Here is a 57,671-nt window from a genome sequence, read left to right as displayed (position 1 = left end):
CCCGGCCCGCACCGGACGGGTGCCTGGACCTGCTGGCTCCTCGGCTACGCGGCCCTCGGCGACAGCCTTCTGCGTACGGCCGTCGCCGGAGGTCCCGACGGCCTGCCCGACGGGACCACGGGCGGTCACTGGCCCTTCGCCGCCGCCCCGCTGCTGACCCTCACCCTGGCCTGCGCGCCGGCCGCCTGGAGCGCCCATCTCCTCGCCGTGCATGCCCGGCGCCGCCTGGACACCAGCCGTGGTCTGGAGGAGTTCGCCGCCTCCGTACAGCCCCTGCTGCTCGGCACCTTCGCCCTGTTCCTGGGCGCGCTGGCCGCGCTGACCCCGCTGAGCGCCGCGGTCATGGGCGAGCCGGCCGACTACGGCCACACCCTCACCCTGGGCGCGCTCCTCTTCCTCGCCCGTCTCCTCACCGTGCACGGCTTCACCCACGCCCCGGCGGTCGTCCTCGGTGTCGTCGGCACGGCGGAGGCGCTCGCCCCGGCCACGGTCTTCGCGGGTCGGCTGCCCGGCTGCGGCTTCCTGGCCGCCCCAGTGGAGAGCCTGGTGGCCGCCTGGGGCCCGGCCGGTGTCCCGACCCTCGTCTGCGGAGCCGCCGCGCTGACCCTGTTGTTCCATGCGACCCGCACGCTGACCAGGGCCTCGGCCCACGCACGAACGGACCAGCCGTGCTGAAGGAACCAGCCGTGCTCAACGGACCCATCGTGCTGGATGGACCAGTCGTGCCGATCCGAGCCCGTCTTCGTGTCCGTACCCGCCCGCCCTTCCGACGCCTGCCGTCGGCGGCACGGCCACCGGGCACGGCGCATCCCCCGCCGCACTTCCCGCCGCACCCGGACCACGCGACGCACGTGTTCCTCCACCCAGCCGCACCCCACCCCAACACGCTTGAAGGAGAGACCAGATGACCACCTCCCGATCCGGAGCGACCGGAGATACCGGGGCACCCGCGGTCACGGGCGCCCCCGCGGTCGCAGGAGCAGCCGGAGGACACGCGGCGACCGGCGCCCCCGCGGCCCCGGCCACAGCCACCGCGCACACCCCGGGAGCCGCACGATGAGGGTCCTGCTGATCGGAGCCAACGGCTACCTCGGTCGTTTCGTCGCCGACCGTCTGCTCGCCGACCCGGCCGTCCAGCTCACCGCGCTCGGCCGCGGCGACGACGCCGACGTCCGCTTCGACCTCGCGTCCGGCAGCCCCGGCGCGCTCACCCGCTTCCTCGACGCGGTCCACCCCCAGGTCGTCGTCAACTGCGCCGGTACCACCCGGGGCGGCGCCCGCGAACTCACCCGGCACAACACCGTCGCCGTCGCCACCGTCTGCGAGGCCCTGCGCCGCAGCGGCTGCGGCGCCCGTCTGGTGCAGATCGGCTGCGGCGCCGAGTACGGCCCGAGCCAGCCCGGCTCCTCGACGGCCGAGGACGCAGTGCCGCGCCCCGGCGGCCCGTACGGCGTCAGCAAGCTCGCCGCCACCGAACTCGTCCTCGGCTCCGGTCTGGACGCCGTCGTGCTCCGGGTCTTCTCGCCCGCCGGTCCGGGCACGCCCGCCGGCTCCCCGCTGGGCCGACTCGCGGAGGCCATGCGCCGCGCCATGCAGTCCGGCGACGGCGAGCTCAAGCTCGGCGGCCTCGGCGTGCAACGCGACTTCATCGACGTCCGGGACGTCGCCCGCGCCGTGCACGCGGCCTCGCTCTCCGCCGCGCAGGGCGTCATCAACATCGGCTCGGGCCGCGCCGTCCGTCTGCGCGACGCCGCCGCGATCCTCGCGCGCGTGGCCGGATACGGCGGCGCACTGCACGAACTCGACGGGCCGCCCGGCGTCCACCTCAGACCCGCCATCGGCCACCCGCGCCCCGAGTCCGACCACGCGGGCCCCGTCGCGTACCCGTATCCGGACGGCTGCGGCACGTGGCAGCAGGCCGATGTGCGCACCGCCCGCGACCGGCTCGGCTGGCGGCCCCGCATCAACCTCGAGGAGTCCCTCGCCGACATCTGGATGGAGGCGGCATGTCGTATCTGACCGGAACCCCGGCGGGCACCGCGAGCGCCGGCACCACCGACGTCCGCACCGGCTTCGGCGTACCCGGCATCGCGCACCCCCTTCTCGCACCGACCGAGTGGCGCGAACTGGCCCGTTCCGGCAGACGCCTGCACTGGGTGCTCCTCGACGTCGCCGACGGCCCCGGCGTCCGCCCCGACCCGCGCTGCCTGGAAGCCGCGGGCCGGCTGCGCAACGCCGGCGTCCGGGTCCTCGGGCGCCTGGACACCCGCTACGGCGCCCGGCCCTTCGCCGAGGTGATCTCCGACGCACAGCGCCACCTCGACTGGTACCAGGTCGACGGTTTCCTCCTGGACCGGTGTCCGGCCGGGCGCGCCGAACTCCCCGGGCTGCGCCGCACGGTCGGGGCACTTCGTACCCTCGGCGACGCGCCCCACATCGTCCTCGGGCACGGCACCCACCCCTACCCCGGCTACGTCGAGCACGGCGACCAGGTGATCACCTTCTCGGGCCCCTGGAGCGACTACCGCTGGTCGCAGGTTGCCGAGTGGACCGCGGAGCACCCGCCCGAGCGCTTCTGCCACCTTGTGCACGGCGTGCCGCGCGGTCACCTCGACGAGGCGCTGCGCATCGCCCGCTGGCAGGGCGCCGCGACGATCTGGTTCACCGACGGTACCGACCGCGGCGGCCTCGTCGACCCCTGGGAGGCCATGCCCGGCTACTGGGACGAACTCGTCTCGCGGATCGGAACGGGTGTCTCGGAATGAAGAAGGCCATGGCAGTGTTACGGGGAGAACAACTGTAGTGATCGACCGACCAACGGAGTCCCCGTGTCGCTGCCACCCCTGGTCGAGCCAGCCTCTGAGCTCACCGTAGACGAGGTTCGCCGGTACTCCCGCCACCTGATCATTCCCGATGTCGGGATGGACGGGCAGAAGCGGCTGAAGAACGCCAAGGTGCTCTGTGTGGGCGCCGGCGGTCTGGGTTCGCCGGCGCTGATGTACCTGGCCGCGGCGGGCGTGGGCACGCTCGGCATCGTGGAGTTCGACGAGGTCGACGAGTCGAACCTCCAGCGGCAGATCATCCACAGCCAGGCCGACATCGGCCGCTCCAAGGCCGCGTCCGCCCGCGACTCCGTCCTCGGCATCAACCCGTACGTGAATGTGGTCCTGCACGAAGAGCGGCTCGAGGCCGACAACGTGATGGACATCTTCAGCCAGTACGACCTGATCGTCGACGGCACGGACAACTTCGCGACCCGCTACCTGGTCAATGACGCGTGCGTGCTGCTGAACAAGCCGTACGTGTGGGGCTCGATCTACCGCTTCGACGGCCAGGCGTCCGTCTTCTGGTCCGAGCACGGTCCCTGCTACCGCTGCCTCTACCCGGAGCCCCCGCCGCCGGGCATGGTCCCCTCCTGCGCCGAGGGTGGCGTACTGGGCGTGCTGTGCGCGTCGATCGGCTCCATCCAGGTCAACGAGGCGATCAAGCTCCTCGCGGGCATCGGCGAGCCGCTGGTCGGCCGCCTGATGATCTACGACGCCCTGGAGATGCAGTACCGCCAGGTCAAGGTCCGCAAGGACCCCGACTGCGCGGTCTGCGGCGAGAACCCGACCGTCACCGAGCTCATCGACTACGAGGCCTTCTGCGGCGTCGTCTCCGAGGAGGCCCAGGCGGCGGCGGCCGGCTCGACGATCACTCCCAAGCAGCTCAAGGAGTGGATCGACGACGGCGAGAACATCGAGATCATCGACGTCCGCGAGCTCAACGAGTACGAGATCGTCTCCATCCCGGGCGCCAAGCTGATCCCGAAGAACGAGTTCCTGATGGGCACCGCCCTGGAGGCCCTGCCGCAGGAAAAGAAGATTGTTCTGCACTGCAAGACGGGTGTCCGCAGTGCGGAGGTCCTCGCGGTGCTGAAGTCCGCGGGCTTCTCGGACGCCGTGCACGTCGGCGGCGGCGTGATCGGCTGGGTCAACCAGATCGAGCCGAGCAAGCCGATCTACTGACCCGGCTGCTCCCTTCGCGCACCGGGGTACCCGGTCCGGTCGGCGGGGGCTTCGCGTACCACGAGTGCGCGAAGCCCCCGCCGTCGTCATGAGCAGACCTTGCCGTCCTTCGGCACCGTCCCCTTCAACAGGTACGCGTCCACCGCCGCGTCGACGCAGTCGCTCCCGCTGCCGTAGGCGCCGTGTCCCTCGCCCTTCCAGGTCAGCAGCACACCGACGCCCTTGCCGAGCTCGTCCGCCATCTTCCGCGCGCCCTCGTACGGCGTCGCAGGGTCCCCGGTGTTGCCGACCAGCAGGATCGGAGCCGCGCCCGCCGCGCTCACCTCCGGGGTGTCGTACTGCCCGGCCACCGGCCAGTCGTGGCACCAGCCGGCCGTGTCCCAGCCCAGGAAGTCCCCGAACACGGGTGAGATCTTCTCGAACTCCGGCAGCAGCTTCTTCGTCTCCTCGGCGTTCGGCCGCTGCTTGTCGTCCAGGCACGATATGACCCGTTGCGAGTGGGTCGTCGTGCCGTAGTGCCCCGAGGTGTCCCGCTCGTTGTAGCCGTCGGCGAGCGTCAGCAGTTCGGTGCCGTCCCCGTCCTCCGCCGACTTCAGGGCGCTGGTCAGGCTCGGCCAGCCCTGCTTGCTGTACAGCGGCAGGACGATGCCGGTGACCGCGAGTGTCTGCGTCAGCTTGCGCCCGTCCGACGTGGGGAGCGGGTCGGTGTCGATCCGGTCCAGCAGATCCGCGATCTTCTTGCTGCCCTTCGCGGGGTCCTGGCCCGTGGACTTCAGGTAGTCGTCGAGTGCCCGCTGGAAGCCGCGTGCCTGGTTCTGCGCGTGGCCCACGGAGTCGGCGCTCGGGTCGACGACCGCGTCGAGGATCAGCCGCCCGACGTTCTTCGGGAACAGGTGGGCGTACACACCGCCCAGTTCGGTGCCGTAGGAGATGCCGAAGTAGTGCATCTTCGCGTCGCCGAGGACCTGGCGCATCAGGTCCATGTCGCGGGCGGTGTCGGTCGTCGACACATGCGCCAGCAGCTTGCCGGCGGCCTTCGCGCAGCCCTTGCCGAATGCGGTGGCGTCCTCGAAGTAGGCCTGTTCCTCGGCCGGGGTGTCCGGTGTGGAGTCGAGGGACTCGGCGGCCTGGATGCCCTTGTCGGTGCGGCAGCGGACGCCCTCGCTGGCGCCGACCCCGCGCGGGTCCCAGCTCACCAGGTCGTACTGGTCGCGGAGCGAGGAGTACGCGGAACCGTAGGAGGGGAGCGTCGACACTCCCGAGCCGCCGGGGCCGCCGAAGTTGAACAGCAGCGAGCCGGCCCGCTTGCTCCCCTCCGCCCGGGACTTGGTGCGCACCAGGGCGAGGCCGATCGTGTTGCCGTCCGGCTTCGACCAGTCCAGTGGCACCTTCAGCGTCGCGCACTGCCAGTCGCTGCCCGGCGCGGCGGAGTCCGCGGTGGCCTTGCAGCGTCCCCAGTCGAGCTTCTGCCCGGTCAGCGAGGCGGGCAGCGCGGCCGTCGTGGCGGTCGCCCCGGAGGAGGCGGTGGGCTGCGCGTCGGCCGTACCGCCCTTGTCGTCTCCGTCCCCGTCCGACGCACCGCCGCTACAGCCCGCCACCAGCAGCGCTGCGGCAGCCCCCAGCGCCGTCCACCGTACGAATCGCGCCATGTGCACTTCCCCCCTCGCAGGCCGTCCGCGCTCGGCGGCGAACGGCTGTCAGGCCATATTAGGCGGCGCACGGCCCACCCGTCGGGGCCTGTGGATAACCTTTTGACCTGCGGGTTTATCGGGGAATTCGGGGCGGTGTCAGGAGCAGACGGTCCCCGCGGCCGGCACCTTGCCGTTCAGCAGGTAGCCGTTCACCGCCGTCTGGACGCAGGCGTTCTTGCTGCCGTACGCACCGTGCCCCTGCCCCTTGTACGTCAGCTCCACCCCGACCCCGCGGCCCAGCGCGGCCACCATCTTCCGGGCCCCCTCGTACGGGGTCGCCGGGTCGCCGGTGTTGCCCACGACGAGGATCGGCGCCGACCCGGGCGCGCTCACATCGGGATGTTCGGCGGCGCCGGGGACGGGCCAGTCGGTGCAACTGACCATGCCCCAGGCCAGGAAGTCCCCGAACAGGCTGGAGGCGGCCCGGAACTCAGGCAGCCGCCGCTGCACATAGGCCGTGGAGTAGCGGGGCTTGTCGTCGGAGCAGTTGATGGAGATGTTGGCGGCCGCGATGTTGCTGTACTCGCCGTTCTCGTTGCGGCCGTTCATCAGGTCGGACAGCAGCATCAGGATCTTGCCGTCCCCGGCGTAGGCCTGCTCCAGGCCCTCGGTGAGGTACTCCCAGAAGTCCTTCGAGTACAGCGCCTGCGCGATGCCGTTGGTCGCGGCGCTCTGGGTCAGTTCGCGCGGGAAGATGCCCGGGATCGGCTTGCCGTCCAGGCTTTCGAGGAGCCTCGCGATCCGGTCCTTCACGTCCTGAGCGGTGTCCCCGACGGGGCAGTCCTGCGTCTTGGACGTGCAGTCCTCGGCGAAGTTGTCGAGGGCGAGCTGGAAGCCCTTCGCCTGCCCGAGCGAGCCCTGTTCGGACGTCTGCGTCGGGTCGACGACCGCGTCGAAGACGGCGCGTCCCACGTTCTTGGGAAACAGGTGGGCGTACACGCCGCCCAGTTCGGTGCCGTAGGAGATGCCGAAGTAGTACAGCCGGTCGTCGCCGAGGACCTGGCGCATCAGGTCCATGTCGCGGGCCGCGTCCGTGGTCCGCACGTTCGGCAGCATCTTCTTCGCGTTCCTCTCGCAGGCCGCGTTGAAGTCCTTGGTGTTGTCCAGCAGAGCGGTGCGCTCGACGGCGTCGTCGGGTGTGCCGTCCTGCTGGAAGTACGCGTCGAGTTGCTGGTCGTTCTCGCAGCGCACCCCGGCGCTGCGGCCGACCCCGCGCGGGTCGAAGCTGACCAGGTCGTAGCGGGTGCGCAGGGCCGCGTACTCCTCGCCGAATGCGGGCAGGGTGGAGACGCCCGAGCCGCCGGGTCCGCCGAAGTTGAAGACCAGGGAGCCGATCCTGTCGCTCTCGTCGCCGCTCGTCCGGGCCCGGATCAACGCGATGTCGATCGTGTCGCCCTCGGGGTCGTCCCAGTCGAGGGGCGCCTTCATGGTGGCGCACTGCCACTGGTCGCCGTCCGGCAGCGGGGAGGGGGCACTGCCGCCGCCCTCCGCCTGGGAGGGGGCCGAGCAGTCCTTCCAGCTCGGCTTCTGCGCCGTCAGGTCCTCGTCCTGCGCGTCGTCGCCGCAGCCCGCCACCATGGAGGACAGCAGCAGGGCGGCGGCGGTCACGGCGGCGGCGCGCAGGCGGGAGGGGTTCGGCATGATCCCATCCTGCGGTCGTGCCCGGGCACGCGCGCGGGGCGCGGGCCGTACGAGGTACGGGCGCGCGCCTCCTACAGGGCGCCCTTGCGGGTCAGGTGGTTGAAGGCCAGCCAGCCCGGTAGTACCGGCAGCCACAGCGTCAGCAGACGGAAGAGCAGCACCGCGGGAGCGGCGACCTCCTTGGGCAGGCCCACGGCGATCAGACCGACCGTCAGGGTCGCCTCGACGGCGCCGACTCCGCCCGGTGTCGGGGCCGCGGAGCCGAGCGCGTTGCCGGCCAGGAAGACGACGGCGACGCTGGCGATGCTGAGCGAGGTCGACTCGTCGCCGAACGCGCGGATCGACGCGTCCAGGCACATCACGAAGCAGGCGGTGAGGAGGAGCATGCCGCCGATGCCGGTGACCAGCTTCTGCGGACGCTGAAGCACGTCCAGCATGCGCGGCACGACACCGGCGAACAGGGACCGCACGCGCGTGACGACGAACTTGCGCAGGAACGGCACCGAGGTCACCACGAGCACGAGCACCGCCACCGTGAGCAGACCCGCGATGACGGTGCGGGAGGGCGACAGCGACGGCGTCTTCTCGGTACCGGTCAGATAGCCGAACGACAGCAGCATCAGGATGTGGCAGCCGAGCCCGAACAGCTGCGAGGCGCCGACGCTGGCCACCGCGAGACCGGGGCGCACCCCCGCGCGCTGGAGGAATCGGGTGTTGAGGGCGACCCCGCCGACCGCGGCCGGGGCCACGATCTTCACGAACGACCCGGCGACCTGCGCGGCCACGGTCCGCGGGAACGGCACCCGCTCCGGCACGAAGCCCAGCAGAGCCATCGCCGCGGCGACGTAGCTCACCGCGGAGAACAGCACGGCCGCGGCCACCCAGCCCCACTCGGCGTTGGCGATGAGCGGACCGAACTCGATGTGGGTGAGCTGTGTCAGCAGGAAGTAGGCGCCGATGGCACCGGCGATGAAGCTCATCAGGGTGCGTGGCCGCACCCGCTCCAGCCGGGCCGGCTCGACCGGGGCCTGGGGCCGGATCAGCAGCACCTCGTGCCGGATCTGCGTCAGCAGATCCTCCTCGCGGGCCTCCTCCAGCGCGTCGTCGATGGCCCGTTTCTCGGCCCGTGCCTCCGCGCGGACGGCCTTCTTGTCCGGCTTTTCGAGGACGACGGGCGCGGTGTCGTGCCCCGCCGCCTCCAGACGGGCCTGCTTGGCCTGCTGCGAGGCCTCCAGGACCGCCTCGCGTTCCCGCTGCGCACGCTCGCGTGCCAGTCGGCGCAGCGTCGCGCGCGTGGAGCGGGTCAGGGCGATGGGCTGGAGCATCGGCAGACAGTCCGCGACCGCGTCCGGTCCGAGCACGCCCACCGCGGAGGCCACCGCCCGTTCGGCGCCCACCAGCAGGCCGAGCGTCGTCACCAGCTGGGCGACGTCCATGCGCAGCAGCAGGTCGCCGGCCGCGATCTCGCCGCCGCGCAGATCGGTGAGGATCACCGCGCCGGAACGATCCACCAGAATCGCGTCACCCGCGAGCCGGCGGTGCGCGATGCGCCGCGACTGGAGTGCCTGCACCTGGTGCCAGGTGTTGCGCAGCAGGTCGTCGGTGATCTCGTCGTCCGCCAGCGAGTCGAGGGCGCGGCCGCCGGTGTGCTCGTAGACGAGCATGACCGCGTCGGGACCGAGCTCGGAGGTCGCGATCAGCTTCGGCGCGTTGGCGCCCGCCGCGATGGCCGCGTACGCGAGCAGCGCCTCCTGCTCGAGCGCCTGGCGCAGCGACTGGAGGCTGCTGCGGGTGGCGAAGCCGCGCAGGGTCAGATTGCGCCACGCCCGGTAGAAGAACCCCTGGGCCTGCTGTTCCCGGTCGACGACCGTGACGTCGAGCGGTGGACCGTCCTCCAGGGTGACGAAGTACCGTCTGCCCCGGTCGCTCTCCGCCGCCTCCGGCCCCTCCTCGCGGGCGGCGCTCACCGGGCGGAAGCCGACGTGCCGCAGGCCCGCCATCAGCGTCCGTCCCGTGGGACGCACGTTCGGGGAGCCGACCGCGTACAGCGTCCCGTACGCCACCGTCCAGCCGATCAGCACTGTGAGGATGATCGAGAACGGTGTCGTGTAGCCGGTGACGAGCATCGAGAAGGCGTCGAGGAGCAGCACGATCCACAGCACCGAGCGCCAGCGCGGCCGACGGGACATGCCGACGGCCGTCATATAGGCGATGACGGGCGCGAGGTAGCCGTGCACGGGGTCGGTGAGGGCGTGGATGTCACCGGGGGAGGGCTGGGTGAGCGCCTCCTGGATCGAGCCCGGGGCGGCCTTGGCGACCCACAGGTCGGTGGCGAGGGTCACACCGTGCGCGAGGACCGCGGCGAGGACGCCGTCGGCGATGCGCAGCCCGTCGCGTTTGATCAGCCGCTCGATCGCGAACGCGACCGGCACCAGCAGGATCGCGATGCTGGACGCCAGTCCCGCGATCTTGATGAGGAGATCGGGGGCCTGTCCGGTGCCCTTGTTGATGTCCTGTTCGAGACCCGACGTCGTCCCGTGTGCGAAGGCGGCGATGCCCAGGAGCAGGGCCACGGCGAGCACGCCCACCAGCAGCCGCATCAGGTCGGACGGACGGTGCACGCGCGCGGGGAGCAGCGGTTCGTCGCCCTCGACCTCGTCGATGTGCACCTCTTCCCGTGCCTCGTCGGTGGTGTCCGGGCGCGGGGCAGCGTCAGAGGTGCTTTCCGCGCCCTCAGGATGCACGCCCTGCTGCTTCATCGTCTCTTCTTGATCTCGTATCACCGGTGTCACCGCCCGCACGATGGTGGCATGCCCCACCGACACACGGGGGCATCAGGGTGCAAACGCGGGGGCGCACAGTCTGCCTGAAGCGCCGCCCGGGGGCGAGGGTCACACAGGGTCGCGGGCCCGTCGCATTGTCGGTGCCGTGGGGCAGGATGGGGCGGATGAGCGAGCAGAGCCTTCCGGACGACGCCCGCTCGGAGTACACGGACGCGCTGCCGGAGTACGCCGAGCGGGTCCTCGAGGTCGCTGAGCTGATCCCGCCCGGGCGGGTCATGACGTACGGGGACGTCGCGGAATGGCTGGAGGAGGGCGGGCCGAGACAGGTGGGCCGGGTGATGGCCCTCTACGGCGGCGCCGTCCCGTGGTGGCGAGTGGTCCGCGCGGACGGGATGCTGCTCCCGGGCCACGAGCTGCGGGCGCTGGCCCGCTACCGGGCCGAGGGCACTCCTCTGAAGCAGGCGAGCAGAGCCGCACAGGGGCACCTGCCGCGCCTCGACATGAAGCGGGCGCGGTGGGACGGCGGCGAGCGCGCGGAAGGTCACACCTGACAGCTTCCGCCATCGGGCGGCGCCGAGTGGACCTTGTGGCCCGTACGGGGGAAACGGCGCAAAGGGGGCACGTCCGCGGCATGGCGTACGTTCGAGGGGCGAAGGACGTGCGTGGTATCCGGGCCGGGAGGAGCGTGAGGGCCGCGAGGGCCTCGAGAGAAGAATCGGAAGCCGTCCGTCCGGCCCGCTCGTCGGCGTAGCGTCGGCAGCACGCGTCCCTCTCATCCCGTGATCACCGCTCGCCCCGATCGGTGCTCCGTCAACCAGTACACCCACCAGGACCGGCGAACCACGTGAGCTCCTCTTCCTCCACCAGGCGCCTGTCGCACCCCCAGGGGCGACAGGGGGACCGTGGCGCTTACCGGCTGGTGCGTACCCCGCCGGCCAGGGTGGGCCCCCCTCGTCTGGACGCCGCGCAGCGCTCCGTGGTTGACCACGGCGCCGGCCCGCTGCTCGTCCTCGCAGGTCCGGGCACTGGGAAGACCACCACCCTCGTCGAGTCCGTGGCGGCCCGGGTCGCCCGCGGGGGAGACCCCGAGCGCATCCTGGTGCTCACGTTCAGCCGCAAGGCCGCCGTGGAGCTGCGGGACCGGATGGCGCATCGCATGGGCGCCGCCCGCGCGCCGCAGGCGACCACCTTCCACTCGTACTGCTACGCCCTGATCCGCGCTCACCAGGACGCCGACCTGTTCGTGGAACCCCTGCGGCTGCTGTCGGGACCCGAGCAGGACGTGGCCGTCCGCGAGCTGCTCGAGGGCCAGCTCGACCTGCAACGGCTCGGTCTCGCACATGTGCGCTGGCCGGACGAGCTGCGTGCCTGCCTCACCACGCGCGGCTTCGCCGACGAGGTCCGCGCGGTGCTCGCCCGCAGCCGCGAACTGGGCCTCGACCCCGCGGCCCTGGACGCCTTCGCGCACCGCATCGGCCGCCCCGACTGGCGCGCCGCCGCCGCCTTCCTCGCCGAGTACCTCGACGTGCTCGATCTGCACGGCGTGATCGACTACGCGGAACTCGTCCACCGCGCGGTCCTCCTCGCCCACCGCCCCGAGGTGGCCGAGCGGCTCGCCGCGCGGTACGACGCCGTGTTCGTCGACGAGTACCAGGACACCGACCCGGCCCAGGTCCGGCTGCTGCACGCCCTCGCCGGCGGCGGCCGCAGCCTGGTCGCCTTCGGCGACCCCGACCAGTCGATCTACACCTTCCGGGGCGCCGACGTGAACGGCATCCTGGACTTCCCCGACGCCTTCCCCCGCCCCGACGGCCGTCCGGCCCCCGTCGAGGTCCTGCGCACCTCCCGCCGCTCCGGTGCCGGTCTCCTGGCCGCCACCCGGCTGCTCACCCAGCGGATGCCCCTGACCCGCCTTCCGGCCGAGAAGGTGCGTGCCCACCGCGAGCTGACCGCCACCCACGACGGCGGCCACGTCGAGGTGTACACGTATCCGACCCCCGGCACCGAGCTGGACAACGTCGCCGACATCCTGCGCCGCGCACATCTGGAGGACGGCGTGCCCTGGCGCGAGATGGCCGTCCTGGTACGCGCCGGCTCCCGCACCATCCCGACGGTCCGCCGCGCCCTCACCGCCGCCGGCGTCCCCCTCGACATCGACGGCGACGATCTCCCCCTGCGCCACGAACCCGCCGTGGCACCCCTGCTGACGGCCCTGCGGGCGGTGGCGACGGCGGAGGCCTCCGCGCCGGCACCGGCGGGGGACGAGGCCCCCGCGGCCGGCGCGGACGCCTGCTGGCTGGACACCGAGACCGCCCTCACCCTCCTCGCCTCCCCGCTCGCCGGCATGGACGCCGCCGATCTGCGCCGCCTCGGCCGGGCCCTGCGCGAGGAGGAACGCGCCGCGGGCAACGCGCTGCCGCCGCCCTCCGACGAACTGCTCGCGCGAGCCCTGGCCGAGCCGGAGCGGCTGGTCGCCCACGACCCCACGTACGCGCGCGGCGCCCAGCGCCTCGGCGCGCTGCTGGCGGCGGCCCGGCAGGGCCTCGCGCGCGGCGGTACGGCCGAGGAGGCCCTGTGGGCCCTGTGGGACGGCACGCCCTGGCCCACGCGTCTGCAGCGGGCCGCCCGGCGCGGCGGCGCGGCCGGGCGCAACGCCGACCGGGACCTGGACGCCGTGTGCGCGCTGTTCGCCTCCGCAGCGCGCGCGGAGGAGCGCACCGGCGGCCGGGGCGCCCTGAACTTCCTGGCCGAGATCGAGGCCGAGGACATCGCCGCCGACACCCTCACCCGGCGTGCCGTGCGCCCCGACGCCGTACGTCTGATGACCGCCCACCGGACCAAGGGCCTGGAGTGGAGCCTCGTCGTCGTCGCCGGCGTCCAGGAAGGGCTGTGGCCGGACCTGCGCCGCCGGGGCTCCCTCCTGGAGGCGGACCGCATCGGGCGCGACGGACTCGCCGAGCCGCTCACCCCGGGAGCGCTGCTCGCCGAGGAGCGCCGCCTGTTCTACGTCGCCGCCACACGCGCGCGGGAACGGCTCGTCGTCACCGCTGTGAAGGCGCCCGCCGACGACGGCGACCAGCCCTCCCGCTTCCTGACCGAACTCGGCGTCGAGCCCAAGGACGTCACCGGCCGCCCGCGCCGCCCCCTGGCGGTCGCCGCGCTGGTCGCCGAACTGCGCGCCACGACGGTCGACCCACGGGCCTCCGCCCCCCTCCGGGAGGCCGCCGCCCGCCGGCTGGCCCGGCTGGCCGCGCTCGCCGACGAGGACGGCAGGCCCCTGGTGCCGTCCGCCCACCCGTACCGCTGGTGGGGCATGTTCGAGCCGACCGAGAGCAAGGTGCCGCTGCGCGACCGCGACCAGCCCGTCGTGCTCTCCGGCAGCGCCCTCGACCAGCTCGCCAACACGTGTGCCCTCCAGTGGTTCCTCGGCCGCGAGGTGAAGGCGGACGCCCCCGCCACCGTCGCCCAGGGATTCGGCAACGTGGTGCACGTACTCGCCGACGAGGTCGCCTCCGGGCACACCCCGGCCGACCTCGACGTCCTCATGGAGCGCCTCGACTCCGTGTGGAACGCCCTCGCCTTCGACGCCCCGTGGAAGTCCGCACAGGAGAAGGCACACGCGCGTGTGGCGCTCGAACGCTTCCTGAAGTGGCATGTGATGGACCGCACCGGCCGCACACCGGTCGCCAGCGAGCACGACTTCGACGTCACCCTCGAAGCGGGCGAGTACGAGGTACGCATCCGCGGCCAGATGGACCGCGTCGAGGCCGACGCCGAAGGCCGTGCCTACGTCGTCGACTTCAAGACCGGCAAACACGCGCCGACCGCCCGCGAGGTGGAGCGCCACCCCCAGCTCGCCGTGTACCAGCTCGCCGTCCGCGAGGGCGCCGTCGACGAGGCCTTCGACGGCGTACGGCCCGCTCCGGGCGGTGCCGAACTCGTCCAGCTGCGGCAGAGCGCCGCCAAGCGGGACGGCGGCGAGAGCCTGCCCAAGGTGCAGGCGCAGGAAGCCATCGAGGGCTCGGCGGGGGAGTGGGTCGGTGACCTGCTGGCCACGGCGGCCGGCAAGGTCCTCGACGAGCGTTTCACACCGACCGCAGGCCAGCAGTGCACCCACTGCGCGTTCCGCGCCTCGTGCAGCGCGCGGCCCGAGGGACGGCACGTGGTCGAGTGACAGACTCGTGTGACGGACCGCACCACTGGTGTTGACCTGCGCTTCTCTCCTTCTGCGCGGGTGATTTGTCATCGACTGTCAGTGCCCGCCGCTAGCCTCTCCCCATGCCCGCCCGTATCAGCGATCCCGAGCAGCTCAAGGAGCTCCTCGGGATCCCCTTCACCCCGGAGCAGACGGCCTGCATCACCGCGCCGCCCGCCCCGCAGGTGATCGTGGCCGGAGCCGGGTCGGGCAAGACGACGGTGATGGCCGCGCGCGTGGTGTGGCTGGTCGGCACCGGCCAGGTCGCCCCCGAGCAGGTCCTCGGCCTGACCTTCACCAACAAGGCAGCCGGAGAACTCGCCGAGCGCGTCCGCAAGGCACTGGTCAAGGCGGGCGTCACCGACCCCGACCTCATCGACCCGGACAACCCGCCGGGCGAGCCGGTGATCTCCACCTACCACTCCTTCGCGGGCCGCCTGCTGACCGACCACGGCCTGCGCATCGGCCTGGAGCCGACGTCCCGCCTGCTCGCCGACGCCACCCGCTACCAGCTCGCCGCGCGCGTGCTGCGCGAGGCCCCCGGCCCCTACCCGTCGCTCACCCGCTCCTTCGCCGACCTGATCAGCGACCTCCTCGCGCTCGACGCCGAACTCGCCGAACACCTCGTCCGGCCCGAGGACCTGCGCGCGTGGGACGCCGCACTGCTGAACGGCCTGGAGGGCGCCAGACTCACCAACGCCGACCTGCGCAAGGTGCCCGAGACGGCCGCCGCCCGCCGCGAACTTGCCGAGCTGGTGCTGCGCTACCGGACCGCCAAGCGGGAGCGCGACCTGCTCGACTTCGGTGACCAGATCGCCCTGGCGGCCCGGCTCGCCCAGGTGCCCGAGGTGGGCCCGATCCTGCGCGAGGAGTTCCGTGTGGTCCTCCTCGACGAGTACCAGGACACCTCGGTGGCCCAGCGCATCCTGCTGGCCGGTCTGTTCGGCGGCGGCACCGGACACCCCGTGACCGCCGTCGGCGACCCCTGCCAGGCCATCTACGGCTGGCGTGGCGCGTCCGTGGCGAACCTCGACGACTTCCCCGAGCACTTCGCGCACACCGACGGAAGCAGGGCGCGACGTCAGTCCCTCAGCGAGAACCGCCGCAGCGGCGGCCGCCTCCTGGACCTCGCCAACGGCCTCGCCGAGCCGCTGCGCGCCATGCACGCGGGCGTGGAGGCCCTGCGCCCGGCCCCGGGTGCCGAACGCGACGGAGTGGTGCGCTGCGCCCTTCTGGACACGCACGCCGAGGAGATGGACTGGATCGCCGACTCCATCGCCCACCTCGTGCGCACCGGCAAGGCACCCGGTGAGATCGCCGTCCTGTGCCGTACGGCCACCGACTTCGCGGAGATCCAGGGCGCGCTGGTCGCCCGGGACATCCCCGTCGAGGTGGTGGGTCTCTCCGGTCTCCTGCACCTGCCCGAGGTCGCCGACCTGGTCGCCGTCTGCGAGGTGCTGCAGGACCCCGGCGCCAACGCCTCCCTGGTCCGCCTGCTCACCGGCCCGCGCTGGCGCATCGGCCCCCGCGACCTCGCGCTCCTGGGCCGACGGGCACGGCTGCTCGTCACCCACGCGCGCGGGGGCGGCGACGACGACCCGGACCGCCGGCTCGCCGAGGCCGTCGAGGGAGTGGACCCGTCCGAGGTGATATCGCTCGCGGACGCCCTCGACACCTTCCTGGAGACGCCCCTGTACGGCGACGGCGGTGCCGGGTACGACGACGGGCTGCCCTTCTCGCCGGACGCGCGCGTGCGGTTCGCGCGACTCGCCACCGAGCTGCGTGACCTGCGCCGGTCCCTGGCCGACCCGCTGATGGACGTGCTGCACCGCGTCCTCGCCGTCACCGGCCTCGAGGTCGAACTGTCGGCGTCCCCGCAGGCCCTCGCCGCCCGGCGCCGCGAGACCCTGTCCAACTTCCTCGACGTCGCCGCCTCCTTCGCCGCGAGCGAGAGCCAGGCGAGCCTGCTGGCCTTCCTCGGCTTTCTGCGCACCGCCGCCCAGTACGAGAAGGGCCTCGACAACGCCCTCCCCGGCGGCGAGAACACCGTCAAGGTGCTCACCGCGCACAAGTCCAAGGGCCTGGAGTGGGACGTCGTCGCCGTCCCCGGCCTGGTCGCCGGGACCTTCCCCAGCGGCCAGGGCCGCGAGAAGTGGACCGCCCAGGCCAAGGTGCTGCCGCACGAACTGCGCGGCGACGCCGACACCCTCCCCGACCTCGACTCCTGGGACGCGCGGGGCATGAAGGCCTTCCACGAGGCCATGAAGGATCACCAGCACACCGAGGAACTCCGCCTCGGGTACGTCACCTTCACCCGCCCCCGCTCCCTGCTCCTCGGGTCCGGCCACTGGTGGGGCCCCACCCAGAAGAAGCCCCGCGGCCCGTCCGAGTTCCTCCAGGAGCTGTACCGACACTGCGCGGCCGGGCACGGCGAGATCGAGGCCTGGGCGGACGAACCCGAGGAGGACTCGGAGAACCCCGTCCTGCACCGGCCGACGGCCGACCAGGTCTGGCCGCTCCCCCTGGACGACGACTCCCTGGCCCGCCGCCGCGCCGCCGCCGAGACCGTCCTCGCCCACCTGGAGGACCTCGCCTCGCACGAGGACGGCAACCCCGGTGCCACCCACGACCCGGACACGTACGACGACCCGGACTGGCCCCCGCCACCGGACGAGGACGAGCTCTCCTACGAGCCCGAGTACGGCGAGCCCGAGTACGGCGAGCCCGAATACGGCGGGCCCGGGTACGACGACCCCGAGTACGGGGAGCCGCCGTACGACGAGTCCGACCCGTTCGGGGACGCGCCCTTCGAGAACACCCCCCTCGCCGTGCCGCACCAGGCGACGGCCCCCCAGCTTCCCGTGACCCGCCCGCGCAGGCCCTCCCTCACTCCTGAGGAAGCCCGCGCCGTCGCCTCCTGGGACCGTGACCTCGACGCGCTCGCCGGCGAGCTGCTCCGCGCCCGCCGCAGCGTCACGGACGTGACTCTTCCCACGACGCTGACCGCCTCGCAGGTCCTGCGGCTGGCCGCCGACCCGGACGGTCTCGCGCAGGAACTCGCGCGCCCCATGCCCCGCCCCCCGCAACCGGCCGCCCGCCGGGGTACCAGGTTCCACGCATGGGTGGAGGCCCGCTTCGAGGAGCTGACGCTTCCCCTGCTGGAACCGCACGAGCTGCCCGGCGACGACGCCGAGATCGCCGACGAGCGCGACCTGGAAGCCCTCAAGGAAGCCTTCGAGAGCACCGAGTACGCCCACCGGACGCCGTACCGCGTCGAGGCCCCCTTCCAGCTCGCCCTCGCCGGCCGCGTCGTACGGGGCCGTATCGACGCGGTCTACAAGGAGGGCGACGGCGACACGGCCACCTACGACATCGTCGACTGGAAGACCCACCGGGCCCGCACCGCCGACCCCCTCCAGCTCGCTCTCTACCGGCTCGCCTGGGCCGAGCAGCAGGGTGTGCCCGTGGAATCCGTCACAGCGGCGTTCCTCTATGTACGCAGCGGCGACGTCGTACGACCGGAGAGCCTGCCCGATCGTGCCGCCCTGGAGCGCCTGTTGACCGGGGACGACGGTGCCGGGGACGGGCACGGCGGACCGGCCGCGCAAGTAAACCCTGCGCAAGGGTCCGGCGAGGATGTCGGTGCGGGCCGATAGGCTCGTGACCATGAGCCATACCGTTGACAGTGCCGTCAGCGCCGTCCGCACGTACATCGAGCAGCACCGCGCCGCCTTCCTCGACGACCTCGCCGAATGGCTGCGCATCCCGTCGGTGTCGGCACAGCCCGACCACGCCCCCGACGTACGGCGCAGCGCGGACTGGCTCGCGGCCAAGCTCAAGGAGACCGGCTTCCCGACCGTCGAGGTCTGGCGGACGCCGGGCGCTCCGGCCGTCTACGCGGAGTGGCCGTCCGGCGATCCGCAGGCTCCCACCGTCCTGGTCTACGGCCATCACGACGTACAGCCCGCCGCCCGCGAGGACGGCTGGGACACCGACCCCTTCGAGCCCGTCGTCCGCGGAAACCGTCTGTACGCGCGGGGAGCGGCCGACGACAAGGGCCAGGTCTTCTTCCACACCCTCGGTGTCCGCGCCCATCTCGCCGCCACCGGCCGCCAGGCCCCGGCCGTCGGCCTCAAGCTGCTGATCGAGGGCGAGGAGGAGTCCAGCTCCCCGAACTTCCGCGCCCTGGTCGAGGAGCAGGCGGACCGCCTCGCCGCGGATGCCGTGATCGTCTCCGACACCGGGATGTGGTCCGAGGACACCCCCACGGTGTGCACCGGCATGCGCGGCCTCGCCGAATGCGAGATCCGGCTGTCCGGCCCCGACCAGGACATCCACTCGGGCTCCTTCGGCGGTGCCGTCCCCAACCCCGCCACCGTGGCCGCCCGCCTGGTCGCGGCCCTGCACGACGAGCACGCGCGCGTGGCCGTTCCCGGCTTCTACGACGGCATCGTCGAGCTCACCGACCGCGAGCGCGAGCTCTTCGCCGAGCTGCCGTTCGACGAGGACCGGTGGCTGCGCACCGCCAGGTCGCGCGCCACCCACGGCGAGGCGGGACACACCACCCTGGAGCGCGTCTGGGCCCGCCCCACCGCCGAGGTCAACGGCATCGGCGGCGGCTACCAGGGCCCGGGCAGCAAGACGATCATCCCGTCCTCGGCCTTCGTGAAGCTGTCGTTCCGGCTGGTCGCCGGCCAGGACCCCGCGCACGTGGAGAAGGCCGTCCGCGCCTGGGCCGCCGAGCAGCTGCCCGCCGGGATCCGGCACGACATCACGTTCAGCCCGGCCACGCGCCCGTGTCTGACCCCGCTGGACCACCCGGCGCTCCGATCCGTGGTCCGGGCCATGGGCCGCGCCTTCGAAGGGCCCGTCCGTTTCACCCGGGAGGGCGGCTCGGGACCGGCCGCCGACCTTCAGGAGGTGCTCGGCGCCCCCGTGCTCTTCCTGGGCATCTCCGTTCCCTCGGACGGCTGGCACGCGCCGAACGAGAAGGTCGAGCTGGACCTCCTCCTCAAGGGCGTCGAGACCACCGCGTACCTCTGGGGCGACCTGGCCGAGAACTGGCGCCGTGCGCCCTGACGCCCCCGCACGGTCCGGAGGGGACGCGCGCGCGGGGCACACTGGAAAGACCGCCCCGCACCGCGACACCGCACCGAAACCGGTCGTCCTCTGCCGTACGTCCCGCTGAACCGCCCGCCGAAACAACCGTTCCACCGGGGGAGTTGGAAGTACCCGTGACCACCTGGACCGACCAGAACGCCGATCGCCCGATCTCGCTCACCGCGCCGAGCGGTGTCGACCGGGCCGCCCACCACCGGCTCGACGAGGCCTGGCTCGCCGCGGCGTGGAGCCACCCCACGACACGTTGTTTCGTCGTCTCCGGCGGCCAGGTCCTCATCGACGAGACGTCCGAAGGGCACACCGAGCTCGTCATGACCCCGTCGTTCGAGGCGCCCCTCACCGAGGCGCACCGCTACTTCCTGGGGACCGACGAGGACGGCGTCAGCTACTTCGCCCTCCAGAAGGACGCGCTCCCCGGCCGCATCGACCAGTCCGCGCGCCCGGCCGGTCTGCGCGAGGCCGGCCTGCTGCTGTCGCCGCGCGAGACGGGACTGATGGTCCACGCGGTGGCCCTGGAGAACTGGCAGCGCCTGCACCGCTTCTGCTCCCGCTGCGGCGAGCGCACGGTGATCGCCGCGGCCGGCCACATCCGCCGCTGCCCCGCCTGCGGTGCCGAGCACTACCCGCGGACCGACCCCGCGGTGATCATGGCCGTCACGGACGAGGAGGACCGCATCCTCCTCGGTCGCCAGGTCCACTGGCCCGAGGGCCGCTTCTCGACCCTCGCCGGCTTCGTCGAGCCCGGCGAGTCCATCGAGCAGTCCGTACGCCGCGAGGTCTTCGAGGAGGCCGGCATCACCGTCGGCCAGGTCGACTACATCGCCAGCCAGCCCTGGCCCTTCCCGTCCAGCCTCATGCTGGGCTTCATGGCCCGCGCCACCTCCACCGACATCAACGTCGACGGCGACGAGATCCACGAGGCCCGCTGGTTCTCCCGCGACGAACTCGGCGCCGCCTTCGAGTCCGGCGAGGTGCTGCCCCCCTACGGCATCTCGATCGCGGCCCGGCTGATCGAGCTCTGGTACGGCAAGCCGCTGCCGACCCGCAGCTTCATCTGACCCACCACGCGGGAAGGGCGGTCCCCCGACACCTCGGGGGACCGCCCTTCCCGCGTGCGGTTGAGCGCCGAACGCGGTTACGCGCCGATCTTCTGCTTCACCTGCGCCAGCGACGGGTTCGTCAGCGTGGAACCGTCGGGGAACAGCACGGTCGGAACCGTCTGGTTTCCGCCATTGGCCTTCTCCACGAACGCCGCGGACTGCGGGTCCTGCTCGATGTTGATCTCGGTGTATCCGATGCCCTCGCGGTCGAGCTGCTTCTTCAGCCGCTGGCAGTAGCCGCACCACGTGGTGCTGTACATCGTCACAGTGCCCAGCATGTCTTTTGTGCTCCTTCGGCGGGTCGGGGCAGGTGGTCGCAGTGGGAGAACGTACTTGAAAGGGCCACCATTCCCGTCGGCCCCCATTCCCGCCGGGCACCGGTCCCGGGGACGCGTTCTCGGCGAGGCACGGACCTCCGAGGGTGACACTCGCCGCATTAGTACGACTGCGAGGGCCCACCTGTGGACAACCGGCTCGCCCGTCTCCGCCGACCTGGCAGCATGGCCATGTGACAGCAGCAACGCACTCCCCCCTCTTCCCGCAGGTACCGGACTCGGCCGACGCGGTGCTCGAAGGGCTCGACCCCGAGCAGCGCGAGGTGGCCACCGCCCTGCACGGTCCGGTGTGCGTGCTGGCAGGAGCGGGCACGGGCAAGACCCGGGCGATCACCCACCGCATCGCCTACGGGGTGCGCGCCGGCATCCTGAACCCCTCCAGCGTGCTGGCCGTCACCTTCACCAACCGTGCCGCCGGAGAGATGCGGGGCCGGCTGCGCCTGCTCGGCGCCCAGGGCGTCCAGGCCCGCACCTTCCACTCCGCGGCCCTGCGTCAGCTTCAGTACTTCTGGCCGAAAGCGATCGGTGGCTCCCTGCCCCGGCTCGTCGACCGCAAGATCCAGCTCGTCGCCGACGCGGCTGCCGCCTGCCGCATCCGTCTCGACCGGGGCGAGCTGCGGGACACCACCGCGGAGATCGAGTGGTCCAAGGTCACCCAGACCGTGCCCGCCGACTACGCCCTGGCCGCCGCCAAGGCGGGCCGCGAGATCCCCCGCGACCCCGCCGAGATCGCCCAGCTCTACGCGGCCTACGAGGACCTCAAGCGGCAGCGCGGTGTGATCGACTTCGAGGACGTCCTGCTGCTGACCGTCGCCGTCCTCCAGGACCGGCACGACATCGCCGAGCAGGTCCGCGCCCAGTACCAGCACTTCGTGGTCGACGAGTACCAGGACGTCAGCCCGCTCCAGCAGCGCCTGCTGGAGCTGTGGCTCGGCGAGCGGGACGACCTGTGCGTGGTCGGGGACGCCAGCCAGACGATCTACTCCTTCACCGGAGCCACCCCCGACCACCTCCTCGACTTCCGCACCCGCCACCCCGGCGCCACCGTCGTCAAGCTGGTCCGCGACTACCGCTCCACCCCCCAGGTCGTCCACCTCGCCAACGGTCTGCTCTCCCAGGCCCGGGGCCGCGCCGCGGACCACCGCCTGGAGCTCGTCTCCCAGCGTGGCCCGGGACCCGAGCCCGGCTACGGCGAGTACCCCGACGAGCCCGCCGAGGCCGAAGGCGCGGCCCGCCGGATCCGCGAGCTTCTCGACGCCGGAGTGCCGGCCGCGGAGATCGCCGTCCTGTTCCGCTCCAACGCGCAGTCGGAGACCTACGAGCAGGCCCTCGCCGACCGCGGCGTCCCGTACCAGCTGCGCGGCGCGGAGCGCTTCTTCGACCGCCCCGAGGTCCGCAAGGCGGGCGTCGCCCTGCGCGGCGCGGCTCGCTTCGGCGGCAACGACACCCTCCTCGAGGACGCCGTCGACCTGCCCTCCCAGGTACGTGCCGTCCTGTCGGGGGAGGGCTGGACCCCGCAGCCACCGGCCGGCTCCGGGGCCGTCAGAGAACGCTGGGAGTCGCTGGCCGCGCTGGTCGGCCTCGCGCAGGACTTCGCCGCCGCGCAGTCCGGCGCCACCCTCGCCGACCTGGTCGCCGAGCTGGACGAACGGGCGAACGCCCAGCACGCCCCGACCGTCCAGGGCGTCACCCTGGCCTCCCTGCACTCGGCCAAGGGCCTGGAGTGGGATGTCGTCTTCCTGGTCGGTGTCGCCGAAGGCATGATGCCGATCACCTACGCCAAGACCGACGAGCAGATCGAGGAGGAGCGCCGCCTCCTCTACGTGGGAGTCACCCGGGCCCGGGAGCGCCTGTATGTCTCCTGGGCGCTCTCCCGCTCACCCGGTGGCCGTCCGAGCCGCCGCCCCAGCAGGTTCCTCGACGGTCTGCGTCCCGGTTCGGGCGCCGCCGCCGGCCGCGGTGGCAGCGGGGGCATCGCGGGCACCGGAGGTATCGAGCGCGGCTTCACCGGCGCCGCGGCGGGCGCCCCGGTCGAGCGGCGCCGGACCCAGCGGACCCCGGCCCGCTGCCGGGTCTGCGGGCGCACCCTGACCGACGCCGGCGAGATGAAGCTGATGCGCTGCGAGGAGTGCCCCTCCGACATGGACGAGGGGCTGTACGAACGGCTGCGCGACTGGCGGGCGGTCCAGGCACAGCTGGCGGGACAGCCCGCGTTCTGCGTCTTCACCGACAAGACTCTGATGGCGATCGCGGAGACCGTCCCCGAGGAGGAGGGCGAGCTCGCGCGGATCCCGGGGGTCGGCGTCCGCAAGCTCAACCGCTACGGAGCCGATGTCCTGGCCATCTGCGCAGGCCAAGAGGTCGAAGGGGACGGCGAGGGGGACTGAGGGCGGACGGCCGGGCAACTGATCCGAACTCGTCGGAAAAATAGTTTGCGCATGCCCCGGCAATCCCCATAGGTTCTTAGACACGGGAACGGCGGCCTTCTCGAAGGCCCTGATTCCGTGCTGTACTTGCATACCCGTCGGACCGGATTCACCCCCGGTCCCCCGAGACGCCGAGAGGAGGCGATTCCAGTGATCATCATCAACCGCAGCTCCACCGCCAAACTGACCGATCCCTCGGTCGTCTCCGTGTGCATGCTCGACGCCTCGATCCTGGGCACCGGTCTGTCCGGCATTCGTGCCGACCGGCCGGCGTCCTCCTCCGTTGCCTCCGCGGTTCTTCCCAGCCGCGAGCGCAATGAGCGACCGACCGAGGCACTGGAAGCAGTAGGGGCACAGGCGCACGCCTATGCCTTTACGGCAGCCGGTGCCGGAGCCCGGAAGCAGACGACGCAGCACCACCTGATGTGGGCCTTCCGTGGGCCAGAACCCTGGAGTGATCCAGCCTGATCGTCGATCAGGCCGGCGCCTTCAGGGCCGCGGAACCCACTCGGGATCCGCGGCCCTTCTGTTTGCCCCGAACACGGGGACAGCGGAGCGAAGGGGCCTCGGGACAAGAAAAGAACCCGGTACCCAGCCGACACCCGGTCCTACAGGACCGGACCGACAGACGAGGAAAGACGACCGTGCAACTCGAAGCGCACGCCCCGTCAGTACCGCCTTCCGAAACGATCCCCCCGCCCGGCCTCACGGAGGACCCCACCTTGACCCCGCTCACGGCGCTCACCGCGCTCGACGACGCCATCGAGAACCTCGGCGTACCCGTCCCCTGCCGCTCCTACGACCCGGAGGTCTTCTTCGCCGAGTCGCCGGCCGACGTCGAGTACGCCAAGTCCCTCTGCCGCACCTGCCCGCTGATGGAGGCCTGCCTCGCCGGCGCCAAGGAGCGGCGCGAGCCCTGGGGCGTCTGGGGTGGCGAGCTGTTCGTCCAGGGTGTCGTCGTCGCCCGGAAGCGGCCGCGTGGCCGCCCGCGCAAGAACCCGGTCACGGCATGAACACCGCAGGAACGATCGACCGCCCCCTCACGCAAGACCCCAAGAAGCAGGCCCCGATGAAGCCGTTCCCCAGCGAGCCCGCAGGCTCCGCGATCGAAGACATCACCACCACCGGCGCGTACGACTCGCGTCAGAACAGGACACGCGAGATGCAACTCATCCCAGAAGCCCTGGCTCGTGCGCATATGCACGACCGACTGCACGAGGCCGAGCGGGAACGCCGGGCACTGCGCCTGGCGACCGCTCGCCGGATGCAGCGACGGGCCGAGCGCGCCTCGCTGCGCGCCCGGCGTGCGCTCGCCATGGCCGTGATGCAGTAACCACACCCACCTGAAGCGGTGGCCTCCCGACAGGGGAGGCGAAGCTCTCCCTGCGGGGGCCGGTCCGTCCGAACGGACCGGCCCCCGCGGTGCGTTGTGCGGAGGATCCACCGCCCCGGAGTTATCGTCCCGAAGATGACGAGTCCTCCCGGAGACGGTGACCGAGGCGCTTCCCCGACGGAGCCCCGCCCCCTCGTGTGTGCCCGCTGCGGCGCCCGGGCGCAGGAGCCCCCGCCCGTCACCTGGACCTGCTCCGTGGAGAACGGCGTCCGGCGCTACTTCTGCGAGGCCTGCGCGCGCGAGAACCTCAGGGCGATCGAAGGCCGACTGGACTCGGAGTGGTGGTGAATCGCGTCACAGCCCGGTCAGCGGGTCCAGGCGCTCACGCCTCCGCGGCCGACTCCTCCGCCTCGAAAGCCTCCAGGACCTCCGCCGCGAGGAAGCCGGGCAGCCACTCCTCCAGTTCCTCGCGCAGCCGCACCGTCGCGCCGAGCTGGCACAGCACGCCGATCGTGCTGAGCGTCACCCGGTGTATCAGGAGATAGGCCGGCGGCAGGTTGAGCTGCTTGCCCAGCTGATGTGCGGGGGAGCGGAGGTCGGCGATCCGGGCCGCCTGGCTGCGCATCCAGCCGCGGCTGAACGTGAACTCCTCCACCTGGGCCGGCTCGATGATCGGCAGGAGGTAGTCGAGGACCGCGTCGGGATCCAGCTCGATGGAGTCCTTGACGAAGCCCTCCGTACGCAGGAGTTCGTAGACCGCCTGCGCGTCACCGTCGAGGGTCATGCGCAGGGACTCGCCGATCGGGTCCGGCAGACCGCCCGGGAGCCGGTCCACCGTGCCGAAGTCCAGGACGCCCAGGCGCCAGTCGTCCTCGCCGTCCGGTCCGCCCGGCAGGAGGCGGAAGTTGCCGGGGTGCGGGTCGGCGTGGAGCAGGCCGGTGCGGGCCGGTCCGGAGAAGAGGAACCGGGACAGCAGTTGGCCGGCCCGGTCGCGCTGCTCCTGGGTGCCGTCGGTGATCACCTCGGACAGGGGCACACCGTCGATCCACTCGGTGACCAGGACCTGCTCGCGCTGGTGGACCACCGCCGGGATCACCACGTCGGGATCGTCGGCGAACTCCTCCGCGTGGGCCTGCTGAGCCTGTGCCTCCAGGCTGTAGTCGAGCTCCTCGGAGACCCGGTCCTTGAGCTCGGCGATCAGCGGCTTGACGTCCATGCCCGGGATGAGGGGGCCCAACAGGCGTGCGAAACGGCTGAGTTGGTTCAGGTCGGACAGCAAGGCCTCGCCCGCCCCGGGGTATTGGACCTTGACCGCGACCTCCCGGCCGTCGTGCCACACCGCTCGGTGCACCTGGCCGATCGAGGCCGCCGCGGCCGGCTTGTCGTCGAACTCCAGGAACAGCTCGGGCCAGTTCTCGCCGAGCCGCTCCGCGAGCACGGAGTGCATCGTGCGGGTCGGCATCGGCGGCGCGGCGTCCTGGAGCTTGGTGAGGGCCGCGCGGTAGGGACCGGCGACCTCCTCGGGCAGGGCGGACTCGAAGACGGACATGGCCTGCCCGAACTTCATCGCACCGCCCTTCAGCTCGCCGAGCACCTTGAACAGCTGCTCGGCGGTGCGCTGCTGCAGTTCGCGGCCGACGATCTCCGCGGACTCGCCCACGATCCGCTTGCCCAGACCCCAGGTCGCTCGCCCGGCGAAGCCGAGCGGGAGCGCGGCGAGTTTGGCGGTCCGGGTGACCGCCTTCCGGGGAAGATCAGACATGCGCCCTCCAAGTACCGGCCAGCCGCGCGGCGTCCGTCGTACGGCAGAACTCCTGCGAATGCTGCACTGCCATTGTCGCGTGCGTTCCCCGGTCCTCGGAGATGTGTTCCTGCTTACCTTTCTGCGCGGCCCCGCACGGACAGGCCGAATGGGGCCATACCGGACGGGCGTGCCACTGGAGGGCGGGAACGGAAACCTCCCAGCGGGCGCCGGCGCTCGACGGGGTCCGGCCGTCGAGGAAGGTGAGCGCGTGGGCGGCGGCCAACCCGGCGACGGTCGTGGCCAACGTCACATCGCAGGCGCGCGCCGAGCGCCTTCTCCCGGAGTGCCACTGGGCGACCAGCCGCGGCCAGGCCGGGTCCTGGTCGGTGCGCTCCTGATGCAGACAGCCCGCGCAGCCCGTCTCACCCGGCAGCACGAGCGGGCCGACGACGCCCGTCCCCTCGACGACCCCCGCATAGAGGTGTGGTGTGCCCGAGGCGATCAGAGGCTCCGCCTCCGAGGGGGCGGGCGCGTGCACGGACACGTCGTCCCGCGGAGTGATGATCACGAGCGAGAAGCCGGGTGTGTCCGCCTCGGCCGGTGACTTCGGGCCTCTGCGGGGTGCGGGGCCCGGGGCGGCCCGGCGTACGGCGTGGCGGGCGGACTCGTCCCGACGCTCGCCGACCGACTCGGCGGACAGACCGCCCGGTGCGATGTCCCCCGGCTCGACCCGGCCGCCGTCCCGCACGTCCACCTCACCGACCCCCGCACCCGAGAGCAGCGCCGCCAGCACCACGCCGACCCGGCCCGCGCCCCGCACCTGGACCCGCAGCCGGCGCCGGACGGCCAGGTGCTCGATCGCGTCGCCCGGCTCCGCGGTGAGGAGGGACAGCGCGGCGAGGTCGGGGCGCAGCCGGTCCAGGACCTCTTTGCGCTCCCGCAGATCGGCGGCCTCCGGCCCGCCGCCGCGCGCGTCGTCGAGCAGCCCCGCCCGCGCCAGCCGCTCCACCAGCCGGTCGACATGACCGTCGGGCAGGTCCATGCGGCGGCCCTCCTCGCGCAGCAGCTCCAGCCCGCGGGTGCCGTCCAGCAGGTCGAGGAAACTGCCTGTCGCCGTGTCCACCGGGCCGAGTGTCAGCGCGTGCGCCGGTGTCATCCCGAACTGCACCGTGTTGAGGTCACGCCAGCCGCGCCGCAGCGCGGGCTTCACCATCGGATGCATCAAAGGCCCCCGTATGCCTTATGCCTGAAAACTCCCCGTCACCTCGGCGGAGCGGGAGCGTGAGGGTGTCCTCGCTCCGCCGACGGGTGCCAGCATGCCCGGACCCGTCCGAGCGCGCCGAAAGTTGTCCACAGGCAGGGGCGTTCATCGTACAAATCCGTCGTACGAGGCAAACGCGGCACGACGGATCGGAACCTGGCCGTCCCGGAGTCGGGACTTCCCCCGTGTGCAGCGGGTAACGTCGGGGCGTGTCCGCCGACCCATTGCACCGCGCCGGAACACCACAGCGCAGCACGACGAGCCAGCCGCCGAGCGGCTCACGAACGAGCGCGATCGAGGTCCGCAGAAGCGCCCGTCGACGTCGGACGGTCTCCGCGTACCGCGAGGGCGATCGCACCATCGTGCTCATCCCTGCCCGGATGTCCGAGGCGGAGGAGCAACGCTGGGTGAGCGTCATGCTCGACAAGCTCGCCGCCCAGGAGAGCCGGCGCGTCCCGGGCGACGCGGAGTTGGCCGAGCGCGCCGAGCGGCTGTCGGCCCAGTGCTTCGGCGGCCGGGCCCGGCCCGCCTCGGTCCGCTGGGTGACCAACCAGAACACCCGCTGGGGCTCGTGCACACCGGCCGAGGGCAGCATCCGCCTGTCGCACCGCCTGAAGGGCATGCCCGAGTACGTCATCGACTACGTCCTCGCCCACGAGCTCGCGCATCTGCTCGTGCCCGGTCACGGCCCCGACTTCTGGCGGCTGCTGGAGGCGTACCCGCGCACCGAACGCGCCCGGGGCTACCTCGAGGGCGTCGTCGCGGCCGATCGGCTGCCCCACCTGCCCGCCGCCGCCGACGAGGAGTGACCTGCGGCGTAGGCGGTGAGTCCGTCCCCCGGCACGTGAGGTTGGTTGTGTACCGGGTCTGTACCGACATCGTGCGTTGTCCGACTTTGCCGTTAGCCTGACGCAACGCATTCACAATCGGGATGGGGGACGGTCGTTACGCATGCCCAGGGAATTCCAGCGCGGCCACAAGGCCAGGATCAGTGACCTCACCGCGGGCACCGATCTGTACGTAGGCGTGCAGATCACCGCTCCCGGCCTGACCTTCGACATCAGCTGCTTCGGCCTCGACGCCGAAGAGCGGCTTTCGGACGACCGGTACTTCATCTTCTTCAACCAGCCGAAGTCGCCCGAGGAGTCCATCCAGCTCCTGGGCGCCCAGGCGGGCGACACGGAGTCCTTCCGCATCACCCTCGACCGGATTCCGCCGCAGATCCAGAAGCTGTCCTTCACGGCGACCCTTGACGGCGCCGGGCAGATGTCGCAGATCAGCCCCGGCTATCTCCGCATCGTCGCGGGCGGCGAGGAAGTGGCCCGCTACGCGTTCAACGGCTCCGAGTTCTCCAGCGAGCGGGCCGTGATGCTGGGTGACTTCTACCTGAAGGACGTGTGGCGGTTCGCCGCCGTCGGACAGGGCTTCGACGGCGGTCTGGACGCGCTGCTGAAGAACTTCGGCGGCGAGGTCGCGGAGGAGGAGGCGCCCGCCGCGCCGCAGCAGCCGCAGGCCGGTGCCGCCACTCCCGGCTTCGCTCCGCCCGCCTTCGGCGCACCGTCGGCGCCCGCTCCGGCGCAGCCGCAGCCCGCCGCGCAGGGCTTCGCGCCCCCGCCCGGCGCGACCCCGCCGGCGCCCGCGCCCTCGGTGCACGCCGCGCCGACCATCGTCGCGCCCCTGACCCCGCCCGGCGGCGGCCACGTACCGCCTCCCGCTCCGGCCCCGGCGCCGTACGGCCAGCCGCCCCAGCCGCAGCCGTACGGTCAGGGCCCCGCGCCGACCGCGCCCATGCCCCCCGGCTACGGGCAGCAGCCTCAGGCGCCTCAGGCCCCGCCCGGCTACGGTCAGCCGCCCCAGCCGCCCGGCTACGGTCAGCAGCCCCCGTTCGGGCAGGTCCCGGGCCAGCAGGCCTACGGCGTGCCGCAGGGCGCGCCCCAGGGCGGTGCCGGGGTGGCCGCCGCGCTCCAGCAGTTCAAGGAGACGCCCACCGGACAGCGCTGGACGCAGCAGAACCGGAAGCTGGTCCGCGTCGACCTCGGGATGGGAGGCCAGCCCGTGCTCGCCCGCCAGGGCAGCATGGTCCTCTACCAGGGCAAGGTCGACTTCAGCTACAAGGGCGCCGGGTTCGCGGGCCGGATCGTCGGCAACGCCACCGGTCAGGAGATGCAGCTGATGCGCTGCACCGGCCAGGGACAGGTGTTCCTCGCCGAGAACTCCACGATGCTGCACCCCATCGAACTCCAGGGTGACGGCATCTGCGTCTCCGCGGAGAACGTCCTCGCCTTCGACGAGAGCCTCCAGTACGAGGTCCGTCGCATCGAGGGGCACGGCATCCCCGGCGGCGCCCTGTTCACCATGCAGTTCACGGGCACCGGCACGATCGTCGTCAAGACGCACGGCACGCCCGTCGTCCTGCCGGTCACCCCCACCACGTTCGCCGACTGCAACGCCGTCGTCGCCTGGTCGTCCGCCGCCCAGGTGGTCGTCTCCAGCCAGGTCCGCATGCGGCGCAACGCCTACCCCGGCGACACCGGGGAGAGCGTCAACCTCCAGTTCCGGGGCGCTCCCGGCAACTTCATCGTCGTCCAGCCGTACGAGGTCTGAGGGAGCCCGTCATGAACCAGCCACTCGCGGGCTACGCCCCCGCACCCGTCACCGCCCGTATGGAGAACCACGGCAACCACATGCTGAAGGTCGCCCTCCAGACCGGGAACGACCTCCTCGCGCGCGTGGGCTCGATGGTCGCCTACGAGGGCTTCGTGCAGTACGAGCCCAACCCGCCGGCCGTGCGCCAGATCGCGCGCGACTGGATGACCGGCGAGGGCGCGCCCCTGATGAAGTGCTCGGGCGACGGACTGCTCTACCTCGCCGACTACGGCGCCAACGTCGTCGTGATCAACCTCAACGGCGACGGCATCTCCGTCAACGCCACCAACCTGCTCGCCTTCGACGCGCACCTCACCTGGGGCGTCGAGCGCGTCAAGGGGCTCGCGAAGTTCGCCGGCCAGGGCCTGTGGAATACCAAGATCTCCGGACAGGGCTGGGTCGCGCTGACCTCCCGGGGCAAGCCGATCGTCGTCGACTGCGGCGGCGGCGAGGACGAGACGTACGTCGACCCCGACGCGCTCGTCGCCTGGTCGCCGAACCTCAAGGTGAAGGGCAAGCGCAGCTTCAAGGCGCAGTCGCTCATCGGCCGGGGCAGCGGCGAGGCCTACCAGATGGCCTTCTCCGGCCAGGGCATCGTCGTCGTCCAGCCCAGTGAGGACAGCACCGACCGCCTCCGGGTCCGGGGCTGAGGGGGAGCCAGAAACGCCATGCAGAGCTCACTTTTCGCGCACAACGACTCGCAGACCCAGGAGCGCTGGAGTCTCCAGAACAAGCAGATGCTCCGGGTCAGCATCGAGGGCCACGACGACATCCTCGCCCGCAAGGGCACGATGGTCGCCTACCAGGGCCTGATGGAGTTCGACGCCGAGTACCAGAACAACCAGCAGGGACGCGCGCGTGCGCACACGGGTGAGGGCCTGGACCTGATGCGCTGCCACGGGCAGGGCACGGTGTACCTCGCCAACCTCGCCCAGCACGTGCACGTCATGGACGTGGAGCAGGACGGCCTGACCGTCGACAGCAGCTATGTCCTGGCCATGGACTCCTCGCTGCACCACGAGGTCATCGCCGTCGACAGCCTCTATGGCATCTCCGGCTCCGGGAAGTACCAGCTCAACATCACCGGCCGCGGCAAGGTCGCTCTGATGACCTCGGGCGCGCCGCTGATGATGCAGGTCACGCCCGACAAGTACGTCAACTGCGACGCCGATGCCATCGTGGCCTGGTCCACCGGGCTGAGGGTGCAGATGCAGGCCCAGACGCACTCCTCCGGAGTGTGGCGCCGGCGCGGCAACACCGGTGAGGGCTGGGAGCTCAGCTTCATGGGCTCCGGCTACGCGCTCGTCCAGCCCAGCGAGCTGCTGCCGCCGCAGAACGCCCAGATCGGCTCCGGGTTGGCCGCCCAGTACGGCATGGGACAGCAGGGCGTACGGCAGCAGAACCAGGGCAACGCCTGGAGCTGACCGTCCGGAAAGCAGACGTGAGGGGCGGCCGCTTGGCGGTCGCCCCTCACCCGTCTCGGCTCACAGCCGCCCGTCACCCACCTTCCGGCTCACCGCCGTCCCTTCAGCCGCCTTCCGGCTCACAGCCGCGCGCGAGTCGCCTCCAGCAGGCGTACGACCGACTCGTCGGCCACGCCCGCGACCTCGTCGTAGGCGAACCAGCGCAGGTCGAGGGACTCGTCGCTGATGGCCTCCACGGCCCCGGCCGGAGCGAGCGCCGCGTACTGGACGTCGTAGTGCCACGCGCACGGCGTGGGATGCAGGTCCAGGCGCACGGGGCCGCCGGGCAGCAGGGCCAGCCCCCCGATGCCGGACTCCTCGGTCGCCTCGCGCAGAGCGGCGGCCCGCACGCTCTCGTCGGCCGGCTCGCAGTGGCCGCCCATCTGGAGCCACATCCGCATCTTCTTGTGCAGGGTCAGCAGCACCCGGCCGCGCTCCGGGTCGATCACCAGCGCGCTCGCCGTGACGTGGCCGTCCCCGCAGGTCTTCCACATGCCGTCCGGGTGCGCCCCGAGGTGGTCCAGATAGGCCTGGCGCAGCTCTTCCTGGCCCTCGTACCCCTTCAGGACGAGGACCGCGTCGTCGTACAGGCTCACTCGGTGTCGTCGTCCTTGGAGTCGGTCCCGGGGTCGTCCTTCTTCAGGTTCGGCTTCTCGCCGGAGCCGCCGCTCGCCGCCTCGCCGAGCATCTTGTCCAGCTCGGAGAAGTCCAGGTGCTCGCGGTGCACGAAGCCGTCGGGGTCGTCCAGGTCGGACGCCGTGGGCAGCATGTCCGGGTGGGCCCACAGGGCGTCACGGCCGTCGACCCCGCGCGCGTCGGTGAGGGACGCCCACAGGCGGGAGGCGTCACGCAGGCGTCGCGGACGCAGCTCCAGGCCGATCAGCGTCGCGAACGTCTGCTCCGCCGGACCGCCCGACGCGCGACGTCGGCGCAGCGTCTCGCGCAGGGCGTCCGCGGACGACAGACGGGGTTTCGCGGCCGCGTGCACCACCGCGTCCACCCAGCCCTCCACGAGCGCCAGGGCCGTCTCCAGACGGGCCAGGGCGGCCTTCTGCGCGGGGGTGTCCTCCGGCTGGAACATGCCCTGCTGGAGGGCGTCCTGCAACTGCTCCGGATTCTGCGGGTCGAACTGACCGACCACGTCCTCCAGCTTGGCCGTGTCGACCTTGATCCCGCGCGCGTAGCCCTCGACGGCGCCGAACAGGTGCGAGCGCAGCCACGGCACATGCGCGAACAGACGCTGGTGGGCCGCCTCGCGCAGCGCGAGGTAGAGCCGCACCTCGTCCTTCGTCACACCGAGGTCCTTGCCGAACGCCTCGATGTTGACAGGCAGCAGCGCGGCCCGCCCGGCCGGGCCGAGGGGCAGGCCGATGTCGGTCGAGCCGACGACCTCGCCCGCGAGCACGCCTACGGCCTGGCCGATCTGCGAGCCGAACATCGCGCCGCCCATCGAGCGCATCATGCCGATCAGCGGGCCGGCCATGGCCTGCATCTCCTCCGGCAGGACATCGCCCATGGCCGCGCCTACGCGCTCGGCGACCGGGTCGACGAGCTCCTTCCACGCGGGCAGGGTCGCCTCGACCCACTCCGCGCGGGACCACGCCACGGCCGTGCCCGCGCCGGACGGCAGGGACGTCGCGTCGTCCAGCCAGAGATCGGCCAGACGGACGGCCTCCTGGACGGCGGTGCGCTCGGAGGGGCCGACGCTGGCGTCCTTCACGCCGTCGGCGGTGCCCTGGGCGACCGTCTGGCGGGCGATCTGCTTGGCCATGTCCCAGTTCACCGGGCCGCCCTCGTAGGAGAGCATCTGGCCCAGCTGCTGGAAGGCGGCGCCCAGGTCGTTGGGGTTCAGTGAACCGAACATAGCGGCGAGCGGGTTGTCCGCACCGGGGGCGCCGAAGCCTCCGGCGCCGGGCAGCCCGCCGAAACCGAACGGGTTGGCCGGTCCCTGACCACCGCCGCTCTGCGGGTCCCTCTTCTTGCCCTCGTCGCCGTCTTCCGGCTCCTCCGGCGGAAGGCCGAATCCGAATGGGGTGTCACTCACGGGGTTCCTCGGCTGGTAAGGCCACCGGTTCTCGGCCGGCGGCGACTGCCCTGCAACACCACCCAGCGTAGACACCCCGGCTCGATCGGGCCTCGGTGCTTCGCCGACTCCTGGCCTGCGGCAGGATGGATGCCACCTGGTACGTACGCTTCACTCGCGCCCGTATGCCATGACAACCGCTGGAGACACCTGGTGAGTTCCCCAGATCCGCAGGTTCGCGCAGCGCGAAACCACTCAACCCCGGCCGGCGCGCGCGGGCCCGTCGTGGCCGTGACCGGCGCCGCGACCGGGATCGGCGCGCTGTTGACCGAGCGGCTCGCCGCGTCGGAGGAGGTCAAGCAGGTCGTCGCCATCGACGAACGGCGCGGCGAGTGCGACGCGGCGACCTGGCACATCCTCGACGTCCGCGACCCGGCGATCGCCGACAAGCTGCGCGGCGCGGACGTCGTGGTCCACCTCGCGCTCGACCTCGACCTGGGGAGTGACGCCGCCGCCCGGACGGCCTACAACGTGCGGGGCACGCAGACCGTGCTGACGGCCGCCGCGGCGGCCGGGGTGCACCGGGTGGTGCTGTGCACCTCCGCGATGGTCTACGGCGCGCTCGAGGACAACGAGCTGCCGCTCTCGGAGGACGCCGAGCTGCGGGCCACGGCGGAGGCGACCGGCGTCGGGGACCTCCTGGAAATCGAACGGCTGGCCCGGCGTGCGCCCCGGGCGCATCCGGGGCTCAACGTCACCGTGGTGCGGCCCGCGGTGCTGGTCGGCGGTACGGACACCGCGCTGACGCGGTACTTCGAGTCGCCGCGGCTGCTGGTCGTCGCCGGATCGCGGCCGGCCTGGCAGTTCTGCCATGTCGAGGACCTGGTGAGCGCACTGGAGTACGCCGTCCTGGAGAAGGTCGACGGAGAACTGGCCGTCGGCTGCGACGGATGGCTGGAGCAGGAGGAGGTCGAGGAGCTCAGCGGCATCCGGCGCATGGAGCTGCCGTCGGCGGTCGCGCTGGGCGCCGCCGCCCGGCTGCACCGGATCGGGCTGACGCCGTCCCCCGCCGGGGACCTGGCCTACACGATGTACCCCTGGGTGGTGAGCGGGAGCCGGCTGCACGACGCGGGGTGGCGGCCGCGGTGGACCAACGAGGAGGTCCTCGCGCAGCTGCTGGAGGAGGTGGCCGGACGGCACACCGTCGTCGGCCGGCGGCTCGGGCGCAAGGACGCCACCGCGGCGGGCGCGGCGGGCGCGACGGTCGCTCTGCTGGGTGCGGCGGCCGTGGTGCGGCGGGCCCGGAAGGCCCGGCGGCGGTGAGCGTGGGGGGCGCGCGGGGCGCATTTTCACCCCCGCGGCCCCTTCCTCGGACGGGCTGACTTTGGAGGTCGCTCCAAAGGCGCACGCGTGTGTGCCGGGTGATCACGCTATTTCGCCTGCTTCCCGGGGTGCGGCACGATGGGGGTATGGCAGCCATCGACGACCATCCCGGCGAGCGGGCAGCGCAGGACCCCATCAAGCTGATCGCCGTTCGTGACACCGCACTCTCCCTGGACGAAGTCTTCAAGGCCGTCGGGGACGACGCGGCGGGCGGGATCGCGCTGTTCGTGGGCACGGTGCGCAACCACGACGGCGGCGCCGACGTCGACGCCCTCGGCTACTCCTGCCATCCCGGCGCGGAGGCGGAGATGCGGCGGATCGCGGAGAAGGTCGTCGCCGAGTACCCGGTGCGGGCGCTGGCCGCGGTGCACCGGGTCGGCGACCTCGGGGTCGGTGATCTCGCCGTCGTGGTCGCCGTCTCGTGTCCGCACCGCGGCGAGGCCTTCGAGGCCTGCCGGAAGCTGATCGACGATCTCAAGCACGAAGTGCCCATCTGGAAGCACCAGAAGTTCTCGGACGGTACCGACGAATGGGTCGGCGCCTGTTGAATCCCTTCCGGTTGCGTAACCGGACCCCTGCCGTGAGCGTTGTCGGTGCGGATGGTTAATCTGCTGATCAGTCAGTTGTGGTGGCTCATAGGGGTTGGGAGGTCGGCATGGCGGCGCTCGTCTGGTTGCTGATTCCGCTTGTCGCCGCTATCGGCGCCGGTCTGTGGGGCACTTGGGCCAACCGCACCCGGAAGGCCCGCAGCGACGGCCCTGAGCTGGACGGATACGCCCGTTTCCGGGCGGCCATGGAGAAGCCCCACTCGCGTACGTGACCCGGGTGGCAGCCCTGACGGTGCGCTGACAGAGGCGTCCCGTAGTGTCGAGACATGCCACGCCGCACCGCGACGATGCTCGCCTCCACCCTGATGCTGATCGCGCTCCTGTGTGCGGGCGTACTCATCCCCGTGCCGTACGCGGAGATGTCCCCCGGGCCGACGGTGAACACCCTGGGCGATCACGGCGGCGAGCCGGTGCTCCAGATCTCCGGGCGCAAGACCTACACGACCAGCGGTCACCTGAACATGACCACCGTGCGGGTCACCAGCGCCGACTACCGGATGAACCTGGTCGAGGCCGTCTACGGATGGCTCGCGCACGACAACAAGGTCGTGCCGCACGACACGCTGTACCCGGACGGCAAGACCGAGGAGCAGTCCACCCAGGAGAACGCCGAGGAGTTCAGCCAGTCCCAGGAGAGCGCCAAGGTCGCCGCCCTGGAGGAGCTGGACATCCCGGTGACGTCCTGGGTGATCGTCTCGACGGTGGTGAAGGGCTCCCCGGCGGAGGGCCGGCTGCACGCCGGTGACGTGATCAAGGCCGTGGACGGCACCGCGGTGAAGGAGCCGGGCGACGTCGCGAAGCTGGTGACCAAGCACAAGGCGGGGGAGAAGGTCGTCTTCCGCATCGTCCCGGCGAAGGACCAGGCGGCCGCCGAGAAGGCGCACAAGACGGCGACCAAGACCCAGGACGTCACCATCACGACCGCGACCTCCGACGACAGCGGCGAGAAGCGGGCCATCGTCGGGATCTCGGCCGGGACCGACCACACCTTCCCGTTCACCATCGACATCAAGCTCGCCGACGTCGGCGGGCCGAGCGCCGGTCTGATGTTCGCGCTCGGCATCTACGACAAGCTCACTCCGGGCAGCCTGACCGGCGGCAAGTTCGTCGCCGGCACCGGCACCATCGACGACACCGGCAAGGTCGGGCCGATCGGCGGCATCGAGATGAAGACGGTCGGCGCGCGCAGTCAGGGCGCCCAGTACTTCCTGACCCCCGCGGAGAACTGCGCGGCCGCCGCCAAGGACACCCCCTCGGGGCTCAGGCTCGTCAAGGTGAACACCATCGACGACGCCCTCGACGCCCTCAAGGACATCCGCGGCGGCGACACCGCGGACCTGCCGAAGTGCGGGAAGTAGCCGGAAGGTCTACTCCGCGAACGTCACCGACAACGCCTCGGCGAGGCCCGGCACCAGACCCGCCCCGGTGAGGACCTCCGTCGGGGCGTCCTTCTCGCGCAGCCGGAGGGCCGAGTCGCGGGTGCCGTCACGCAGGACGCCGACCGTGATCCGGACCTCCTGACGGTCGGGGTGCTCCGCGACCCACCTCGCGAGCTTCTTGTCGCTCAGGCCCTGCGGGACCTGAGCCTCGGCGGACGGGGGCAGCATCAGACGCTCCACGGTGAGGGCACAGCCGACCACCGCGTCGGGCCAGGCGATCGTGGCGAGGAACTCGTCGAGCGGCTTGTCCGTTGGCACTTCGTCCTGCTCGATCGGGGTGAGACCGGTGGTCTCGGGCTCGTCCTGAAGGCCGAGCTGGGCGGCGAGCGACGGTTCCTGAGTTCGCAGCCGAGCGGTGTCTACGAGGGCGAAAAGGCGGGCGGGCTGGTCCCAGCCGAGGCCGGAGGCGTACTCGTCGATCTCGAGTACGGCCCGGGTGAGCGGGCTCGCCGCCATGGGAGTGTTGGACATGGTCACAATCCTGCCTCGTTCAGGGGTGGAATCGGGAACCGAGTAAACGGTGAGTAAGTTGCATAGGTGTGGGCCCCCGATCACCGGGGGCCGCGAACGGTCCACGAACACGCGGGCCTGATGGATCAACTGCGACTTTCGAGGTGCGCACCTTGGCTTTCCAGATGCCGGACCGCGGCGGAGGCCCCACGGGGCCGCGGATCAGAGTGGGCCGCCCGTCCCGGCGCGTCCGGACCCTGCTCATGACACTGGGCGTCCTAGCCGTGATCGGCATGGCGTTCACGATGTTCGCGGGCTTCTGGACGGACTGGCTCTGGTACCGCTCGGTGAACTACTCGTCGGTCTTCACGACCACGTTGTGGACCAAGATCGGGCTGTTCTTCGTCTTCGGCCTGCTGATGGCCCTCGCGGTCGGCTTCAACATCTGGCTGGCGCACCGGCTGCGGCCGCCGCTCAGCGCGATGTCGGTGGAGCAGCAGAGCCTCGACCGCTACCGCATGGGCATCGCCCCCTACAAGACATGGCTGCTGCTGGGCATCACCGCCCTGGTCGGCCTGATCGCGGGTGCCTCGGCGGCGGGTCAGTGGCGGACCTGGCTGATGTGGGTCAACGGCGTGCCCTTCCACCAGAAGGACCCGCAGTTCCACCTCGACGTGTCCTTCTTCGCGTTCGACCTGCCCTGGTACCGGTTCCTGCTCGGCTTCGGCTTCGCCGCCACGATCCTGTCGCTGATCGCCGCCGCGCTCACCCACTACCTGTACGGCGGACTGCGCGTCACCAGCCCGGGCGCGCGCGCCACCGCCGCGGCCACCGGCCATCTGTCGGTGCTGCTGGGCATCTTCGTCACGCTGAAGGCGGTCGCCTACTGGCTGGACCGTTACGGCCTGGCCGTGAAGTCCAGCGACTTCAAGGCGACGGACAACTGGACGGGCCTGCGGTACGTCGACGCCAACGCCTATCTGCCGGCCAAGACGATCCTGTTCTGCATCGCCGTCATCTGCGCCCTGCTGTTCTTCGCCACCCTGTGGCGGCGCACCTGGCAGCTGCCGGTGATCGGCTTCGGCCTGATGGTGCTCTCGGCGATCCTCATCGGCGGGCTGTACCCGGCGATCGTCCAGAAGTTCCAGGTCCAGCCGAACGAGCAGGCCAAGGAAGCCCCGTACGTCGAGAAGAACCTCAAGGCGACACGTGAGGCGTACGGCATCGACGGCGCGCAGGTCACCGAGTACTCGGGTACGAGCACCACCAAGGACAAGACGACGCTGCGCGACGACGTCGACGCCACGGCGAGCATCCGCGTCCTGGACCCGAACATCGTCTCCCCGACGTACCAGCAGCTCCAGCAGATGCGGAAGTACTACGCGTTCCCGACCAACCTGGACGTGGACCGCTACAACGTGAACGGCGCCGACCAGGACACCGTCATCGGTCTGCGCGAGCTGAACCTCGCGGGCGTCGACAAGCAGAACTGGATCAACAACCACTTCCGCTACACCCACGGCTACGGCGTGGTCGCCGCCAAGGGCACCACCTCCGACGCCGAGGGCCGCCCGCTCTTCACCGAGTCCAACCTGCCCTCCGAGGGCGACCTGGGCACGTACCAGCAGCGGATCTACTACGGCGAGAAGACGACCGCGTACTCGATCGTCGGCGGTCCCCAGAAGGAGATCGACTACTCCGACGACGCCGGTGAGAAGACCACCAGCTACACCGGCAAGAGCGGGGTCAACCTCTCCAACCCCATCAACCGGGCCGCGTACGCGGTGTCGTTCGGTGAACCGCAGATCCTGTATTCCGGCGCCATCGGCGAGGGTTCGCGGATCCTGTACAACCGCACGCCCAAGGAGCGCGTCGAGGCGGTCGCCCCGTGGCTGACCATCGACGGCGACGCCTACCCGGCCGTGGTCAACCACAAGATCCAGTGGATCGTCGACGCGTACACGACGACGAACGGCTACCCGTACGCCTCCCGTACGACCCTCGGCGACACCACGGCCGACTCGCTGACCGCGACCAACGACAACCGCGCGGTGGTGGCCCAGCAGAACCAGGTCAACTACATCCGCAACTCGGTGAAGGCGACCGTCGACGCGTACACCGGCGAGGTCAAGCTCTACCAGTGGGACACCAAGGACCCGGTCCTGAAGACCTGGATGAAGGCGTTCCCCGGCACGGTGAAGTCCAAGTCGTCCATCTCGGCCGACCTGATGGCCCATCTCCGGTACCCGCAGGACCTGTTCAAGGTCCAGCGCGAGCTGCTCACCCGCTACCACGTGAAGGACGCGACGACGTTCCTCAGCGGCAGCGAGGTGTGGCAGGTGCCGGACGACCCGTCCAACAAGTCGGGTGACGCGGTCCCGCCGTACTACCTGAGCATGAAGATGCCGGACCAGAAGGCACAGGCGTTCTCGCTGACGACGACGTTCACGCCCAACGGCCGGGACAACCTCAGCGCGTTCATGGCGGTCGACTCCGAGGCGGGAACTCCCGACTACGGCAAGATCAGAGTTCTGAAACTGCCGACCAGTACGACCGTCGACGGACCCAAACAGGTGCAGAGCCAGTTCAACTCCGAACAGGACATCGCCGAGTCCATCAGGCTTCTTAAGGGCGGCGACTCCGACATCGAGTACGGCAACCTGCTGACGGTGCCGCTCGACGGCGGTCTGCTGTACGTGGAGCCCGTCTATGTGCGCGGTGGCGGACTCAAGTACCCGCTCCTGAAGAAGGTGTTGGTGACCTACGGAGGCAACACCGCCTTCGAGGACACCCTGGACGAGGCCCTCAACAAGGTCTTCGGCGCGGAGGGCGCGACCCCGCCACCGGCGGACGAGGGCGGCGGTACGACCACACCACCGACGTCCACCAACCCGACGGTCCGGGAGGCGTTGGCCGACGCCCAGAAGGCGTTCACGGCCGGCCAGGAGGCTCTGAAGAAGCCCGACTGGGACGCGTACGCCAAGGCGCAGAAGGATCTCGAGGACGCGCTGAAGCGGGCCGAGGACGCGCAGGCCGAGGCCGACAAGGGCGCCAAGGCGAGCAGCAGTCCGAGCCCGACGAGTTCGGCGAGTCCGAGCGGTGGATCCGGCAGCAGCTCCGGAGGAAGTACCGGTAGCAGTCCGAGTCCGAGTCCCAGCAGCGGCTGATCTTGCCCACCCCGCGTCGTGATACGGTTGTGGAACACGACGCGGGGTGGAGCAGCTCGGTAGCTCGCTGGGCTCATAACCCAGAGGTCGCAGGTTCAAATCCTGTCCCCGCTACTGAATACGAAGGCCCGGATCCTGAAAAGGATCCGGGCCTTCGTGGTGTGCGAACGCATGTGCCGGGGGGACTGGTGGCCGCGCCGCCGTGGGGAGTTGAGCGATCTGTGTTTGACTTGTCTCTCTGTGGGCATGTCGACAAAACGCTGAAGTGACCTTACGGGCCGCGGTATACCAGGTGTACCCGGGTTGCGGGTGGTGCGACGATGGACGTTATGGGGGACAAGGCAACTCTGTTCGAGACAGGGCGGTTTGTGCAGCCTTCCGGTGAGGAAGCGACCCCGGACGAGAGCCGGGACGAGACGGCGGACGCCGTCGAGACGGGGGAGGCCGTCGAGGAGATGAGCCTGCGGCTCGCGGCGCAAGCCGGCGATGTCGAGGCCGTCAGCGTCCTCGGGGCCATGTTGCTGCGCCGCGGTGACCTCGACGGAGCCGAGCCCCATCTGCGTGCCGCCACCGCGGAGGGCGACCGGGCCGCCGCCAACAACCTGGGCGTCCTCCTCCATCAGCGCGGCTACCCCGACGAGGCCGCCGGATGGTGGCGGGTCGCCGCCGTCGCCGGCTCCGCCGCCGCCGCGCACGCCCTGGGCCGCCACCGCCGCGAGTGCGGCGACGAGCCGGCCGCCGAGTACTGGCTGCGCCAGTCCGCCGAGCAGGGACACGCGCTGGGCGCGTACGCCCTCGCCGACCTGCTGGAGCACCGTGGGGATCCCGGGGCCGAGCAGTGGATGCGGGCCGCCGCCGAGCGGGGGCACCGGGAGGCGGCGTACCGGCTGGCCCGAGCCCTCGACCACCAGGAGTGCGGCGGCTCCCGCACGGACGGCGAGGCGGACGGGTGCGAGCATGACAACGGTGTCATCGTGCGGGCGGAGGCCGAGCAGTGGTACCGCCAGGCCGCCGCGCGCGGACACCGGCGGGCCGCCCTGCACCTCGGGACGATCCTGGAGCGGCGCGGCGACCTGAAGGAGGCCGGACGCTGGTACCTGACGTCCGCCAAGGACGGCGAGGCGCGGGCCGCCTGCGCGCTCGGGTTCCTGCTGCGCGACGCCGGCGACACCGAGAGCGCGGCCATCTGGTGGCTGCGGGCCGCGCAGGAGGGCGACGGCAACGCGGCGAACGCGCTGGGCGCGCTGCACGCCGAGCGGGGGCAGACCCAGACCGCCGAGCGCTGGTACCGGGCCGCGATGGACGCCGGGGACGACAACGGCGCCTACAACCTCGCCCTGCTCTGCGCCGAGCAGGGCCGCACCGTGCAGGCCGAGCAGTGGTACCGGCGCGCCGCCTACGCCGGACACCGGGAGGCGGCCAACGCACTGGCCATCCTGCTGCTCCAGGGCGGCGACACGGCCGGGGCCGAGCCCTGGTTCTCCAAGGCGGCGGAGGCGGGCAGCGTCGACGCCGCGTTCAACCTCGGGATCCTGTTCGCGGGGCGGGGCGAGGAGGCCGTCGCGCTGCGCTGGTACGAGCGAGCGGCCGCCGCCGGGCACACCGAGGCGGCGCTCCAGGTCGGGATCGCGCGCCTGCGCGACGGGGACGAGCAGGAGGCCGAGCGGCATCTGCGCTGCGCGGCCGGCGGCGGGAGCGCGGAGGCGGCGTACCGGCTGGCGGCCGTGCTCGACGCGCGGCGGCCGCCGCAGCCCGCGCACGAACTCGGGGAGACCGTGCACGAGAAGACCGAGTGCGAGGAGTGGTACGAGCGGGCCGCGACCCAGGGACACCGGCGGGCGCAGGTCCGGGTCGGGATGCTGGCCGCCGCACGCGGGGACGTGGTGGAGGCGGCGCGGTGGTACCGGACGGCCGCGGAGGCCGGGTCGCGCAACGGTGCGTTCAACCTCGGACTGCTGCTCGCGCGGGAGGGCAGCGAGCCCGAGGCGGCTGTGTGGTGGACGCGGGCGGCCGATGCCGGGCACGGGCGGGCGGCGTTGCGGCTCGCCCTGGTCTACGCGCGTCGCGGTGAGCTGGCCGAGGGGCAGCGGTGGGCGGACCGGGCGGTGTCGCTGGGGCCCGGGGAGGTGGCCGAGCGGGCGGCTCGGTTGCGGGACGCGTTGCGGGAAGAGCTGTCTGCCTGACGGCGTCCCTGGTCTGGGGCGGGGTCGTGGGGCCACCGGGTTGAGGGTTCTGGGGCGGGTCGTGGAGCCGGGCTGGAGCCCGTACGGCTGGATTTCGCCCCCGCCGCTCCTTCCCGTCCCCGTCCCCGGGGGCTGCCGCCCCCGGACCCCCGCTGTCGGCCCTGAACGGGCCTCGTCCTCGAACGGCCGGACGGGCTGAAGTGTTCTGACCGGTCGGCTGTGGACGGGCCGAGGTGTTCTGACCGTGTCGGCTGTGGACGGGCTGAAGTGCTCTGACCTGCGTCGACAGGTGTCGGTCAATGGATTTGCCTTTGTCCTTCCCCTTCACGTAACGTTGCATTCAACGGCGCGGGGTGGAGCAGCTCGGTAGCTCGCTGGGCTCATAACCCAGAGGTCGCAGGTTCAAATCCTGTCCCCGCTACTGAAAGCTGAGGGCCGGAACCCGAAAGGGTTCCGGCCCTCAGTCATGTGCGGGTACGCCCCGCCGCGATGCGCAACGGGGTTGCGCGTACGGGGCAGGGCGTTACGCGGCCGCGCAGGTCGGGCAGATGCCGCGGTACGTCACCTCGACGTCCGAGACCGTGAAGCCGAAGCGCTCCGAGTCGGGGAGGTCGGCCAGCGGGTTGCCACCCGGGTGGACGTCCTTGATCGCTCCGCATCGGGCGCACACCAGGTGGTGGTGCGGGCGGTGCGCGTTCGGGTCGTACCGCTTGGCGCGCTTGTCGGTGGCGACCTCGAGCACCTCGCCGAGCGAGACCAGCTCGCCGAGCGTGTTGTAGACGGTCGCCCGGGAGATCTCGGGCAGCCGGACGACGGCCCTGGAGTGCACCTCGTCGGCGGTCAGGTGGACGTGGTCACCGTCGAGCACCTCGGCCACGACGCGCCGTTGGGCGGTCATCCGCCATCCACGTCCGCGCAGCCGTTCCAGGAGATCGCTCATGGAATCAGCCTAGCATCTACAGGGACCAGGTCCCGAACAGGTGTGACTTTAGATCCCTGATGGATTTGGATGAAGTCCACTGTAGGATCAAGTCGACAGAATCCACGGCGAGCGGCTGGAGGCCGCGGTCCAGGCCCTGCGCGGCTGACAGCACTGGACCGCTTGTCGTGGACGAACGGGCCGGGCTTCCCTTCGGAGGTCCGGCCTGTTCGCGTGCTCAGGCCGGTACCTGCTGCCGCGCCGGTGCCCAGCAGCGGATGATGTCGCGGACCGAGACGATCCCGGCCGGTTCCTCGCGTTCGAGGACGATCAGATGCCGGAAGCCGCCGTGGGCCATGGCCTGGGCCGCCTCCTCCAGGGTCCAGCTCGGGGCGGCGAAGACGACGTCGTTGGTGGTGTGGGCGTGGGTGCGTTCCGTGTCCGGGTCCTGCCCCCGGGCCACGGAGTTGAGGATGTCCCGCTCGGTGAGGATGCCGATGCCGCCGGCGTCCGGGTCGTGGACGATGGCCGCGCCGACGCGGCGGGCGGACATCAGGGCGGCGGCCTGACGGAGGGTGTGTGCGGGGCCGATGGTGAGGACCACCGTGCTCATGGCGTCGCGGACGAGCATGGCTGGAGCCACCTCCTAAGAACCCACGATTGTTCATGGATTCACAAGTTCACAAGTGGGGGGTGCTGTCAGCGTGGCAGGTAAAGCGGGGGTCAACAAGAGGGCGCGCGCAGCCAATTGAGGGCGCGCGCGCTCATCTGTGAGTCTCCGGCGGGTCTTTCAGTGGCGCTCGTTGAGGTAACCCAGCAGTTCCTCGTGGAGCAGGCCGTTCGACGCGGCCGCGTTGCCGCTGTGCGGACCCGGGCGGCCGTCGAGGCCCGTGAAGGTGCCGCCGGCCTCCGTCACGACGATCGCCGTGGCCGCCATGTCCCAGAGCGAGAGCTCGGGTTCGGCGCACAGGTCGACCGAGCCCTCGGCGACCATCATGTACGGCCAGAAGTCGCCGTACGCGCGCGTGCGCCACACCTCGCGGGTCAGGTCCAGGAAGCCGTTCAGGTGCCCGCGCTCCTCCCAGCCGGTCAGCGAGGAGTACGCGAAGGAGGCGTCCGAGAGTTCCGAGACCCGGGAGACGCGCAGCCGGGTGGCGGAGGTCAGGCTGCGGCCGGTGAAGGCGCCGTGCCCCTTCGCGGCCCACCAGCGACGGCCCAGCGCCGGGGCGGAGACCACGCCGACCACGGGCTGGTAGCCCCCCTCGCCCGCCTCCGTCAGCGAGATGAGGGTGGCCCAGACGGGCACGCCCCGCACGTAGTTCTTCGTGCCGTCGATCGGGTCGACCACCCAGCGGCGGGGGCCGGTGCCCTGAACGCCGTACTCCTCGCCGAGGATCGCGTCGCGTGGACGGGCCCGCTGGAGCTGACCGCGGATGAGTTCCTCGGCGGCCTTGTCGGCCTCGCTCACCGGGGTCATGTCCGGTTTGGTCTCGACCTTGAGGTCGAGGGCCTTGAAACGGTCCATGGTCACGGCGTCGGCGGCGTCCGCGAGGACGTGCGCGAGTCGGAGGTCGTCGTGGTAGTCCGGCATGGGACGAACCGTATCCGCCGAAGGTGAGAACGGGCCACAGGGGACCGCGGGGTGGACGTGGAGGAGCCGTGGACACGGCCGGTGAACCATCGGTCGCCGCCGCGAACCCTTGACAGTGCTCCCGTCCGCGTCAAACCTGGGCGCAGAGCCGCTCGCCCCAGGGAGGCGATGATGCCTGCAGCGCGGGAATCCCTACTGGACGCCGCCTTCGAGGCGCTCGCACTACGGCCGTGGGCCGCGGTGCGGATGGTGGACGTCGCTGCGGCGGCCGGAGTGTCCCGGCAGACGCTGTACAACGAGTTCGGCAGCAAGGAGGGCCTGGCCCGGGCGCTCGTGCGGCGCGAGGCCGACGGATATCTCGCCGGGGTCGAGCGGGCGCTGGCCGTGCACGGCGACGCCCGGGAGAAGCTCACCGCCACCGCCGAGTGGACCACTTCCGCCGCCCGCGACAACGTTCTCGTACGGGCCGTCCTCACCGGCTTCTGGAGCGAGCGCCTGCCCTCGCCGACGCTCTCGGCGGTTCCGTCCTCCTCCGCCGTGCCGGCCCAGCGCCGGGCCGACGGGCCGCTGCCCTCGCCCGGTGACCTGTTGGGCGCCGTCCGCGACCGGGCCGTGGCCGTGCTCTGTGGTCCCGGCGCCGTCCGGGCCGACGCCGCCGACCTGGCCCGCTCCTGCGAACTCGCCGTCCGGCTCGCCCTGTCCTGTGTGGCCGCGCCCCCGGCGGGGGAGGACGGCGTCGCGGAGCTGGTGCGGGGGGCGCTCCAGCGGCAGCCGGCCGACCGGTCGGGTCAGTGAGCCGACCCCGACAGCTGGAGCCCGATCACTCCTATGATCACCAGGCTGATCGAGATGAGCTTCAGGACCGACACCAGGTCGCCCAGGAAGACCATGCCGTAGATCGCGGTGCCCGCCGCGCCGATGCCCGTCCACACGGCGTAGGCGGGGCCCACGTCGAGCTTCTTCAGGGAGAGGGTCAGCAGACCGAAGCTTCCCAGCGCGAAGGCGCAGAAGGCGATGGTGGGCCACAGTCGCGTGAAGCCGTGGGACAGCTTGAGGCACACGGCGAAACCGGTCTCGAGCAACCCGGCCACGACGACCAGCAGCCACGCCATGTGCTGTCCCTCCGTACGCCCGGCCCGGTCCGGCTCCGGCTCGGTGCGATTATGCACTTACCGGGGCCGGGGGGACGCAAACAACGCGGTGGTCAGCCGGTGGATCAGCCGGTGATCAGTCGCCCTCGGTGCGCTCCCGGGTGGCCAGCAGCCGGCGCAGCGAGTACAGCCGCGCCGGATCGGCATGACCCTCGGCCACCCACGCGTCCAGCGCGCAGTCCTTCTCGTCGTGGCTGCACGCGCGCGGGCAGCCCTCCGTGCCCGGCACCAGGTCGGGGAAGGCGAGGACCACCCGGGACGGGTCGACGTGGTGCAGGCCGAAGGACCGTACGCCCGGGGTGTCGATCACCCAGTCGTCCGTGCCCGCCAGGGGCAGGGCCAGCGCCGAGGTCGTGGTGTGACGGCCGCGGCCGGTCACCGCGTTCACATGGCCGGTCACCCGGCGCCGCTCCTCCGGGACCAGCGCGTTGACCAGGGTCGTCTTCCCGACGCCCGAATGACCGACGAACGCCGTGATCCTCCCGGCCAGGAACGCGCGCACCCGGTCCGCCGCGTCACCGTTCTCCAGCTCGTCGCGGCTGGTGACCACGTACGGGATGTCGAGATGGCCGTACAGCTCCAGCAGCTTGTCCGGCGAGGCCAGGTCCGACTTCGTCATGACCAGCAGGGGGGCGAGGCCGGCGTCGAAGGCCGCCACCAGGCAGCGGTCGATCAGACGCGGGCGGGGCTCGGGGTCGGCGAGGGCGGTGACCACGGCGAGCTGGTCGGCGTTGGCCACGACGACGCGCTCGTAGGGGTCGTCGTCGTCCGCGGTGCGGCGCAGTGCCGAGGTGCGCTTCTCGATGCGGACGATACGGGCGAGGGTGTCCTTCTTGCCGGACAGGTCGCCGACGATCGCGACCCGGTCGCCCACGATCGCGGCCTTGCGGCCCAGCTCGCGGGCCTTCATCGCCATCACGATCCGGTCGTCGACCAGACAGGTCAGCCGGCCCCGGTCGACGGTGAGGACCATGCCCTCGGCGGCGTCCTCGTGCTTGGGACGGATGTGCGTGCGCGGCCGGTTGCCCTTGCGGTTCGGGCGGCTGCGGATGTCGTCCTCGTCGGTGTTCTTGCTGTAGCGGCGCATGGCGAAAGTCCCTATACCCCGAGCATCCCGGTCCACAGTTCGGGGAAGTCCGGCAGGGTCTTCGCCGTCGTCGCCACGTTCTCGATCTGCACGCCCTCCACGGCCAGGCCGATGATCGCGCCGGCCGTCGCCATGCGGTGGTCGTCGTAGGTGTGGAAGATCCCGCCGTGCAGCCGGCGCGGGCGGATGTGCAGACCGTCGGCGGTCTCGGTCACATCGCCGCCGAGCTCGTTGATCTCCTTCGTCAGCGCGGCCAGCCGGTCCGTCTCGTGCAGGCGCAGGTGGGACACGCCCCGCAGGGTGGACGGGGAGTCCGCGAGGGCGGCGACCGCCGCGATGCCCGGGGTCAGCTCGCCGACGTCACCCAGATCGACGTCGATGCCGTGGATCGAGCCCGAGCCGGTGAAGACCAGGCCGTAGTCGGCCAGTTCGCAGGAACCGCCCATCTCGGTGAAGATCTCGCGCAGCCGGTCACCCGGCTGGGTGGTGCGGGCCGGCCAGTCCGGGATCAGCACCCGGCCGCCCGTCACCAGCGCGGCCGCCAGGAACGGCTGGGCGTTGGACAGGTCCGGCTCGATCGTCAGGTCCCGGCCCAGCAGGGCGCCCGGCGTGACCCGCCAGACGTTCGGCTCGCCGCCCGACTCCGGGGTGTCCACCTGCGCGCCGACCGCGCGCAGCATGTCGACCGTCATCCGGATGTGCGGTACGGAGGGCAGCGTGGAGCCGGTGTGGCGGACCTCGACGCCCTGGTTGAAGCGGGGGGCCGACAGGAGCAGGGCCGACACGAACTGGGACGAGGAGGAGGCGTCGATCTCCACCGTCCCGCCGTCCAGCGCGCCCCCGCCGTGCACGGTCAACGGCAGCGCGCCGCGCCCGTCGTCGTCGATCCGCGCACCGAGGACCCGCAGCGCGTCGACGACGCCGTTCAGGGGACGCTCGTACGAGCGCGGGTCGCCGTCGAAGTGGACGGGGCCGTCGGCCAGGGCGGCGACCGGCGGCAGGAAGCGCATCACCGTGCCCGCGTTGCCGACGTCGACCGTGGCCGGTCCGCGCAGCCCCGCGGGGAGGATCCGCCAGGCCTCGCCGGTGCCGTCGGGGCTCCCCGCGCCGGAGGAGCTGGACGACACGGTCTCCTCGATGCCGACGCCCATCTCACGCAGGGCGCCCGCCATCAGCAGGGTGTCGCGGGAGCGCAGTGGGCGGCGCAGCCAGCCGGGCTCGGAGGCGAGGGAGGCGAGGACCAGGGCGCGGTTGGTGACGGACTTGGACCCCGGCACGTGGACCGTCGCGGCGACGGCCTCGCTCGCGTGCGGGGCGGGCCAGAGGGCGGTGTGTGCGGGGTTCGGGGCCATGGGCTCCACTTTAGTGGTCGGCCGTGCATCGGGTGCGGCGCCGTCGGGGCCGGTCGCGCCCCGCGGCGGAGCCGCCGACGTCACATCCCGCACGCCGGTGACGCGCCGCTCCGGGGCTGCCTCACAGCCCCAGCAGCCACCGGCCCCCGCCCAGCAGGGCGCACAGACTCACCGCGTGGAACAGGAACAGCCACAGGCCCGCCGGTACGTGGGTCAGCCGGGACAGCTGGTCCGCGTCCGAGTCGCCCGCGCCGCCCCGGGAGCGCTTCGCCTGGAGCTCGAAGGCCGGGCGGACTCCGCCCAGCAGCAGGAACCACACCACGGCGTACGCGAAGGCCGCCTGCACCTGCGGTCCCGCCAGCCAGGACACCAGCAGGAAGGTGCCGCCGGTGAGGACCACCGTGAGGGCGCCGTACGCGTTGCGGATCATCACCAGCATCACGACCAGCAGGGCCGTGGCCACCCACAGCAGCAGGGTGATGCGGCCGGCCCCGAGGAGGGCGGCGCCGCCCAGGCCGAGCAGCGGGGGAGCGGTGTAGCCGGCCGCCGCGGTGAGGATCATGCCGAGGCCGTGCGGCTTGCCCCGGCTGAGGGTCAGGCCACTGGTGTCGGAGTGCAGCCGGATCCCGGTCAGCCGGCGGCCGGTCAGCAGCGCGACCAGGCCGTGGCCACCCTCGTGGGCGATGGTGATGGCGTTGCGCGATATCCGCCACAGGGTGTGCGGCACGACGACCGCGAGGGCGGCGACCGCGGTGGCCACCACCACCCACAGGTCGGGATCGGTCTGGGTGCCGACGAGGCGGTCCCACAGGTCGGGCAGCGCGAGGGCGGCGGTGCTCTCCATGTTTTCTGGTGGCTCCCTTTCGGCTCACGGAGTCTGGCAGTGTGGCACGTATGTGCGGACGGTATGCAGCGAGTCGCAGGCCCGAGGATCTCGCAGGAATCTTTGAGGTCGAGAAATGGGAGCCCGAGGAGGCCCTGGAGCCCGACTACAACGTGGCGCCGACCAAGGAGGTCTACGCCGTCCTCGACCGTCCGTTGAAGGACGCCGACGACAAGCAGCCGGTTCGGCAGCTGCGGAAGCTGAAGTGGGGCCTGGTCCCCTCCTGGGCGAAGACCCCCGAGGGCGGCGCGCGGATGATCAACGCGCGCGCCGAGACCGTCCACGAGAAGCCCTCCTTCCGCCGCGCCTTCGCCACCCGGCGCTGCGTCCTGCCCGCCGACGGCTACTACGAGTGGGTCACCGGCGTCCAGGAGCGGGATCTGGAGGTCGAGGGGAAGAAGAAGCGGCCCCGCAAGCAGCCCTACTTCGTGCTCCCGGCCGACGGCACGGTCTTCGCGATGGCCGGGCTGTACGAGTTCTGGCGGGACCGGACCCTGCCCGACGACCATCCGCGGGCCTGGTGGGTGACGTGCTCGGTGATCACGACCGAGGCGGAGACCTCCCCGCTCGCCGTGGCCGCCGCCGACGGCCCGCACGCCCTCGCCGACATCCACCCCCGGATGCCGCTGATGCTGACCCCGGACCGCTGGGACGCCTGGCTCGACCCGGCGCGGACGGACGTCGACGACCTCCGCTCCCTCCTCGAACCCCCGCCGGAGGGGCTGATGCGCGCCTACCCGGTGTCCACGGCCGTCAGCAACGTCCGCAACAACGGCCCGGAGCTGCTGAAGGAGCTGGAGGGGCCCGAGGAGGGCACACTCTTCTGACGTGAGCAGCGAAACAGTGGTGAGCACCGAAACGGTGGAGACCGAGGCGGGTACCGCCCGCATCACCTGGCACCACGCCGAGACGCCGCGGCTCGTCCTCGCCGTCAGCCATGGCGCCGGGGGCGGTGTCGAGGCCCGGGACCTCCGGGCGCTCGCCGCCGTGCTGCCCGGACGCGGGGTGAGCGTCGCCCTCGTGGAGCAGCCCTGGCGGGTGGCGGGCAAGAAGGTCGCGCCCGCGCCGAAGACCCTCGACGTCGGCTGGCGCGGGATCTGGCCGGCCGTCGTCGCGCCCGGGCTGCCGGTGATCTCGGGCGGCCGGTCGGCCGGCGCGCGGGTGGCCTGCCGAACGGCCTCCGAGCTCGGCGCGCACGCCGTGCTGGCGCTGAGCTTCCCGCTCCACCCGCCGGGCAGGCCGGAGAAGTCCCGCGCCGACGAGCTGCTCGGGGCGGGGGTGCCGACCCTCGTGGTCCAGGGCGGCAACGATCCCTTCGGCAGGCCGGACGAGTTCCCCGCGGGCGGGTACGACCTCGTTGAGGTGCCGTACGGCGATCACGGGTTCGCGGTGCCCAAGCGGGCCGGGGTCACGCAGGAGGAGACGCTGGAGGTCGTCACCGCGGGAGTCGTCGGGTGGGTCGCGTCACTCGGGTGAGGCGACGGGTGGGGAATGTGGAGGGGCCCGGCGCTGTTGAGGCGGACAGAAGTGCTGAACAACCGGCACCGACGTCAGTGGGAGAGGAAGTCCGCCGCATGGGTTCGACCATCTGCCCGAGCCGCAGCAGCCGCACCGATCTGGACTGGACGGTGCTGCACGCGGCGAGGACCGCTCCTATTGGAGCGGCGGCAGGCGCGGGTAGTCGTCTATCCTCCGATTCGAGTGGGATCGGTTTCGGTCCTACCCGCGATCTTGAGGAGGTGGGTCCGGTCACCGGTACCGACGCAGGGACCGACAACGGCCAGGCGGAGCTGCCCGAGGGCCAGGGCGTGAGCGGGGAGACGGGCGCGGAGTCCACCGCCGAGCGCAGCGCGCGCTTCGAGCGGGACGCGCTCGAGTTCCTCGACCAGATGTACTCGGCCGCGCTGCGCATGACGCGCAACCCGGCGGACGCCGAGGACCTGGTGCAGGAGACGTACGCGAAGGCGTACGCGTCCTTCCACCAGTTCCGTGAGGGCACCAACCTCAAGGCCTGGCTGTACCGGATCCTCACCAACACCTTCATCAACTCGTACCGCAAGAAGCAGCGTGAACCCCAGCGCAGCGCGGCCGAGGAGATCGAGGACTGGCAGCTGGCGCGTGCCGAGTCGCACATGTCCACCGGTCTGCGCTCCGCGGAGTCGCAGGCGCTGGACCACCTGCCCGACTCGGACGTGAAGGCGGCGCTTCAGGCCATCCCCGAGGAGTTCCGGATCGCCGTGTATCTCGCGGACGTAGAGGGCTTTGCGTACAAGGAGATCGCGGACATCATGGGGACACCCATCGGTACGGTGATGTCCCGGCTGCATCGGGGCCGCCGTCAACTGCGCGGCATGCTCGAGGACTACGCCCGTGAGCGCGGGCTGGTCCCGGCCGGTGCCGGAGAGTCGAACGAAGCGAAAGGTTCGGGCTCATGAGCTGCGGAGATCCGCACGAGACGGACTGCGGTGAGGTCCTCGACCACCTGTACGAGTACCTCGACAGCGAGATGCCTCCGCTGGACCGGGACAAGTTCCAGCACCACTTCGAGGAGTGCTCCCCCTGCCTGGAGAAGTACGGGCTGGAGGAGGCCGTGAAGAAGCTGGTCAAGCGGTGCTGCGGGCGTGACGACGTGCCGACCGACCTGCGCGCCAAGGTGATGGGCCGGATCGACCTGATCCGCTCCGGCCAGGCCGTCCCCGAGCACGACGTGACGGCGACGGCCCAGGAGACCTGAGCCGCTTTCAGGAGCAGCTCTCAGAAAGCGCCGCCGTCACTCGAATGTGCTAATCCGCGGGTGATACACCCGCGGACCCACCCCCGGCCGTCCTAGGCTCCTGAGCCCGGACAGGTACGGCTGGGGGAGGCGTCATGGAAGGGATTCCGGCGCGGGCGCGCGGATACGCCGCCTGTGTCGCCCTCGGCGCCCTGCTCTGCACGCTCCCCTCGCTGCCCGGCGCACGCACCCCCTGGTGGGCCGTCGCCCTGCTCGCCGCCCTGTACGCCGGCGGCGAGCGGATCGCCCGGCGCAGGTTCGGCGGCACCCTCCATCCCGTGCTGCTGGCCGGGGCGTTCCTGCTCTCGCCGGCCGCGGCCGCTCTCGTCCCGCTGCCCGGGGCGCTGTTCTCGCACGTCGAGCGGCGCCCCTTTCTGCTGCGCCGGGTCTGGCGGGCCGCCCACGCGTCGCTCGCCGTGTGGGCGGCCGCCCGGGTGCACGCCGCGCTCGGCGGCCGGGACGCCGTGGCCGGCTCCGACCTGCCGTACGCGCTGGTACCGGCCGGCGCGGCCGTGCTGGTGTTCTGCGCCGCGCTCGCCCTGCTGGACGGCGGGATGCTCGCGCTCGCCGAGGGGTTGCCGCTGCGGCAGGCCTGCCGGGGGCTGTTCCTGCGCTCCCTGGCGCCGCTGGCGGTGCACGGGCTCGGCGGGCTGATGATGGCCGTGCTGTGGCTCAGCCCGTACGGGCCGGTGGCCGCCCTGCTCGTGCTGTTCCCGATGGCCGTGTCGTGGTGGGTGTTCGCGCAGTACCACCGGGAGCGCGCCGCTCATCAGGCGACCATCCGCGCCCTGGTGCAGGCCGTCGACATCAAGGACGGCTACACGCGCGGCCACAGCGAGCGCGTCGGCCAGGCCTCGGTGCTGATCGGGCGCGAACTGGGGATGGACGAGGGCCGGATCGACATGCTCCGCTTCGCCGGGATCCTGCACGACGTCGGCAAACTCGGCGTCCCCACCCGGCTGTTGCGCAAGGAGGGGCCGCTGACACCCGAGGAGCGGCGCGTGATCGAGCTGCACCCCGAGTACGGGCACGAGATCACCCGCGGGATCTCCTTCCTGGGCGAGGCCCGCTCGGCGATCCTCCACCACCACGAACGCATCGACGGCAAGGGCTATCCGTACGGGCTGGTGGGCAGCCAGATCCCGGAGCCGGCCCGGGTGGTCGCCGTCGCGGACGCCTTCGACGCCATGACGTCCACCAGGTCCTACAGCAGGGCCCGGCCGGTGCACGTCGCCCTGGAGGAGCTGCGGCGGTGCGCGGGCGCCCAGTTCGACCCCCGGATGGTCGCGGCGCTGGCGCACGCCATCGCCCGGGACGGCTGGCATCCCGTCGTGACCGCCGAGGAGGACCGGCCGGCCGTGCCCGCGCAGGCCGCCGACGACCGGTCCGAGGTACGCCGATGACCGTCCGCCGCTCGCACGTCGCCCTCCACTCCGCGGCCGCGCTGCTCGTCGGCGTCTCCCTCCTCGGCACGTTCCTGACGGGTGTCGAGGACCGCCCCGTCGCGCTCGCCTTCGGGATCCTCGTCGCCGTCGGGGAGCTGACCCGCCCCCAGAGCGGACCCCGGCTGCGGGAGGCCGCTCCGCTCGGTGCCGCCGGGTCACTGTCGTACGCCCTGGTCGGAGAGCATGCCGGGCACCCCACGCAGCACGGGGTCACCCAGGTGGTGGCGGTGGTGGTCGCCGCCTCGCTGCTCGGCAGCGTGCCGCAGCTGGCCCGGGGACAGGCCGTCCTCGACCACCTGGTCCGGCGGGTGCTGGCCGTCGGGTTCGCCGCCGTCTGCTTCCAGCCCCTCTACAACCGGGGAGTGTTCGACGGCTGGGGCGGGCCCGCCTACGCGCTGCTGCTGCTCACGCTGCTCGTCCTGACCGTGCTGTGCGACGCCGTGGTCGCCGCCGCGCTCGCCCACTCCCGTACCTGCTGGCCGTTCACCCCACTGCTGCGGGACGAGCTGCGGGCGGTGCCCGGGATCGGCTCGGCGGTCTGCGCGACGGGGGCCGTGATGGCGCTCGCGGTGGCCGTCGTCGGGCTGTGGGCGCTGCCGGTGTTCTCGGTGCCGCTGCTGCTCACCCAGCTGTCCCTGCGCCGGTACGCGGCGGTGCGGGCCACCTACCGGCAGACCATCGCCTCGCTGGCCCGGGCCACCGAGATCGCCGGGTACACCCCGGCCGGGCACGCCCGCCGGGTCGCCGCCCTCAGCCAGGCCGTGGGCCTGGACCTGGGGTTGCCGGAGCCCGAGCTGACCGTCCTGGAGTACGCGGCCCTCATGCACGACATCGGCCAACTCAGCCTCGTCGACCCGGTCCCGGCCGGCGCCACCGCCGGGCTGCCGGCGGCCCAGCAGCGGCGGATCGCGCTGCTCGGCGGCGCCGTCGTCCGCCAGACCGGGGCGGGCGCCCAGGTCGCCACGGTCGTCGAGCGGCAGGCCGACCCCTACCCGGAGCAGCCGGTGGCCGCGCGCATAGTCCGGGTGGTGAACGCATACGAGGAGAAGGTCCGGGGCAGCGGTCCCGGTGGGCCCCTCACCGCCCTGGAGGAGCTGCGCCTCGGCACCGGCGGGGAGTACGCGCCCGAGGTGGTGGAGGCCCTGGCCAGGGTGCTTTCGCGGCGTTGTCTGACCTCGCCCGCGGGTGGGTAACCCATGGGTAATGAGCGGCCCTCCGGCCACACGTGGTTGGATGCGAGGGAGAGAGTGTCCGGGGGCACTGGCCAGCCCACAGAACGGAACTGGCAGGCGGGAATCGTGAGGATCTTCGGCAAGGGACGGCACCGGCCCTCCGCCTCCTGGCGGCAGGCCACCGACCGCGCGTTCACGCTGATCGGCGACGGGCGGTACGAGGACGCGGGCGCGCTGCTGACACGTGCCGCCGACCTGGAACCCTGGCTGTCCGAGTCCTGGTTCAACCTCGCCCTGCTGCACAAGTTCCGGCACGACTGGGAGCAGGCCCGCACGGCGGGGCTGCGGGCCGTCGCCCTGCTCGACCGCGAGGCCGGGGCCCCCGACTGGTGGAACGTGGGCATCGCGGCCACCGCCCTCCAGGACTGGCCGCTGGCCCGCCGGGCCTGGCAGGCGTACGGGCTGCGGGTGCCCGGCAACGCCATAGGCGCGGGTGAGCCGGTCGGCATGGAGCTGGGCAGCGCGGCCGTACGGCTGTCGCCGGAGGGCGAGGCCGAGGTGGTGTGGGGGCGGCGGCTGGACCCCGCCCGGATGGAGGTGCTGTCCATCCCGTTGCCCTCGTCCGGGCGGCGCTGGGGCGAGGTCGTGCTGCACGACGGGGTGCCGCACGGCGAGCGGACCACGGCCACGGGCCACTCCTACCCGGTCTTCGACGAGATCGAGCTGTGGGCGCCGTCGCCCGTGCCGACCTGGGTCGTCCTGCTGGAGGCGGCCACCGAGTCCGACCGGGACGCGCTGGAGCAGTTGGCGGCCGACGCGGGCTTCGCGGCGGAGGACTGGTCGTCCTCGGTGCGGCTGCTCTGCCGGATGTGCTCGGAGTCACGGATGCCGTCCGACGAGGGTGACGGCGAGCATCTCGACCCGCACGACCACAGCGAGCCGGGGCATCCGGGTCCGCTCGGGCACCGGACGGACGGGCAGCTGTGGGTGCCGGAGCGGGAGTGCGGCGTGGCCGCCCCGGCCTCTCTCGTCCGGGGGTTGCTGGACGGGTGGGTCGCCGACAGCCCCGATTCCAGGGACTGGCGGGACCTGGAAGAGGTCTGCTGACCGCTTTCGGTCGCGTGTTCGTCGTGGCTGGTCGCGCCGTTCCCCGCGCCCCTGAGGGGGCGCGCTGCCCGTACCCTGTATCGAGCATTCACCCCCTGTCTGTTTGAGGAAGGCATCGTCGGTCATGGCGCAGCAGGACACCGATCAGCAGCACGCGGGCGTGCTCCCCGTGGACGACGAGGGCTTCGTCATCGACACCGAGGAGGCGGAGGCGCGCGAGCTGGCATGGCGTGAGGCCGGCACCTCGCGGCCGATCACCGTCGTCGGGAACCCGGTGCTGCACAAGGAGTGCAGGGACGTCACCGAGTTCGGCGAGGAGCTGCGGCAGCTGGTCGCGGACATGTTCGCCTCGCAGCACACCGCCGAGGGAGTGGGTCTGGCCGCCAACCAGATCGGCGTCGACCTGAAGGTCTTCGTCTACGACTGCCCCGACGACGAGGGCGCCCGGCACACCGGCGTCGTCTGCAACCCGAAGCTCGTCGAACTGCCCGCCGACCGGCGCCGGCTGGACGACAGCAACGAGGGCTGTCTGTCGGTACCCACCGCCTACGCGCCGCTGGCCCGTCCCGACTACGCCGAGGTGACCGGGCAGGACGAGCAGGGCAATCCGATCAAGGTGCGCGGCACCGGATACTTCGCTCGGTGTTTGCAGCATGAGACCGACCACCTGTACGGCTACCTCTACATCGACCGTCTGTCCAAGCGCGAACGCAAGGACGCCCTGCGGCAGATGGCCGAGAACGAGCCCCGTTATCCCGTGGTCGCCAACGACTGAGCCCACCCGCACCACCACGACGCCCGGCCGGGATCCTTCCGGCCGGGCGTCGTTCGTGTGTCCGACGGACGTTCGATCGCTTACGCACATCTACTGCACATCTGTTGATCCGTAACCAGTCACGCAGGGATGGATTCTCGGCATGTTGGGGTGGTGAATGAAGCAAATCCGTTCCCAGAACGGTCAGTTGTAGTGCTGAATGGGATGTGCGGGGATACGCAACGGCGCACGCCCGGCACGGGGGGAGGGGTGTGTGCCCACTGGCGGCTGAGAGGGGTTGTCCGTGCCAGCTTTCCCATACAGCACCACATACAGCACCACAGCGACGGTGGCCGCGCCCGCGGTCCCTCCCTCGCTCTCTCTTCCGGTCATCGAGGCGGCGTTTCCCCGGCAACTGCATCCGTATTGGCCTCAGTT

At 71.8% G+C, this 57,671-nt stretch carries 49 protein-coding genes and 2 tRNA genes (2 of these 51 cut by a window edge); 35 read left to right on the top strand and 16 right to left on the bottom strand.

From position 1 onward, the window contains the following. From OHU34_RS14790 to moeZ, 4 genes are all read left to right on the top strand, one after another. Positions 1-675: the 3' portion of a hypothetical protein gene (locus OHU34_RS14790; RefSeq protein ID WP_230194726.1), read on the top strand. Its footprint begins 585 nt before the window's first position; the window shows 675 of its 1,260 coding nt (coding positions 586-1,260); its start codon lies beyond the left edge, outside the window; its stop codon occupies positions 673-675. A 381-nt stretch (positions 676-1,056) separates the two neighbouring features. Beyond that, the gene (locus tag OHU34_RS14785; protein ID WP_020130819.1) at positions 1,057-2,019 is read left to right on the top strand and encodes an NAD(P)-dependent oxidoreductase; all 963 of its coding nucleotides are present in this window, start codon (positions 1,057-1,059) and stop codon (positions 2,017-2,019) included. After that, positions 2,007-2,765, top strand: coding sequence for a spherulation-specific family 4 protein (locus OHU34_RS14780; RefSeq protein WP_405766719.1), 759 nt, complete (start codon positions 2,007-2,009; stop codon positions 2,763-2,765). Before OHU34_RS14785 ends, OHU34_RS14780 begins: the two co-directional genes overlap by 13 nt. Positions 2,766-2,828: 63 nt before the next feature. Next, on the top strand, positions 2,829-4,007 hold the full coding sequence (gene moeZ / locus OHU34_RS14775; RefSeq protein WP_142266081.1) for an adenylyltransferase/sulfurtransferase MoeZ: 1,179 nt from the start codon (positions 2,829-2,831) through the stop codon (positions 4,005-4,007). Between the two features lie 86 nt (positions 4,008-4,093). Here moeZ and OHU34_RS14770 read toward each other — a convergent pair whose 3' ends face one another. From OHU34_RS14770 to OHU34_RS14760, 3 genes are all read right to left on the bottom strand, one after another. After that, positions 4,094-5,656 carry an alpha/beta hydrolase gene (locus OHU34_RS14770; RefSeq protein ID WP_142266082.1) on the bottom strand — a complete coding sequence of 521 codons (1,563 nt, stop codon included), beginning with the start codon at positions 5,654-5,656 and terminating at the stop codon, positions 4,094-4,096. Between the two features lie 138 nt (positions 5,657-5,794). After that, on the bottom strand, positions 5,795-7,339 hold the full coding sequence (locus OHU34_RS14765) for an alpha/beta hydrolase (protein WP_405766716.1): 1,545 nt from the start codon (positions 7,337-7,339) through the stop codon (positions 5,795-5,797). Positions 7,340-7,410: 71 nt separating this feature from the next. After that, complete coding sequence (locus tag OHU34_RS14760; protein ID WP_200839796.1) at positions 7,411-10,098, bottom strand: lysylphosphatidylglycerol synthase domain-containing protein; 2,688 nt, start codon at positions 10,096-10,098, stop codon at positions 7,411-7,413. A 188-nt stretch (positions 10,099-10,286) separates the two neighbouring features. On the opposite strand from OHU34_RS14760, the gene OHU34_RS14755 reads away from it, so the two are divergent. From OHU34_RS14755 to nudC, 5 genes are all read left to right on the top strand, one after another. Beyond that, positions 10,287-10,673, top strand: a complete 387-nt coding sequence (locus OHU34_RS14755) for an MGMT family protein (RefSeq protein WP_142266084.1) — start codon at positions 10,287-10,289, stop codon at positions 10,671-10,673. A 293-nt stretch (positions 10,674-10,966) separates the two neighbouring features. After that, positions 10,967-14,296 (top strand): ATP-dependent helicase, encoded by a 3,330-nt coding sequence (locus OHU34_RS14750; RefSeq protein ID WP_405766712.1) that lies wholly within the window; start codon positions 10,967-10,969, stop codon positions 14,294-14,296. 104 nt (positions 14,297-14,400) lie between these two features. Then, positions 14,401-17,973: an ATP-dependent DNA helicase gene (locus OHU34_RS14745; protein ID WP_142266086.1), complete on the top strand. Its 3,573-nt coding sequence runs from the start codon at positions 14,401-14,403 to the stop codon at positions 17,971-17,973. A gap of 10 nt (positions 17,974-17,983) precedes the next feature. Next, entirely contained in the window at positions 17,984-19,396 is a 1,413-nt protein-coding gene (locus OHU34_RS14740; RefSeq protein ID WP_142266087.1) for a dipeptidase, read from the top strand. A gap of 155 nt (positions 19,397-19,551) precedes the next feature. Next, positions 19,552-20,496, top strand: a complete 945-nt coding sequence (gene nudC, locus OHU34_RS14735) for an NAD(+) diphosphatase (RefSeq protein ID WP_020130809.1) — start codon at positions 19,552-19,554, stop codon at positions 20,494-20,496. A gap of 77 nt (positions 20,497-20,573) precedes the next feature. Here nudC and OHU34_RS14730 read toward each other — a convergent pair whose 3' ends face one another. Next, positions 20,574-20,816, bottom strand: a complete 243-nt coding sequence (locus OHU34_RS14730) for a mycoredoxin (protein ID WP_020130808.1) — start codon at positions 20,814-20,816, stop codon at positions 20,574-20,576. A gap of 230 nt (positions 20,817-21,046) precedes the next feature. On the opposite strand from OHU34_RS14730, the gene OHU34_RS14725 reads away from it, so the two are divergent. From OHU34_RS14725 to OHU34_RS14705, 5 genes are all read left to right on the top strand, one after another. After that, positions 21,047-23,260, top strand: a complete 2,214-nt coding sequence (locus OHU34_RS14725) for an ATP-dependent DNA helicase UvrD2 (RefSeq protein ID WP_405766707.1) — start codon at positions 21,047-21,049, stop codon at positions 23,258-23,260. Between the two features lie 189 nt (positions 23,261-23,449). Next, positions 23,450-23,767, top strand: a complete 318-nt coding sequence (locus OHU34_RS14720) for a hypothetical protein (RefSeq protein ID WP_054242736.1) — start codon at positions 23,450-23,452, stop codon at positions 23,765-23,767. Between the two features lie 176 nt (positions 23,768-23,943). Beyond that, entirely contained in the window at positions 23,944-24,312 is a 369-nt protein-coding gene (locus OHU34_RS14715) for a WhiB family transcriptional regulator (RefSeq protein WP_073754157.1), read from the top strand. Further along, entirely contained in the window at positions 24,309-24,632 is a 324-nt protein-coding gene (locus tag OHU34_RS14710) for a hypothetical protein (protein WP_020130806.1), read from the top strand. The genes OHU34_RS14715 and OHU34_RS14710 overlap by 4 nt, the downstream gene beginning before the upstream one ends. A gap of 135 nt (positions 24,633-24,767) precedes the next feature. Beyond that, complete coding sequence (locus OHU34_RS14705; RefSeq protein WP_082412894.1) at positions 24,768-24,980, top strand: hypothetical protein; 213 nt, start codon at positions 24,768-24,770, stop codon at positions 24,978-24,980. 34 nt (positions 24,981-25,014) lie between these two features. Here OHU34_RS14705 and OHU34_RS14700 read toward each other — a convergent pair whose 3' ends face one another. Next, entirely contained in the window at positions 25,015-26,394 is a 1,380-nt protein-coding gene (locus tag OHU34_RS14700; protein ID WP_142266090.1) for an AarF/ABC1/UbiB kinase family protein, read from the bottom strand. After that, a complete protein-coding gene (locus OHU34_RS14695) occupies positions 26,387-27,598 on the bottom strand; it encodes a TOMM precursor leader peptide-binding protein (RefSeq protein ID WP_405766703.1) in 1,212 nt (403 codons plus the stop codon). Before OHU34_RS14695 ends, OHU34_RS14700 begins: the two co-directional genes overlap by 8 nt. A gap of 248 nt (positions 27,599-27,846) precedes the next feature. On the opposite strand from OHU34_RS14695, the gene OHU34_RS14690 reads away from it, so the two are divergent. From OHU34_RS14690 to OHU34_RS14675, 4 genes are all read left to right on the top strand, one after another. Further along, positions 27,847-28,446 (top strand): M48 family metallopeptidase, encoded by a 600-nt coding sequence (locus OHU34_RS14690; RefSeq protein ID WP_037735901.1) that lies wholly within the window; start codon positions 27,847-27,849, stop codon positions 28,444-28,446. A 142-nt stretch (positions 28,447-28,588) separates the two neighbouring features. Then, positions 28,589-30,241, top strand: a complete 1,653-nt coding sequence (locus OHU34_RS14685; protein ID WP_405766701.1) for a TerD family protein — start codon at positions 28,589-28,591, stop codon at positions 30,239-30,241. A gap of 11 nt (positions 30,242-30,252) precedes the next feature. Further along, the gene (locus tag OHU34_RS14680; RefSeq protein WP_020130800.1) at positions 30,253-30,933 is read left to right on the top strand and encodes an AIM24 family protein; all 681 of its coding nucleotides are present in this window, start codon (positions 30,253-30,255) and stop codon (positions 30,931-30,933) included. An 18-nt stretch (positions 30,934-30,951) separates the two neighbouring features. Continuing rightward, positions 30,952-31,707: an AIM24 family protein gene (locus tag OHU34_RS14675; protein WP_142266094.1), complete on the top strand. Its 756-nt coding sequence runs from the start codon at positions 30,952-30,954 to the stop codon at positions 31,705-31,707. 119 nt (positions 31,708-31,826) lie between these two features. Here OHU34_RS14675 and OHU34_RS14670 read toward each other — a convergent pair whose 3' ends face one another. Then, a complete protein-coding gene (locus tag OHU34_RS14670; RefSeq protein ID WP_405766697.1) occupies positions 31,827-32,342 on the bottom strand; it encodes an NUDIX hydrolase in 516 nt (171 codons plus the stop codon). Beyond that, positions 32,339-33,790 carry a zinc-dependent metalloprotease gene (locus OHU34_RS14665; protein WP_142266096.1) on the bottom strand — a complete coding sequence of 484 codons (1,452 nt, stop codon included), beginning with the start codon at positions 33,788-33,790 and terminating at the stop codon, positions 32,339-32,341. Before OHU34_RS14665 ends, OHU34_RS14670 begins: the two co-directional genes overlap by 4 nt. A gap of 192 nt (positions 33,791-33,982) precedes the next feature. On the opposite strand from OHU34_RS14665, the gene OHU34_RS14660 reads away from it, so the two are divergent. The 3 genes from OHU34_RS14660 (at position 33,983) to OHU34_RS14650 (ending at position 37,118) form a co-directional block, all read left to right on the top strand. Further along, on the top strand, positions 33,983-35,092 hold the full coding sequence (locus OHU34_RS14660) for an SDR family oxidoreductase (protein WP_142266097.1): 1,110 nt from the start codon (positions 33,983-33,985) through the stop codon (positions 35,090-35,092). A gap of 146 nt (positions 35,093-35,238) precedes the next feature. Continuing rightward, positions 35,239-35,700, top strand: coding sequence for a molybdenum cofactor biosynthesis protein MoaE (locus tag OHU34_RS14655; RefSeq protein ID WP_230194712.1), 462 nt, complete (start codon positions 35,239-35,241; stop codon positions 35,698-35,700). Positions 35,701-36,026: 326 nt separating this feature from the next. Next, positions 36,027-37,118: a PDZ domain-containing protein gene (locus OHU34_RS14650; RefSeq protein WP_142266099.1), complete on the top strand. Its 1,092-nt coding sequence runs from the start codon at positions 36,027-36,029 to the stop codon at positions 37,116-37,118. A gap of 9 nt (positions 37,119-37,127) precedes the next feature. On the opposite strand, the gene OHU34_RS14645 is transcribed toward OHU34_RS14650, so the two are convergent. Next, positions 37,128-37,670, bottom strand: coding sequence for a PPA1309 family protein (locus OHU34_RS14645; RefSeq protein ID WP_235034556.1), 543 nt, complete (start codon positions 37,668-37,670; stop codon positions 37,128-37,130). A gap of 164 nt (positions 37,671-37,834) precedes the next feature. Here OHU34_RS14645 and OHU34_RS14640 point away from each other — a divergent pair, with 164 nt between their 5' ends. The 4 genes from OHU34_RS14640 (at position 37,835) to OHU34_RS14625 (ending at position 43,420) form a co-directional block, all read left to right on the top strand. Continuing rightward, the gene (locus OHU34_RS14640) at positions 37,835-40,816 is read left to right on the top strand and encodes a UPF0182 family protein (protein ID WP_142268052.1); all 2,982 of its coding nucleotides are present in this window, start codon (positions 37,835-37,837) and stop codon (positions 40,814-40,816) included. A gap of 40 nt (positions 40,817-40,856) precedes the next feature. Continuing rightward, positions 40,857-40,930, top strand: a tRNA-Met gene (locus tag OHU34_RS14635). 206 nt (positions 40,931-41,136) lie between these two features. Then, positions 41,137-42,999 carry a tetratricopeptide repeat protein gene (locus tag OHU34_RS14630; RefSeq protein WP_142266101.1) on the top strand — a complete coding sequence of 621 codons (1,863 nt, stop codon included), beginning with the start codon at positions 41,137-41,139 and terminating at the stop codon, positions 42,997-42,999. Positions 43,000-43,346: 347 nt separating this feature from the next. Then, positions 43,347-43,420 (top strand) — tRNA-Met (locus OHU34_RS14625). A gap of 102 nt (positions 43,421-43,522) precedes the next feature. Here the strand turns inward: OHU34_RS14625 and OHU34_RS14620 are convergent. The 3 genes from OHU34_RS14620 to hisN form a co-directional block, all read right to left on the bottom strand. Then, positions 43,523-43,939 (bottom strand): Fur family transcriptional regulator, encoded by a 417-nt coding sequence (locus tag OHU34_RS14620; protein WP_142266102.1) that lies wholly within the window; start codon positions 43,937-43,939, stop codon positions 43,523-43,525. A 217-nt stretch (positions 43,940-44,156) separates the two neighbouring features. After that, positions 44,157-44,549 carry a cyclic nucleotide-binding/CBS domain-containing protein gene (locus tag OHU34_RS14615; protein ID WP_405766690.1) on the bottom strand — a complete coding sequence of 131 codons (393 nt, stop codon included), beginning with the start codon at positions 44,547-44,549 and terminating at the stop codon, positions 44,157-44,159. Positions 44,550-44,708: 159 nt separating this feature from the next. Next, a complete protein-coding gene (hisN, locus tag OHU34_RS14610) occupies positions 44,709-45,509 on the bottom strand; it encodes a histidinol-phosphatase (RefSeq protein ID WP_020130787.1) in 801 nt (266 codons plus the stop codon). A gap of 168 nt (positions 45,510-45,677) precedes the next feature. On the opposite strand from hisN, the gene OHU34_RS14605 reads away from it, so the two are divergent. Further along, positions 45,678-46,304 carry a TetR/AcrR family transcriptional regulator gene (locus tag OHU34_RS14605; protein ID WP_405766688.1) on the top strand — a complete coding sequence of 209 codons (627 nt, stop codon included), beginning with the start codon at positions 45,678-45,680 and terminating at the stop codon, positions 46,302-46,304. Here the strand turns inward: OHU34_RS14605 and OHU34_RS14600 are convergent. The 4 genes from OHU34_RS14600 to OHU34_RS14585 form a co-directional block, all read right to left on the bottom strand. After that, positions 46,298-46,621, bottom strand: a complete 324-nt coding sequence (locus OHU34_RS14600) for a multidrug efflux SMR transporter (RefSeq protein ID WP_020130785.1) — start codon at positions 46,619-46,621, stop codon at positions 46,298-46,300. The two genes, OHU34_RS14605 and OHU34_RS14600, sit on opposite strands and share 7 nt — an antisense overlap. Before the next feature lie 115 nt (positions 46,622-46,736). Further along, positions 46,737-47,747 (bottom strand): ribosome small subunit-dependent GTPase A, encoded by a 1,011-nt coding sequence (gene rsgA / locus OHU34_RS14595; protein ID WP_142266105.1) that lies wholly within the window; start codon positions 47,745-47,747, stop codon positions 46,737-46,739. 11 nt (positions 47,748-47,758) lie between these two features. Then, complete coding sequence (gene aroA / locus OHU34_RS14590) at positions 47,759-49,099, bottom strand: 3-phosphoshikimate 1-carboxyvinyltransferase (RefSeq protein WP_142266106.1); 1,341 nt, start codon at positions 49,097-49,099, stop codon at positions 47,759-47,761. 121 nt (positions 49,100-49,220) lie between these two features. Further along, positions 49,221-49,943: a M50 family metallopeptidase gene (locus OHU34_RS14585; protein ID WP_054242755.1), complete on the bottom strand. Its 723-nt coding sequence runs from the start codon at positions 49,941-49,943 to the stop codon at positions 49,221-49,223. 50 nt (positions 49,944-49,993) lie between these two features. Between OHU34_RS14585 and OHU34_RS14580 the strand changes: the two genes are divergently transcribed. The 9 genes from OHU34_RS14580 to cyc1 form a co-directional block, all read left to right on the top strand. Further along, positions 49,994-50,809, top strand: a complete 816-nt coding sequence (locus tag OHU34_RS14580; RefSeq protein WP_405766685.1) for an SOS response-associated peptidase — start codon at positions 49,994-49,996, stop codon at positions 50,807-50,809. Position 50,810: 1 nt separating this feature from the next. Continuing rightward, the gene (locus tag OHU34_RS14575; protein WP_405766683.1) at positions 50,811-51,458 is read left to right on the top strand and encodes an alpha/beta family hydrolase; all 648 of its coding nucleotides are present in this window, start codon (positions 50,811-50,813) and stop codon (positions 51,456-51,458) included. A 98-nt stretch (positions 51,459-51,556) separates the two neighbouring features. Then, entirely contained in the window at positions 51,557-52,417 is an 861-nt protein-coding gene (locus OHU34_RS14570) for a sigma-70 family RNA polymerase sigma factor (protein ID WP_078615797.1), read from the top strand. Further along, a complete protein-coding gene (rsrA, locus tag OHU34_RS14565) occupies positions 52,414-52,716 on the top strand; it encodes a mycothiol system anti-sigma-R factor (protein WP_054242759.1) in 303 nt (100 codons plus the stop codon). Before OHU34_RS14570 ends, rsrA begins: the two co-directional genes overlap by 4 nt. Positions 52,717-52,850: 134 nt before the next feature. Beyond that, entirely contained in the window at positions 52,851-54,158 is a 1,308-nt protein-coding gene (locus OHU34_RS14560) for an HD-GYP domain-containing protein (RefSeq protein ID WP_230194710.1), read from the top strand. Then, positions 54,155-55,393 carry an HD-GYP domain-containing protein gene (locus tag OHU34_RS14555; RefSeq protein ID WP_405766680.1) on the top strand — a complete coding sequence of 413 codons (1,239 nt, stop codon included), beginning with the start codon at positions 54,155-54,157 and terminating at the stop codon, positions 55,391-55,393. Before OHU34_RS14560 ends, OHU34_RS14555 begins: the two co-directional genes overlap by 4 nt. 105 nt (positions 55,394-55,498) lie before the next feature. Then, positions 55,499-56,479, top strand: coding sequence for a hypothetical protein (locus OHU34_RS14550; protein WP_020130775.1), 981 nt, complete (start codon positions 55,499-55,501; stop codon positions 56,477-56,479). A gap of 124 nt (positions 56,480-56,603) precedes the next feature. Further along, complete coding sequence (gene def, locus OHU34_RS14545; protein WP_142266110.1) at positions 56,604-57,254, top strand: peptide deformylase; 651 nt, start codon at positions 56,604-56,606, stop codon at positions 57,252-57,254. Positions 57,255-57,582: 328 nt separating this feature from the next. Then, positions 57,583-57,671, top strand: partial view of an epi-isozizaene synthase gene (gene cyc1 / locus OHU34_RS14540; protein WP_142266111.1) — the 5' end (the start) only. 964 nt of this gene lie beyond the right edge of the window; 89 of the gene's 1,053 nt are visible here — the first part of the coding sequence; the start codon lies at positions 57,583-57,585; its stop codon lies beyond the right edge, outside the window.

This window comes from Streptomyces sp. NBC_00080, from assembly GCF_045041255.1.
In the GTDB taxonomy this organism is placed as follows: domain Bacteria; phylum Actinomycetota; class Actinomycetes; order Streptomycetales; family Streptomycetaceae; genus Streptomyces; species Streptomyces coriariae.
Note: the sequence above shows the minus strand (reverse complement) of the source record. Positions and strands in the feature narration are given on the sequence as shown.

Coding starts and splice junctions, on each gene's coding strand:
- OHU34_RS14640 (WP_142268052.1), top strand. CDS start 37,835: ATGCCGGACCGCGGCGGAGGCCCCACGGGGCCGCGGATCAGAGTGGGC.
- OHU34_RS14770 (WP_142266082.1), bottom strand. CDS start 5,656: ATGGCGCGATTCGTACGGTGGACGGCGCTGGGGGCTGCCGCAGCGCTG.
- OHU34_RS14730 (WP_020130808.1), bottom strand. CDS start 20,816: ATGCTGGGCACTGTGACGATGTACAGCACCACGTGGTGCGGCTACTGC.
- OHU34_RS14700 (WP_142266090.1), bottom strand. CDS start 26,394: ATGTCTGATCTTCCCCGGAAGGCGGTCACCCGGACCGCCAAACTCGCC.
- aroA (WP_142266106.1), bottom strand. CDS start 49,099: ATGGCCCCGAACCCCGCACACACCGCCCTCTGGCCCGCCCCGCACGCG.
- OHU34_RS14785 (WP_020130819.1), top strand. CDS start 1,057: ATGAGGGTCCTGCTGATCGGAGCCAACGGCTACCTCGGTCGTTTCGTC.
- OHU34_RS14570 (WP_078615797.1), top strand. CDS start 51,557: ATGGGTTCGACCATCTGCCCGAGCCGCAGCAGCCGCACCGATCTGGAC.
- OHU34_RS14765 (WP_405766716.1), bottom strand. CDS start 7,339: ATGCCGAACCCCTCCCGCCTGCGCGCCGCCGCCGTGACCGCCGCCGCC.
- OHU34_RS14760 (WP_200839796.1), bottom strand. CDS start 10,098: ATGAAGCAGCAGGGCGTGCATCCTGAGGGCGCGGAAAGCACCTCTGAC.
- OHU34_RS14710 (WP_020130806.1), top strand. CDS start 24,309: ATGAACACCGCAGGAACGATCGACCGCCCCCTCACGCAAGACCCCAAG.
- OHU34_RS14685 (WP_405766701.1), top strand. CDS start 28,589: ATGCCCAGGGAATTCCAGCGCGGCCACAAGGCCAGGATCAGTGACCTC.
- OHU34_RS14605 (WP_405766688.1), top strand. CDS start 45,678: ATGATGCCTGCAGCGCGGGAATCCCTACTGGACGCCGCCTTCGAGGCG.
- OHU34_RS14705 (WP_082412894.1), top strand. CDS start 24,768: ATGACGAGTCCTCCCGGAGACGGTGACCGAGGCGCTTCCCCGACGGAG.
- OHU34_RS14655 (WP_230194712.1), top strand. CDS start 35,239: ATGGCAGCCATCGACGACCATCCCGGCGAGCGGGCAGCGCAGGACCCC.
- rsrA (WP_054242759.1), top strand. CDS start 52,414: ATGAGCTGCGGAGATCCGCACGAGACGGACTGCGGTGAGGTCCTCGAC.
- OHU34_RS14580 (WP_405766685.1), top strand. CDS start 49,994: ATGTGCGGACGGTATGCAGCGAGTCGCAGGCCCGAGGATCTCGCAGGA.
- OHU34_RS14755 (WP_142266084.1), top strand. CDS start 10,287: ATGAGCGAGCAGAGCCTTCCGGACGACGCCCGCTCGGAGTACACGGAC.
- OHU34_RS14585 (WP_054242755.1), bottom strand. CDS start 49,943: ATGGAGAGCACCGCCGCCCTCGCGCTGCCCGACCTGTGGGACCGCCTC.
- OHU34_RS14645 (WP_235034556.1), bottom strand. CDS start 37,670: ATGTCCAACACTCCCATGGCGGCGAGCCCGCTCACCCGGGCCGTACTC.
- OHU34_RS14630 (WP_142266101.1), top strand. CDS start 41,137: ATGGACGTTATGGGGGACAAGGCAACTCTGTTCGAGACAGGGCGGTTT.
- OHU34_RS14615 (WP_405766690.1), bottom strand. CDS start 44,549: ATGCTCGTCCGCGACGCCATGAGCACGGTGGTCCTCACCATCGGCCCC.
- OHU34_RS14740 (WP_142266087.1), top strand. CDS start 17,984: ATGAGCCATACCGTTGACAGTGCCGTCAGCGCCGTCCGCACGTACATC.
- def (WP_142266110.1), top strand. CDS start 56,604: ATGGCGCAGCAGGACACCGATCAGCAGCACGCGGGCGTGCTCCCCGTG.
- hisN (WP_020130787.1), bottom strand. CDS start 45,509: ATGCCGGACTACCACGACGACCTCCGACTCGCGCACGTCCTCGCGGAC.
- OHU34_RS14695 (WP_405766703.1), bottom strand. CDS start 27,598: ATGCATCCGATGGTGAAGCCCGCGCTGCGGCGCGGCTGGCGTGACCTC.
- rsgA (WP_142266105.1), bottom strand. CDS start 47,747: ATGCGCCGCTACAGCAAGAACACCGACGAGGACGACATCCGCAGCCGC.
- OHU34_RS14780 (WP_405766719.1), top strand. CDS start 2,007: ATGTCGTATCTGACCGGAACCCCGGCGGGCACCGCGAGCGCCGGCACC.
- OHU34_RS14680 (WP_020130800.1), top strand. CDS start 30,253: ATGAACCAGCCACTCGCGGGCTACGCCCCCGCACCCGTCACCGCCCGT.
- OHU34_RS14620 (WP_142266102.1), bottom strand. CDS start 43,939: ATGAGCGATCTCCTGGAACGGCTGCGCGGACGTGGATGGCGGATGACC.
- OHU34_RS14650 (WP_142266099.1), top strand. CDS start 36,027: ATGCCACGCCGCACCGCGACGATGCTCGCCTCCACCCTGATGCTGATC.
- OHU34_RS14600 (WP_020130785.1), bottom strand. CDS start 46,621: ATGGCGTGGCTGCTGGTCGTCGTGGCCGGGTTGCTCGAGACCGGTTTC.
- OHU34_RS14555 (WP_405766680.1), top strand. CDS start 54,155: ATGACCGTCCGCCGCTCGCACGTCGCCCTCCACTCCGCGGCCGCGCTG.
- OHU34_RS14745 (WP_142266086.1), top strand. CDS start 14,401: ATGCCCGCCCGTATCAGCGATCCCGAGCAGCTCAAGGAGCTCCTCGGG.
- OHU34_RS14675 (WP_142266094.1), top strand. CDS start 30,952: ATGCAGAGCTCACTTTTCGCGCACAACGACTCGCAGACCCAGGAGCGC.
- OHU34_RS14560 (WP_230194710.1), top strand. CDS start 52,851: ATGGAAGGGATTCCGGCGCGGGCGCGCGGATACGCCGCCTGTGTCGCC.